67 protein-coding genes (1 of these 67 only partly in view) are annotated in these 56397 nt (G+C 40.0%); 54 read left to right on the top strand and 13 right to left on the bottom strand.

Annotated features, from left to right (window positions below; all coding sequences use genetic code 11):
- From hisS to ACK2WI_RS04955, 40 genes are all read left to right on the top strand, one after another.
- Positions 1-158: the 3' end of a histidine--tRNA ligase gene (gene hisS, locus ACK2WI_RS05150; RefSeq protein ID WP_409149977.1), read on the top strand. It extends 1222 nt beyond the left edge of the window; only the last 158 of its 1380 coding nucleotides appear in the window; the start codon falls outside the window, past its left edge; the stop codon is at positions 156-158.
- A gap of 278 nt (positions 159-436) precedes the next feature.
- The gene (pdhA, locus tag ACK2WI_RS05145) at positions 437-1432 is read left to right on the top strand and encodes a pyruvate dehydrogenase (acetyl-transferring) E1 component subunit alpha (RefSeq protein ID WP_093100421.1); all 996 of its coding nucleotides are present in this window, start codon (positions 437-439) and stop codon (positions 1430-1432) included.
- 42 nt (positions 1433-1474) lie between these two features.
- Positions 1475-3133, top strand: a complete 1659-nt coding sequence (locus tag ACK2WI_RS05140; protein WP_409149976.1) for a 2-oxo acid dehydrogenase subunit E2 — start codon at positions 1475-1477, stop codon at positions 3131-3133.
- A gap of 310 nt (positions 3134-3443) precedes the next feature.
- Positions 3444-4622: a serine hydrolase domain-containing protein gene (locus ACK2WI_RS05135; RefSeq protein ID WP_373865685.1), complete on the top strand. Its 1179-nt coding sequence runs from the start codon at positions 3444-3446 to the stop codon at positions 4620-4622.
- 19 nt (positions 4623-4641) lie between these two features.
- Entirely contained in the window at positions 4642-5001 is a 360-nt protein-coding gene (locus ACK2WI_RS05130) for a CoA-binding protein (RefSeq protein ID WP_093100417.1), read from the top strand.
- 319 nt (positions 5002-5320) lie between these two features.
- Positions 5321-6553 (top strand): glycoside hydrolase family 88 protein, encoded by a 1233-nt coding sequence (locus ACK2WI_RS05125; protein ID WP_409149975.1) that lies wholly within the window; start codon positions 5321-5323, stop codon positions 6551-6553.
- Between the two features lie 175 nt (positions 6554-6728).
- A complete protein-coding gene (gene rplC, locus ACK2WI_RS05120; RefSeq protein ID WP_093100415.1) occupies positions 6729-7346 on the top strand; it encodes a 50S ribosomal protein L3 in 618 nt (205 codons plus the stop codon).
- A 5-nt stretch (positions 7347-7351) separates the two neighbouring features.
- Positions 7352-7981, top strand: coding sequence for a 50S ribosomal protein L4 (rplD, locus tag ACK2WI_RS05115; RefSeq protein WP_093100413.1), 630 nt, complete (start codon positions 7352-7354; stop codon positions 7979-7981).
- Position 7982: 1 nt separating this feature from the next.
- Positions 7983-8273 (top strand): 50S ribosomal protein L23, encoded by a 291-nt coding sequence (gene rplW / locus ACK2WI_RS05110; protein ID WP_093100412.1) that lies wholly within the window; start codon positions 7983-7985, stop codon positions 8271-8273.
- Positions 8274-8279: 6 nt separating this feature from the next.
- Entirely contained in the window at positions 8280-9104 is an 825-nt protein-coding gene (gene rplB, locus ACK2WI_RS05105; RefSeq protein ID WP_093100410.1) for a 50S ribosomal protein L2, read from the top strand.
- Entirely contained in the window at positions 9104-9370 is a 267-nt protein-coding gene (gene rpsS / locus ACK2WI_RS05100) for a 30S ribosomal protein S19 (protein WP_002997495.1), read from the top strand. Before rplB ends, rpsS begins: the two co-directional genes overlap by 1 nt.
- Positions 9371-9376: 6 nt before the next feature.
- Entirely contained in the window at positions 9377-9808 is a 432-nt protein-coding gene (rplV, locus tag ACK2WI_RS05095; protein WP_093100409.1) for a 50S ribosomal protein L22, read from the top strand.
- An 11-nt stretch (positions 9809-9819) separates the two neighbouring features.
- Complete coding sequence (gene rpsC / locus ACK2WI_RS05090; protein ID WP_093100407.1) at positions 9820-10611, top strand: 30S ribosomal protein S3; 792 nt, start codon at positions 9820-9822, stop codon at positions 10609-10611.
- Positions 10612-10662: 51 nt separating this feature from the next.
- A complete protein-coding gene (rplP, locus tag ACK2WI_RS05085; RefSeq protein WP_093100405.1) occupies positions 10663-11085 on the top strand; it encodes a 50S ribosomal protein L16 in 423 nt (140 codons plus the stop codon).
- A 92-nt stretch (positions 11086-11177) separates the two neighbouring features.
- Entirely contained in the window at positions 11178-11396 is a 219-nt protein-coding gene (gene rpmC, locus ACK2WI_RS05080; protein WP_093100404.1) for a 50S ribosomal protein L29, read from the top strand.
- 13 nt (positions 11397-11409) lie between these two features.
- Positions 11410-11664 carry a 30S ribosomal protein S17 gene (rpsQ, locus tag ACK2WI_RS05075; protein WP_013665010.1) on the top strand — a complete coding sequence of 85 codons (255 nt, stop codon included), beginning with the start codon at positions 11410-11412 and terminating at the stop codon, positions 11662-11664.
- Positions 11664-12032, top strand: a complete 369-nt coding sequence (gene rplN / locus ACK2WI_RS05070; RefSeq protein WP_002997484.1) for a 50S ribosomal protein L14 — start codon at positions 11664-11666, stop codon at positions 12030-12032. Before rpsQ ends, rplN begins: the two co-directional genes overlap by 1 nt.
- A gap of 2 nt (positions 12033-12034) precedes the next feature.
- Complete coding sequence (gene rplX, locus ACK2WI_RS05065) at positions 12035-12379, top strand: 50S ribosomal protein L24 (protein ID WP_093100402.1); 345 nt, start codon at positions 12035-12037, stop codon at positions 12377-12379.
- On the top strand, positions 12379-12948 hold the full coding sequence (rplE, locus tag ACK2WI_RS05060) for a 50S ribosomal protein L5 (RefSeq protein WP_093100401.1): 570 nt from the start codon (positions 12379-12381) through the stop codon (positions 12946-12948). Before rplX ends, rplE begins: the two co-directional genes overlap by 1 nt.
- Positions 12941-13210: a 30S ribosomal protein S14 gene (gene rpsN, locus ACK2WI_RS05055; protein ID WP_093100399.1), complete on the top strand. Its 270-nt coding sequence runs from the start codon at positions 12941-12943 to the stop codon at positions 13208-13210. The genes rplE and rpsN overlap by 8 nt, the downstream gene beginning before the upstream one ends.
- Positions 13211-13351: 141 nt before the next feature.
- Positions 13352-13750, top strand: a complete 399-nt coding sequence (rpsH, locus tag ACK2WI_RS05050; RefSeq protein WP_093100397.1) for a 30S ribosomal protein S8 — start codon at positions 13352-13354, stop codon at positions 13748-13750.
- Between the two features lie 18 nt (positions 13751-13768).
- On the top strand, positions 13769-14323 hold the full coding sequence (gene rplF / locus ACK2WI_RS05045; RefSeq protein ID WP_093100396.1) for a 50S ribosomal protein L6: 555 nt from the start codon (positions 13769-13771) through the stop codon (positions 14321-14323).
- Between the two features lie 5 nt (positions 14324-14328).
- Positions 14329-14682 carry a 50S ribosomal protein L18 gene (gene rplR / locus ACK2WI_RS05040; protein WP_093100394.1) on the top strand — a complete coding sequence of 118 codons (354 nt, stop codon included), beginning with the start codon at positions 14329-14331 and terminating at the stop codon, positions 14680-14682.
- A 13-nt stretch (positions 14683-14695) separates the two neighbouring features.
- Positions 14696-15214, top strand: coding sequence for a 30S ribosomal protein S5 (gene rpsE / locus ACK2WI_RS05035; RefSeq protein WP_093100392.1), 519 nt, complete (start codon positions 14696-14698; stop codon positions 15212-15214).
- 4 nt (positions 15215-15218) lie between these two features.
- A complete protein-coding gene (rpmD, locus tag ACK2WI_RS05030; protein WP_093100390.1) occupies positions 15219-15398 on the top strand; it encodes a 50S ribosomal protein L30 in 180 nt (59 codons plus the stop codon).
- Between the two features lie 110 nt (positions 15399-15508).
- Positions 15509-15955: a 50S ribosomal protein L15 gene (rplO, locus tag ACK2WI_RS05025; RefSeq protein WP_093100388.1), complete on the top strand. Its 447-nt coding sequence runs from the start codon at positions 15509-15511 to the stop codon at positions 15953-15955.
- Between the two features lie 6 nt (positions 15956-15961).
- Positions 15962-17308, top strand: a complete 1347-nt coding sequence (secY, locus tag ACK2WI_RS05020) for a preprotein translocase subunit SecY (protein ID WP_093100387.1) — start codon at positions 15962-15964, stop codon at positions 17306-17308.
- Positions 17309-17314: 6 nt separating this feature from the next.
- Positions 17315-18097: a type I methionyl aminopeptidase gene (gene map, locus ACK2WI_RS05015; protein WP_093100385.1), complete on the top strand. Its 783-nt coding sequence runs from the start codon at positions 17315-17317 to the stop codon at positions 18095-18097.
- A 73-nt stretch (positions 18098-18170) separates the two neighbouring features.
- Positions 18171-18389, top strand: a complete 219-nt coding sequence (gene infA, locus ACK2WI_RS05010; RefSeq protein WP_021071231.1) for a translation initiation factor IF-1 — start codon at positions 18171-18173, stop codon at positions 18387-18389.
- A 44-nt stretch (positions 18390-18433) separates the two neighbouring features.
- Positions 18434-18550, top strand: a complete 117-nt coding sequence (gene ykgO, locus ACK2WI_RS05005; RefSeq protein WP_013665024.1) for a type B 50S ribosomal protein L36 — start codon at positions 18434-18436, stop codon at positions 18548-18550.
- 27 nt (positions 18551-18577) lie between these two features.
- Positions 18578-18955: a 30S ribosomal protein S13 gene (gene rpsM / locus ACK2WI_RS05000; RefSeq protein ID WP_093100383.1), complete on the top strand. Its 378-nt coding sequence runs from the start codon at positions 18578-18580 to the stop codon at positions 18953-18955.
- A gap of 10 nt (positions 18956-18965) precedes the next feature.
- Positions 18966-19355 carry a 30S ribosomal protein S11 gene (rpsK, locus tag ACK2WI_RS04995; RefSeq protein WP_093100381.1) on the top strand — a complete coding sequence of 130 codons (390 nt, stop codon included), beginning with the start codon at positions 18966-18968 and terminating at the stop codon, positions 19353-19355.
- Between the two features lie 66 nt (positions 19356-19421).
- Entirely contained in the window at positions 19422-20030 is a 609-nt protein-coding gene (rpsD, locus tag ACK2WI_RS04990; RefSeq protein ID WP_093100379.1) for a 30S ribosomal protein S4, read from the top strand.
- A 77-nt stretch (positions 20031-20107) separates the two neighbouring features.
- Positions 20108-21100, top strand: coding sequence for a DNA-directed RNA polymerase subunit alpha (locus tag ACK2WI_RS04985; RefSeq protein ID WP_093100377.1), 993 nt, complete (start codon positions 20108-20110; stop codon positions 21098-21100).
- 97 nt (positions 21101-21197) lie between these two features.
- Positions 21198-21929, top strand: a complete 732-nt coding sequence (gene rplQ, locus ACK2WI_RS04980) for a 50S ribosomal protein L17 (protein ID WP_409149974.1) — start codon at positions 21198-21200, stop codon at positions 21927-21929.
- 132 nt (positions 21930-22061) lie between these two features.
- Positions 22062-23195 carry an aspartate aminotransferase family protein gene (locus tag ACK2WI_RS04975; protein WP_409149973.1) on the top strand — a complete coding sequence of 378 codons (1134 nt, stop codon included), beginning with the start codon at positions 22062-22064 and terminating at the stop codon, positions 23193-23195.
- Positions 23196-23212: 17 nt separating this feature from the next.
- Positions 23213-24178, top strand: a complete 966-nt coding sequence (locus tag ACK2WI_RS04970) for an acetylornithine carbamoyltransferase (protein WP_409149972.1) — start codon at positions 23213-23215, stop codon at positions 24176-24178.
- Between the two features lie 7 nt (positions 24179-24185).
- Complete coding sequence (gene argB, locus ACK2WI_RS04965; protein WP_093100370.1) at positions 24186-24974, top strand: acetylglutamate kinase; 789 nt, start codon at positions 24186-24188, stop codon at positions 24972-24974.
- Between the two features lie 11 nt (positions 24975-24985).
- Positions 24986-25786, top strand: coding sequence for a pyrroline-5-carboxylate reductase (gene proC, locus ACK2WI_RS04960; protein ID WP_409149971.1), 801 nt, complete (start codon positions 24986-24988; stop codon positions 25784-25786).
- Entirely contained in the window at positions 25779-26843 is a 1065-nt protein-coding gene (locus ACK2WI_RS04955) for a M20 family metallo-hydrolase (RefSeq protein ID WP_409149970.1), read from the top strand. The genes proC and ACK2WI_RS04955 overlap by 8 nt, the downstream gene beginning before the upstream one ends.
- An 86-nt stretch (positions 26844-26929) precedes the next feature.
- On the opposite strand, the gene ACK2WI_RS04950 is transcribed toward ACK2WI_RS04955, so the two are convergent.
- Positions 26930-27400: an Lrp/AsnC ligand binding domain-containing protein gene (locus tag ACK2WI_RS04950; protein WP_093100366.1), complete on the bottom strand. Its 471-nt coding sequence runs from the start codon at positions 27398-27400 to the stop codon at positions 26930-26932.
- A gap of 378 nt (positions 27401-27778) precedes the next feature.
- On the opposite strand from ACK2WI_RS04950, the gene ACK2WI_RS04945 reads away from it, so the two are divergent.
- Positions 27779-28822 carry a hypothetical protein gene (locus ACK2WI_RS04945; RefSeq protein ID WP_093100365.1) on the top strand — a complete coding sequence of 348 codons (1044 nt, stop codon included), beginning with the start codon at positions 27779-27781 and terminating at the stop codon, positions 28820-28822.
- On the opposite strand, the gene ruvC is transcribed toward ACK2WI_RS04945, so the two are convergent.
- A complete protein-coding gene (gene ruvC, locus ACK2WI_RS04940; RefSeq protein WP_093100364.1) occupies positions 28819-29382 on the bottom strand; it encodes a crossover junction endodeoxyribonuclease RuvC in 564 nt (187 codons plus the stop codon). The genes ACK2WI_RS04945 and ruvC overlap by 4 nt on opposite strands.
- Before the next feature lie 68 nt (positions 29383-29450).
- On the opposite strand from ruvC, the gene ACK2WI_RS04935 reads away from it, so the two are divergent.
- Entirely contained in the window at positions 29451-30443 is a 993-nt protein-coding gene (locus tag ACK2WI_RS04935) for a lysylphosphatidylglycerol synthase domain-containing protein (protein ID WP_409149969.1), read from the top strand.
- Positions 30444-30459: 16 nt separating this feature from the next.
- Positions 30460-31560 (top strand): glycosyltransferase family 2 protein, encoded by a 1101-nt coding sequence (locus ACK2WI_RS04930; protein ID WP_409149968.1) that lies wholly within the window; start codon positions 30460-30462, stop codon positions 31558-31560.
- A gap of 2 nt (positions 31561-31562) precedes the next feature.
- Here the strand turns inward: ACK2WI_RS04930 and ACK2WI_RS04925 are convergent, their stop codons facing one another.
- Positions 31563-32309 carry a lysophospholipid acyltransferase family protein gene (locus ACK2WI_RS04925; protein WP_409149967.1) on the bottom strand — a complete coding sequence of 249 codons (747 nt, stop codon included), beginning with the start codon at positions 32307-32309 and terminating at the stop codon, positions 31563-31565.
- 135 nt (positions 32310-32444) lie between these two features.
- Here ACK2WI_RS04925 and ACK2WI_RS04920 point away from each other — a divergent pair, with 135 nt between their 5' ends.
- Genes ACK2WI_RS04920 through ACK2WI_RS04905 form a run of 4 tightly spaced genes read left to right on the top strand, consistent with a single transcriptional unit; the run spans position 32445 to position 35135 of the window.
- Positions 32445-32708 carry a DUF2089 family protein gene (locus ACK2WI_RS04920; RefSeq protein ID WP_312697312.1) on the top strand — a complete coding sequence of 88 codons (264 nt, stop codon included), beginning with the start codon at positions 32445-32447 and terminating at the stop codon, positions 32706-32708.
- A gap of 4 nt (positions 32709-32712) precedes the next feature.
- Positions 32713-33177: a hypothetical protein gene (locus ACK2WI_RS04915; RefSeq protein ID WP_409149966.1), complete on the top strand. Its 465-nt coding sequence runs from the start codon at positions 32713-32715 to the stop codon at positions 33175-33177.
- Positions 33167-33766 carry a hypothetical protein gene (locus ACK2WI_RS04910; RefSeq protein ID WP_139185519.1) on the top strand — a complete coding sequence of 200 codons (600 nt, stop codon included), beginning with the start codon at positions 33167-33169 and terminating at the stop codon, positions 33764-33766. Before ACK2WI_RS04915 ends, ACK2WI_RS04910 begins: the two co-directional genes overlap by 11 nt.
- Before the next feature lie 4 nt (positions 33767-33770).
- On the top strand, positions 33771-35135 hold the full coding sequence (locus ACK2WI_RS04905; protein ID WP_409149965.1) for an alpha/beta hydrolase family protein: 1365 nt from the start codon (positions 33771-33773) through the stop codon (positions 35133-35135).
- 49 nt (positions 35136-35184) lie between these two features.
- On the opposite strand, the gene ACK2WI_RS04900 is transcribed toward ACK2WI_RS04905, so the two are convergent.
- From ACK2WI_RS04900 to ACK2WI_RS04885, 4 genes are all read right to left on the bottom strand, one after another.
- A complete protein-coding gene (locus ACK2WI_RS04900) occupies positions 35185-36564 on the bottom strand; it encodes a RagB/SusD family nutrient uptake outer membrane protein (protein ID WP_409149964.1) in 1380 nt (459 codons plus the stop codon).
- Positions 36565-36582: 18 nt separating this feature from the next.
- Positions 36583-39591 carry a SusC/RagA family TonB-linked outer membrane protein gene (locus tag ACK2WI_RS04895; RefSeq protein ID WP_409149963.1) on the bottom strand — a complete coding sequence of 1003 codons (3009 nt, stop codon included), beginning with the start codon at positions 39589-39591 and terminating at the stop codon, positions 36583-36585.
- A gap of 234 nt (positions 39592-39825) precedes the next feature.
- The gene (locus ACK2WI_RS04890; protein ID WP_409149962.1) at positions 39826-40536 is read right to left on the bottom strand and encodes an SDR family NAD(P)-dependent oxidoreductase; all 711 of its coding nucleotides are present in this window, start codon (positions 40534-40536) and stop codon (positions 39826-39828) included.
- Positions 40536-41453: a lysylphosphatidylglycerol synthase transmembrane domain-containing protein gene (locus tag ACK2WI_RS04885; protein WP_093100353.1), complete on the bottom strand. Its 918-nt coding sequence runs from the start codon at positions 41451-41453 to the stop codon at positions 40536-40538. The genes ACK2WI_RS04890 and ACK2WI_RS04885 overlap by 1 nt, the downstream gene beginning before the upstream one ends.
- 404 nt (positions 41454-41857) lie before the next feature.
- Here ACK2WI_RS04885 and ACK2WI_RS04880 point away from each other — a divergent pair, with 404 nt between their 5' ends.
- From ACK2WI_RS04880 to ACK2WI_RS04870, 3 genes are all read left to right on the top strand, one after another.
- Positions 41858-42421 (top strand): lipocalin family protein, encoded by a 564-nt coding sequence (locus tag ACK2WI_RS04880; protein ID WP_093100352.1) that lies wholly within the window; start codon positions 41858-41860, stop codon positions 42419-42421.
- 142 nt (positions 42422-42563) lie between these two features.
- The gene (gene gmd, locus ACK2WI_RS04875) at positions 42564-43715 is read left to right on the top strand and encodes a GDP-mannose 4,6-dehydratase (protein WP_093100351.1); all 1152 of its coding nucleotides are present in this window, start codon (positions 42564-42566) and stop codon (positions 43713-43715) included.
- 108 nt (positions 43716-43823) lie between these two features.
- The gene (locus tag ACK2WI_RS04870) at positions 43824-44765 is read left to right on the top strand and encodes a hypothetical protein (RefSeq protein ID WP_409149961.1); all 942 of its coding nucleotides are present in this window, start codon (positions 43824-43826) and stop codon (positions 44763-44765) included.
- A gap of 282 nt (positions 44766-45047) precedes the next feature.
- Here the strand turns inward: ACK2WI_RS04870 and ACK2WI_RS04865 are convergent, their stop codons facing one another.
- The 6 genes from ACK2WI_RS04865 to ACK2WI_RS04840 form a co-directional block, all read right to left on the bottom strand.
- On the bottom strand, positions 45048-45263 hold the full coding sequence (locus ACK2WI_RS04865; protein ID WP_409149960.1) for a hypothetical protein: 216 nt from the start codon (positions 45261-45263) through the stop codon (positions 45048-45050).
- Positions 45264-46032: 769 nt separating this feature from the next.
- Positions 46033-49785, bottom strand: coding sequence for an ATP-binding protein (locus tag ACK2WI_RS04860; RefSeq protein WP_409149959.1), 3753 nt, complete (start codon positions 49783-49785; stop codon positions 46033-46035).
- Between the two features lie 83 nt (positions 49786-49868).
- On the bottom strand, positions 49869-50645 hold the full coding sequence (locus ACK2WI_RS04855) for a succinate dehydrogenase/fumarate reductase iron-sulfur subunit (protein WP_175486344.1): 777 nt from the start codon (positions 50643-50645) through the stop codon (positions 49869-49871).
- A gap of 46 nt (positions 50646-50691) precedes the next feature.
- On the bottom strand, positions 50692-52626 hold the full coding sequence (locus ACK2WI_RS04850; protein WP_093100347.1) for a fumarate reductase/succinate dehydrogenase flavoprotein subunit: 1935 nt from the start codon (positions 52624-52626) through the stop codon (positions 50692-50694).
- 49 nt (positions 52627-52675) lie between these two features.
- Positions 52676-53455, bottom strand: coding sequence for a succinate dehydrogenase cytochrome b subunit (locus tag ACK2WI_RS04845; protein ID WP_093100346.1), 780 nt, complete (start codon positions 53453-53455; stop codon positions 52676-52678).
- 163 nt (positions 53456-53618) lie between these two features.
- A complete protein-coding gene (locus ACK2WI_RS04840) occupies positions 53619-54197 on the bottom strand; it encodes a porin family protein (RefSeq protein WP_093100345.1) in 579 nt (192 codons plus the stop codon).
- A gap of 71 nt (positions 54198-54268) precedes the next feature.
- Between ACK2WI_RS04840 and ACK2WI_RS04835 the strand changes: the two genes are divergently transcribed.
- The 4 genes from ACK2WI_RS04835 to ACK2WI_RS04820 all read left to right on the top strand — a co-directional run bounded on the left by ACK2WI_RS04835 (position 54269) and on the right by ACK2WI_RS04820 (position 56018).
- Complete coding sequence (locus tag ACK2WI_RS04835) at positions 54269-54484, top strand: hypothetical protein (RefSeq protein WP_093100344.1); 216 nt, start codon at positions 54269-54271, stop codon at positions 54482-54484.
- A 10-nt stretch (positions 54485-54494) separates the two neighbouring features.
- Positions 54495-54836 (top strand): tRNA-binding protein, encoded by a 342-nt coding sequence (locus tag ACK2WI_RS04830; RefSeq protein ID WP_093100343.1) that lies wholly within the window; start codon positions 54495-54497, stop codon positions 54834-54836.
- Positions 54836-55312, top strand: a complete 477-nt coding sequence (locus ACK2WI_RS04825; RefSeq protein ID WP_312698399.1) for a nucleoside deaminase — start codon at positions 54836-54838, stop codon at positions 55310-55312. Before ACK2WI_RS04830 ends, ACK2WI_RS04825 begins: the two co-directional genes overlap by 1 nt.
- A 91-nt stretch (positions 55313-55403) precedes the next feature.
- The gene (locus ACK2WI_RS04820; RefSeq protein WP_093100341.1) at positions 55404-56018 is read left to right on the top strand and encodes a superoxide dismutase; all 615 of its coding nucleotides are present in this window, start codon (positions 55404-55406) and stop codon (positions 56016-56018) included.
- The last annotated feature ends 379 nt before the right edge of the window (positions 56019-56397 follow it).

The raw sequence follows: 56397 nt of genomic DNA, 5'->3' as shown, positions 1-56397 counted from the left end.
TAAAAAAACAGATGAGTTATGCCGATTCCAAGGGCATACCTTACGTTCTTTTGGTGGGTGATGAAGAAGCTGGATCTGGTCAATTATCTTTGAAGAACATGGAAAGTGGAGAGCAAGAGAAATTGACAATTGATGAGTTAATAGAAAAATTGAAATAATTGAAGCGGTCCTTAGAGGCCGCTTTTTTTGTGACCTGTCCTTTGCTCGGAGAAACCACGGGAGCTAGGAAGCCTACATGGACCCCCATATATCCATTCTTGCCAATGATTTAGTCAGTTGCATATTCGAGGAGTAGTTGCTGAGGGACCTGCGGATTGTGGTATTATTTTGACATTATCCGTATAAAACAGTGAAATGTAAACTAAAAATTATCAAAAATCTCGTTAATATTGATTAAATTTGTGGTCAGTTTAGTAAAGAAATTCAATACTTAGAAATGAGTTCAACACCTATAACAAAAGAAACCTACCTAGAGTGGTATGAATCCATGCTGCTCATGCGCAAATTTGAAGAGAAATCCGGACAGCTTTATGGACAGCAAAAGATTCGTGGATTTTGTCACTTATACATTGGACAAGAAGCCGTAGTTGCGGGTACCATGTCAGTGATCAAACCAGAAGATTCTTTGATTACAGCATATCGTGACCATGCCCATGCTTTGGCAAAGGGTGTGTCTGCAGATGCTTGTATGGCTGAATTGTTTGGTAAAGTTACAGGCTGTTCAAAAGGTAAAGGCGGCTCGATGCACTTCTTCTCCAAAGAACACAAGTTCATGGGAGGTCACGGTATCGTAGGTGGTCAGATTCCTTTAGGTGCAGGTATTGCTTTTGCAGAGAAATATTTAGGAACAGACAATGTAAACATCTGTTATATGGGTGACGGTGCTGTACGTCAAGGTGCTTTCAACGAGACCTTGAATATGGCGATGTTATGGAAATTACCAGTGATTTTCGTTTGTGAAAACAACGGTTACGCGATGGGAACTTCTGTAAAACGTACTACCAACATGCAAGATATCTACAAAATGGGTCTTGGTTTTGATATGCCTAGTGCTCCGGTAGATGGAATGGATGTGGTTGCAGTTCACAACGCCATGGACGAAGCCGTTCAACGCGCTCGTGCAGGTGAAGGCCCAACTTTCTTAGAAATCCGTACATACCGTTACAAAGGACACTCGATGTCTGACCCAGCGAAATACCGTACGAAAGAAGAATTGGAAGAATACAAAGAAAGAGATCCAATTATTGCTGTAAAGCATGCTATTGTTGAGAATAAATATGCTGATCAAGCTTGGTTTGATGAAGTAGAAGCAAAAGTGAAGAAAATCGTGGACGAATCAGTGAAATTCGCTGAAGAGTCTCCATATCCAGATGCTTCTGACATCTACAAAGATGTTTATGTACAAGAGGACTATCCTTTTGTCATGGATTAATTAATGATAATTACTTTAACTTATATAGAACATTCCTAAACGATGGCTGAAGTAGTAAGAATGCCAAAAATGAGCGACACCATGACTGAAGGTGTAATCGCTAAATGGCACAAAAAAGTTGGTGATAAAGTAAACTCAGGAGACCTTATTGCAGAGGTTGAAACTGATAAAGCGACAATGGACTTCGAATCATACCAAGAAGGTACTTTGTTGTACATCGGCCCTAAAGAGGGAGATGCAGTTCCAATCGATTCTGTGATCGCTGTATTGGGTGAAGAGGGTGAAGACTACGAATCTCTAATTAAAGGAGATGCTGCACCTGCTGAGAAGAAAGAAGAGCCAAAAGAAGAATCTAAAAAAGAAACTAAAGAAGATAAAACTGAAGAAGCTGCTCCAGCGGATTCAGGAAGCAATGTAACGGCAGAAGACTTAGGTGTCACTGTTATTACCATGCCTTTATTGAGTGATACCATGACTGAAGGGGTTATCGCTCAATGGAACTTCAAAGTAGGGGATACCATTAAATCAGACGATGCTATCGCTGACGTAGAAACTGATAAAGCGACTATGGAAGTTACTGCTTATGCTGATGGTACCCTGTTATATGTAGGTCTTGAAGCTGGACAAGCTGCGAAAGTTAATGATATCATTGCGATCGTAGGTCCTGCTGGAACTGATGTAACGCCTTTGTTGAACCAAAAATCTTCAGCAGGTGCTAAATCTGAATCTAAGAAAGAAGAAGAAAAACCTGTTGCTCAAGAAAGCAAATCCGATGCTCCTGTTGCTGCATCCTCTTCATCAAGCGATTCAAGAATCAAAGCTTCTCCTTTAGCTAAGAAAATTGCTAAAGAAAAAGGTATTGACTTGAGCCAAGTGAAAGGTTCTGCAGAAAACGGTCGTATCGTAAGAAAAGACGTTGAGAACTTCAAACCATCTGCAGCTCCTGCTGCTGCGGCTTCCGCTGCACCAGCTGCTGAGTCTGAGGCGAAAACTATCAGCTTACCACAATTTGTTGGTGAAGAGCGTTTCACTGAGAAACCTGTTAACCAAATGCGTAAGACGATTGCTCGCAGATTGTCTGAGTCCCTATTCACTGCTCCACACTTCTACTTGACTATCAGTGTAGATATGGACAATGCAATGGCTGCTCGTGCACAGATCAATGAAGTAGCTCCAGTGAAAGTTTCATTCAACGATATCGTGGTTAAAGCGGTTGCAGTTGCCTTGAAACAACACCCTAACGTGAACTCATCTTGGTTAGGTGATAAGATCCGTTACAACGAACATACAAATATTGGTGTAGCAATGGCTGTTGAAGATGGTCTATTGGTTCCAGTTGTTCGTTTTGCTGATGGTAAATCACTTTCTCATATCTCTGCTGAAGTGAAAGACTTTGCACAAAAAGCAAAAGCTAAGAAACTACAGCCTTCGGATTGGGAAGGATCAACTTTCACCGTTTCCAACCTAGGTATGTTCGGTATCGATGAATTCACATCGATCATCAACTCACCTGATGGCGCTATCCTTTCGGTAGGTGCTATCCAACAAGTTCCAGTTGTGAAAAACGGAGCTGTTGTTCCTGGAAACATCATGAAGTTGACATTAGGTTGTGACCACCGCGTGGTAGATGGTGCTACAGGTGCTCAATTCCTTCAAACTTTAAAAGGACTTATCGAAGCTCCGATTCGTTTACTAGCGTAATCAGAGAGTCCATAAATAACACAAAAGCCAGCAGATCTTGCTGGCTTTTGTGTTTTATCAGCCTTAACCATTCAGAGACCAATCCCTAAAATTCCTTTCCTTAATTTTTACCGAATTGCAATATGTGAAAAATTGAACCGTTTACTAATTATCAGGAATTAATACTGATAATGGGGCAATACTTTAATGTAACTATACTTTTATCAAAAGAAAGCTAATTTTAATTGTAATTTGTCACAATATATAGTAATTTGTCTTGATAATCATTAGAGATTACTAGCATTAAAAGAATCAGATTAGGAGCGTGTCAATAAAAAATTTATTATTCGTATTGGGGTTGGGGACATTTGCGATGTTCTCCTGTTCTTCGCCAGAAGCAAAACAAAAAGAGATAAAAATAGATCAGGCCAAAAAAGATAGTGTTGCACTGATTTATGATTCCACGAAAGCAGATAAGCAGATCGATGCTTTTATGCAAAACCTACACAAGAAATCCGCATTTAATGGGAATGTATTGGTAGCCAAAAAAGGAAAGATTCTTTATCAGAATTCCTTTGGCTGGGCCGATTATCTTTTGAAAGATAGTTTGAACATCAATTCTCAGTTCGAGTTGGCTTCTGCATCTAAGCCTATCACAGCTTTGGGCGTGATGAAACTGGTGCAGGAAGGAAAGCTGAAATTGGAAAATACGGTCAACGATTTTTATCCTGATTTCCCGTATCCAGGGATTACCATTTCGCAATTGCTTTCTCACCGTTCTGGGTTACCAAACTATGTTTACTTTTCTGAAGAAGCATGGCCAGATCGCAAAAAGCCGATGTCCAATCAGGATGCAATGAGCCTCCTGATCGAAAAGCATCCCAACCGTTATGGTGCCCCAGATGGTAGGTTCCATTACAACAACTCAAACTTTATGGTCTTAGCTTCCATTATTGAAAAAGTAACTGGAAAAGACTTTGCCGTATACATGAAGGAAAACATCTTCGATCCTGCCGGCATGAAACATACTGCGGTATATTCGACAGCGGTGTACGAGAAGACCCCTTCCAATGTTATGGGACATGATAAGGTATGGCGCCGCTCAGTAGTCCGCAATTATTTAGATGGGCCAGTTGGCGACAAGGGTATTTACAGTACCGTTCAAGACATGTACTTATTGGACAGGGCGATCAATGAAGGCCGCTTGGTCAATAAAGGCGTGCTGGATTCTATGTATATGCCTAGAAGTGATGCAAAACGCAGCTTATTCAGCTATGGGTACGGCTGGCGTACCTTTAGCCCACCCGATAATCCTATCGTATACCATACGGGTTGGTGGCATGGATTCAAGAGCCTTTACGTGCGTGACCTGAAAAACGATGTGACCATAGTTTTGTTAACTAATATGGCAAATGGCAGTTTGAATCACCTCGATGATTTGTATAAAATCTTAGAAATGCCTATTTTGAGACAAAATGCTTATAACTCAAGTGGAGAATTAGTAAATTAAGATAACCTAACAACAATATATGAAAAAGACCTTGATTTTAGGTGCGAGTACCAATCCGGCAAGATATTCGTATTTGGTGGCCAATAAATTGGCTAGAAAAGGACATCCAATCGTGAATGTTGGACGTAAGACAGGAAAAGTTGCTGGCGTAGAGATCGAACCTGCAGAGGATATTCATACCGACATAGATACGATGACCTTATATGTAGGTCCGCAGAACCAGCCTCAATACTATGATTATATCTTGAAGACCAAGCCGAAGCGTATTATTTTCAACCCTGGTGCTGAAAATGCTGAGCTAGCAGACAAAGCTAGGGAGAATGGGATTGAAGTCGTAGAAGCTTGTACTTTAGTGATGCTGAATACCGGACAATACTAATCCAAAGCTTAAAGATTTAGTAAAAGGACAATGATTTTTCATTGTCCTTTTTTGTTGGATCTGTTCGGGTCTCATTCGAGACACATTCGAGACACATTCGGGAAATCTTCCGGTTTGCTCCGAATTTGCTAGCCCCACGGTCTGGTCCATTTTGCGAAAATTCCGAATGTGTCCCGAACAAGATCGAATGATCAATCCTTACCAATGCTGTTGCTTTTATCCTGAATGAAAACGTTGTAGTAAATAATTGTTTATTTTTTGTTTTTATATGACTATTTTGTTATTCCTAAAGAATATCAATTTATTTAAAACCATTAATATGAAAGGCATTTTTTCAACCTTAGCCATTTGTTTGATTAGCTTACAGGTCTCAGTCGGGCAGGAGCGTGACCTGAAACTGAGTTCCAAATTTGTTGATGATCAGCTTAAGACTTCCGCTGAGCAATACCAAAATTTAGTTTCCGTCGTACCTGAAAATAAATTCCCCAAAACTTTTGAAGGGGGAAAACAGGAATTTTCCAATTCTGCTTGGTGGTGTTCCGGATTTTATCCCGGCACCTTATTGTACCTTGGCGAAGCGACTTCGGATCCTAAACTAAAACAGGCCGGACTTGATAAGCTGAAGGACCTAGAAAAAGAACAGTACAATAAAGGAACCCATGACCTGGGCTTTATGCTGTTCTGTAGTTTTGGAAATGCCTTGAGATTGACCGGCGACAGCACGAAATACCAGCCGATACTGGAGACAGGAGCTGAATCCTTGAGCAGCCGTTTTAACCCTACGACAAAGACCATCCGTTCTTGGGACCATAATGTATGGAAGTTTCCAGTGATCATCGACAATATGATGAACCTGGAGTTCCTGATGCAGATGGCAAAGACTACCGGCAACAAGAAATATTCAGATATCGCGATCACCCATGCGAACACAACCTTAAAGAACCATTTCCGTAAAGATAATAGTTCTTACCATGTGATCGATTATGATCCGCAATCTGGCGCTGTGCTTGCCAAGCAGACTGCACAAGGTGCGGCCGATGAATCGGCTTGGGCTAGGGGACAGGCTTGGGGCTTGTACGGATATACCATGATGTACAGGGAAACCAAGGATAAGGCTTATTTGAATCAGGCAAAGAAGATTGCCAACTATATATTGAAGAGTCCAAACCTACCGGAAGACCTGGTTCCATATTGGGACTTTGATAAGGATAAGATCCCGACTGGCGATAAGACCTATTCCAGAAGAAGCCTGCGGGATGCTTCGGCGGCCGCTATCATTGCCTCTGCACTGATCGAGCTATCTCAATATACCAAAGGCAAAGAGTCTACAGAATATCTGAGAAAGGCCGAAGGCATGCTTAATAGTTTATCTTCAAGCGCTTATTTTGCGAAGAAAGGGACCAATGGGGGCTACTTATTGGAGCATAGCGTAGGGGCATTGCCCTTGGATTCGGAGGTGGATGTGCCATTGACTTATGCCGACTATTATTATGTCGAGGCTTTAGTCAGGTATCAACGACTATTAGATGGCGAGCCAGCCATCAAAATATAGAAAAGAGAATATTTTGGAGCCCCGGAAAAAAACCGGGGCTATTTTTTTTAAAAATAATTGACTAACTGTTTGATAGTTATAAAATTGTTTGTACTTTTGCAGTCCCTAAATGGGGAATTGTGTCTTGAGCGAAGCCCTACTGCTTCGATGGACGTTTAATTAATTAATTTATAACATGTCAGGAATTATTGGTAAAAAAGTAGGAATGACCAGCCTGTTCAATGCTGAAGGGAAGAATATCCCTTGTACAGTAATCGAGGCTGGGCCGTGCGTGGTTACGCAGATACGTACGGAAGAGAAGGATGGTTATTCGGCAGTTCAACTTGGCTTTGATGAAGCTAAAGAAAAGAACACGACAGCCCCTCTAAAAGGACATTTTGCAAAGGCAGGAGTTAGTCCTAAGCGTAAACTAGTTGAATTCAAAACTTTCACAGATGAGAAGCAACTAGGAGACATCGTTGATGTTACTTTATTTGAAGAAGGCGAGTACGTAGATGTAGTTGGTACTTCTAAAGGTAAAGGATTTCAAGGTGTAATGAAGCGTCATGGCTTTGGTGGTGTAGGTGGTGCGACTCACGGTCAGCACAACAGACTACGTGCACCAGGTTCATTGGGAGCTTCATCTTGGCCTTCAAGAGTATTCAAAGGAATGCGTATGGCGGGTCGTACAGGTGGCGAGAGAGTAAAAGTTCAAAACTTACAGATTTTGAAAGTTTACGCTGAACAAAACCTAATTGTTGTTAGTGGTTCCGTACCAGGAGCTAAGGGTTCATATGTAATCGTAGACAAATAGTAGAGATGGAAGTTAAAGTATTAAATTTATCAGGAAAAGAAACAGGTGCCAAGGTGCAACTTCCTGAATCGGTATTCGGTGTAAAGCCTAGCGACCATGCGATCTATTTGGATGTGAAACAATACTTAGCGAACCAACGCCAAGGTACACACAAATCAAAACAACGTAATGAAATCGCGGGTTCTACTCGTAAATTACACAAACAAAAAGGAACAGGTGGTGCTCGTGCGGGTTCTATCAAATCTCCATTGTTTAATGGTGGTGGTCGTGTATTCGGTCCTCAACCTCGTGACTATAGCTTCAAATTGAACAAAAAATTAAAGCAATTAGCACGTAAATCTGCATTATCTTACAAAGCACAAGAGAACAATGTTGTGGTATTGGATGAAGTGAACTTCGATTCAATCAAAACTAAGAACTACGTTGCTTTAGTAAATGCATTAAACCTTGCTGACGAGAAAACTTTATTGGTATTGCCAGCATACAATAACAATGTTTATTTATCAAGCAGAAACTTGAAGAAAGCAAAAGTTATCGTAGCATCAGATTTGAATACATACGATGTATTGAACGCTACGAAATTATTGTTAACTGCAGATTCTGTTAAAACTTTGGAGGAAGCATTCGCTAAATAATATGGAAATTATCAAAAAACCTATTTTAACTGAGAAAGCTTCATTGTTAACGGAAAAATTAAACCGTTACGCTTTCAAAGTAGATCATAGAGCAAACAAGATTCAAATCAAAGCTGCAGTAGAGCAAATGTTTGGTGTAACTGTATTAGCAGTAAACACAGCAGTTGTTGCGGGTAAGGCAAAAAGCCGTTACACGAAAGCAGGATTTGTTTCAGGAAGAAGCCCTAAATATAAAAAGGCCATCATTACAGTTAAAGATGGTGAAACTATTGACTTTTACAGTACACTATAATAAGAAATGGCAGTTAAAAGATTCAAACCGGTTACCCCTGGTACTCGCTTCAGAGTAGGTGCTGATTATTCAGACGTTACAACTAACGTTCCTGAGAAATCATTAGTAGTTAGCATCAAGAAATCAGGTGGTCGTAATAACTCCGGTAAAATGACTATGCGTTACATCGGTGGGGGACACAAAAAATCATACCGATTAATAGATTTCAAACGCGATAAAAAAGATATCCCTGCAAAAGTTGCTACCATTGAGTACGATCCAAATCGTACTGCACGTATTGCATTATTGCACTACGCAGATGGTGAGAAACGTTACATCATTGCACCAGCTGGATTAACAGTAGGTCAAACAGTGATCGCAGGCGAATCAGTAGCCCCAGAAGTAGGTAATACTATGCCATTGGCAAACATCCCATTGGGTTCGATCATCCACAACATCGAATTGAATCCAGGACAAGGTGGTTCCATTGCACGTTCAGCAGGTACATATGCACAATTGTCTGCACGTGATGGTAAGTATGCTATTATCAAATTGCCTTCAGGCGAGACTCGTATGATTTTATTGACATGTGTTGCTACGATCGGTTCGGTATCGAACGCAGAGAAAGCAAACCAAGTATTGGGTAAAGCAGGTCGTAAACGTTGGTTAGGTCGTCGTCCTAGAGTTCGTGGTGTTGCGATGAACCCGGTTGATCACCCTATGGGAGGTGGTGAAGGACGTTCATCAGGAGGTCACCCACGCTCACGCACAGGTGTATTAGCTAAAGGCTACAAAACACGCTACAAGAAGAAAACATCGAATCGTTACATCATTGAGAGAAGGAAAAAATAATGGCTCGTTCAATTAAAAAAGGTCCTTATATCGATCACAACTTAGAAAGAAAAGTTCTTTCTATGAATGAAACAAACAAGAAATCAGTAATCAAAACTTGGTCTCGTAGATCAATGATTTCACCTGATTTTGTTGGTCATACCTTCGCAGTGCACAACGGGAATAAATTCATTCCGGTTTATGTAACAGAAAATATGGTTGGTCACAAGCTTGGTGAATTTGCGCCTACGCGTACTTTCAGAGGCCACGCAGAAAAGAAAAAATAATAGGTAATGGAAGCAACAAAAAAACTCAAAAAGTCTGTTTTAATTAAGCAGCGCAAGGAGCAGGCAAAAGCTCAAGTAGGAGGAGCTTCTACTGCCAAGTTATTGAATTGCCCTACTTCACCTCGTAAGATGCGTCTAGTAGTGGATCTTATCCGTGGACAGAAAGTAGAGAACGCACTTTACATCCTTAAACATTCAGGTAAAGAAGCTTCAATCCGCGTTGAGAAATTATTATTATCAGCGATCAAAAACTGGGAAGCACACAACGAAGGTTCTTCTGTAGAAGACGGTGGATTGTTTGTTAAGGAAGTATCTGTAGGTGGCGGTCGTCAATTGAAGAGATTACGTCCAGCACCACAAGGTCGTGGCTATAGAATTCGCAAGCGTTCAAACCATGTAACTTTGGTAGTAGACAGTATTAATAACGTTAACAACTAATAATATTAAGAATGGGACAAAAAGCAAATCCAATAGGTAGCAGATTAGGAATCATCAAAGGATGGGATTCTAATTGGTTCGGAGGCAACAACTATTCTGATAAGTTGGTTGAGGACGAAAAAATAAGAAAATATCTTTCTGTACGTATCGCAAAAGGCGGTGTAGCAAAAGTTGTTATTGAGAGAACGTTGAAACGTATCACTGTAACGATCCATACTGCACGTCCAGGAATCGTAATTGGTAAAGGTGGTCAAGAAGTTGATAAGATCAAAGAAGAGTTAAAGAAATTAACTAAGAAAGATGTTCAGATCAACATTTTTGAGATCAAACGCCCAGAATTAGACGCAAAACTAGTTGCAGAAGGCATTGCTAAGCAATTAGAGGCACGTATTTCATTCCGTCGTGCAATGAAAACTGCGATTGCATCTACAATGCGCATGGGAGCAGAAGGTATCAAAGTAATGTGTTCAGGTCGTTTAGGTGGTGCTGAGATGGCACGTACCGAGCAGTACAAAGAAGGAAGAACTCCTCTACACACATTGCGTGCTGATATCGACTATGCTTTAGCAGAAGCATTGACTACTTACGGTAAGATTGGCGTAAAAGTTTGGATCTGTAAAGGTGAAGTTTACGGCAAGAGAGATTTATCTCCAAACATTGGTCAGGCATCAGGCGTGAAATCACGTGGTGGCAACGAAGGTGGTGAAAACAACAACCGTCGTGACAACCGTGGTGGTCGCGGTGGAAACCGTGGCGGACGTCGTGATAACAACCGTGACAACCGTGGAGGTAAAAGAGATTAATTAATAACAAGATTTAGATTATCTGTTCAACAGATTTAAAAAAATACGAACATGTTACAGCCAAAAAGAACGAAGTTCAGAAAGATGCAGAAAGGGCGCATGAAAGGTAATGCCACTCGTGGAGCGGAATTAGCTTTCGGATCTTTCGGTATCAAATCAATGGAATCAGCATGGATCACAAGCCGTCAGATTGAGGCTGCTCGTATTGCGGTAACTCGTTATATGAAGCGTGAAGGACAAGTTTGGATCCGCATTTTCCCTGACAAACCGGTTACCAAGAAACCTGCAGAGGTACGTATGGGTAAAGGTAAGGGTGCTCCAGAATATTGGGTAGCCGTAGTGCGCCCAGGCCGTATGTTATTTGAAGCAGAAGGCGTTCCATTGGAAATCGCTAAAGAAGCATTACGCTTAGCTGCACAAAAATTACCGGTTCAAACGAAATTTGTGATACGTAGAGATTACGTTGAAGCATAATAATCGTCGGTAATGTCAAGAGTCTAGCCTTACTGCCGTTACCAGTAAGGCCGCTTTAACACTCGAGATAACCCGGCACAACAAATTGAAAAATGAAAAATTCAGAAATCGTAGAATTATCAACTGAGGATTTAACAGCTCGTCTTGCTGAAGAGAAAGCTGCCTTAAACAAATTGAAATTTGCACATGCTGTTTCTGCTATTGAGAATCCAAACGTGATCAAAGCAGCTCGCAAAACTATCGCTCGTCTCGCTACTGAGATTTCAAAGCGTAATAATGCAGCAAAATCTGAAACAGCCGCTGAGGCATAAAATTTAAGTCGAAATGGAAAGAAATTTAAGAAAAACAAGAATCGGCTTAGTAGTTAGCAACAAGATGGACAAATCTATCGTAGTAGCGGTTGAACGTAAAGTGAAACACCCTATTTACGGTAAATTCGTTAAGAAAACTACTAAATTTAAAGCTCATGACGAACAAAATACCTGCGGTATCGGCGATACGGTATTAATTATGGAAACACGTCCGCTGAGTAAAACTAAGAACTGGAGATTAGTAGAAATTTTAGAAAGGGCTAAATAATGGTACAACAGGAATCAAGACTAAATGTAGCTGACAACAGCGGAGCTAAAGAAGTTTTAGTAATCCGTGTGTTAGGCGGTACGCGCAAGCGTTATGCATCTATCGGTGATAAAATTGTTGTTACCGTAAAGAGCGCACTACCTTCAGGAAACGTGAAAAAAGGATCAGTTTCAAAAGCAGTTGTAGTTCGTACGAAAAAAGAGATCCGTCGTAAAGATGGTTCTTACATTCGCTTCGATGACAACGCTGCAGTATTGTTAAATAATAACGATGAACCTCGTGGAACACGTATCTTCGGCCCAGTTGCCAGAGAATTGCGTGAGAAACAGTTCATGAAAATTGTATCATTAGCACCGGAGGTTTTATAATTATGGCACAGAAAACAAACAAACCTACTCACAAGATCAAGATCAAAAGAGGAGATTTAGTGAAAGTTATCGCTGGTAACTCTAAAGGTGTTCAAGGTAAAGTATTACAAGTTATTATTGAAACCAACAGAGCAGTTGTTGAAGGCGCTAACATTGTGAAGAAACACACTAAACCTAGCGCAGCTAACCCGAACGGTGGTATCATCGAGAAAGAAGCTGCAATCAACATCTCTAACTTAGCTTTAATCGATCCTAAGACTGGTAACCCTACCCGTGTTGGACGTAAAGTTAATGCAGATGGCAAAATAGTTCGTTACGCAAAAAAATCAGGGGAGGAAATTAAATAATGACTTACGTACCAAGATTAAAAGCGAAATATGCGGAAGAAATCCGTACAGCGCTTAAGGAAAAATTCCAGTATAAGAGCGTTATGCAAGTTCCTAAACTGGAGAAAATCGTAGTATCACAAGGTATCGGTGCCGCTACTGCAGACAAGAAATTGATCGACAACTCTATCACGGAGTTGACTACGATCACTGGTCAGCAAGCAGTTCCTACGAAATCTAAAAAAGATATCTCGAACTTCAAATTGCGTAAAGGTATGCCTATTGGTGCTCGCGTAACCTTACGTGACAACAATATGTACGAATTCTTAGATCGTTTAATCGCGGTTTCTTTACCACGTATTCGTGACTTCCGTGGAATCAACGATAAAGGATTTGACGGACATGGTAACTACAATTTGGGTATTACTGAGCAGATCATCTTCCCTGAGATCAACATTGACAAGATCAACAAGATCCAAGGTATGGACATCACTTTCGTAACTTCAGCTAAGAACGATATCGAAGCTTTAGAATTATTGAAACAATTCGGTTTACCATTCAAAAACCAAAACACGAATAACAATGGCTAAAGAAGGATTAAAAGCACGCGAAGTAAAGCGTCAGAAATTAGTAGCAAAATTTGCAGAGAAACGTGCAGCTTTGAAAGCAGCAGGTGATTATGCAGCTTTAGATAAATTACCAAAGAATGCATCCCCAGTAAGATTGCACAACCGTTGTAAATTAACTGGACGTCCTAAAGGATATATGCGTCAATTCGGTATCTCACGTGTAACATTCCGTGAGATGGCCCTAGACGGAAAAATCCCAGGAGTGAAAAAAGCTTCTTGGTAATCAAAAAAATATAATTACTTTTGCCCGGATAAACCACGAACTGTGGTTTATCGGGTTTTTTTTGCATTGCAATATTTTAACCGATAAAAGGTCTGTGGCTTCGGTTAGTCATGGAAACCATTATCACAATTTTTATACAAAATGAATACAGATCCAATAGCGGATTACCTTACCCGAGTAAGGAATGCCATCAAGGCCAACCACAGGGTTGTTGAAATTCCTGCATCGAACCTTAAAAAAGAAATCACAAAAGTTCTTTTCGACAAAGGTTACATTGCTAATTACAAATTTATTGAAGAAGGTCCTCAAGGTTCAATCAAGATTGCCTTGAAATACCATCCAATTAGCAAAGTACCGGCTATTCGCACTTTGACACGTGTGAGTAAACCTGGTTTAAGAAAGTATGCAAGTGTTGACAGCATCCCTCGTGTATTAAACGGTTTAGGAATTGCGATTTTGTCTACTTCGAAAGGAGTAATGTCAGACAAAGAAGCTGCCGTACAAAACGTTGGTGGAGAGGTTTTATGTTACATTTATTAATCTAGGAAAAAGCACAGAATGTCAAGAATTGGAAAAGCGCCTATCGCTATACCTTCGGGTGTAACGGTTACAGTATCAGATAAGAATCTGGTAACTGTTAAAGGCCCTAAAGGTGAATTAACACAACAAGTAGACCGCGACATTACCGTTAAACAAGAAGATGGTAATATCGTTGTGTCACGTTCAACAGAACAAAAAAAGCACAAAGCATTACATGGCTTATACCGCGCCCTATTGAGCAATATGGTTGTAGGTGTAACCGAGGGATACAAAACTACCCAAGAACTAGTTGGTGTTGGTTACCGTGCAGCAAACACAGGTAATACGCTAGAGTTAACTTTAGGTTTCTCTCACCAGATTGTATTCGTATTGCCACAGGAAATTAAAGTAACAACAACTGCTGATAAGGGTAAGAACCCAACTATCACTTTGGAATCTATCGACAAGCAATTGATCGGTCAAGTAGCGGCGAAAATCCGTAGCTTCCGTAAGCCAGAGCCATACAAAGGTAAAGGTATCAAGTTTGCAGGTGAAGTATTAAGAAGAAAAGCAGGTAAATCAGCTAAAAAATAATAACCATGGCAGGAATTAAATCAACTCGCAGAGAGCGAATCAAAAAAGGAATTAGAAAACACCTGGCTGGATCAACTGAACGTCCTCGTTTGACGGTTTTTAGAAGTAACAAAGGCATCTACGCACAGATCATCGACGATACTACGGGTAAAACTATCGCTTCAGCATCAACTTTGTCAAAAGAGTTTGCTGGATCAGGTAACAAAGTAGATCAATCGAAAGAAGTAGGTAAATTGGTTGCTGAGAAAGCGGTTGCAGCAGGAATTAGCAAAGTAGTTTTTGACCGTAATGGGTACTTATACCATGGCCGTATCAAATCATTGGCTGAAGGTGCTCGCGAAGGCGGTTTAGACTTTTAATTAAAGAAGAAAAATGGCATTAAGCAATATTAAAAGAGTAAAATCAAGCGAAATCGAATTAAAAGATCGCTTAGTAAGCATCCAGCGCGTAGCCAAGGTGACCAAAGGTGGTCGTACCTTCAGTTTCTCAGCTATTGTTGTAGTTGGAGATGAGAACGGTATCGTAGGATACGGATTAGGAAAAGCTAAAGAGGTTACTGAAGCTATCACTAAAGGTATCGATGATGCAAAGAAAAACTTAGTAAAGGTTCCTATTATCAAAGGTACAGTACCTCATGAGCAATACGGTAAATATTCAGGTGGTTCAGTTTTGATCAAACCAGCTGTAAGTGGTACCGGAGTATTGGCAGGTGGTGCGATGCGTGCGGTATTGGAGTCTGCAGGCATTACAGACGTATTAGCAAAATCATTAGGTTCTTCAAACCCACACAACGTGGTAAAAGCAACTATCGATGCATTAGCTAACATGCGTGACGCTTATACAGTAGCGCAAACACGTGGTGTCGATTTAAACAAAGTATTTAACGGTTAATATCATGGCAAAAATTAAAATCACCCAGATAAAGAGCGTTATCGACAGAAGCGAGCGCCAAAAGAAAACTATCGAAGCATTAGGTTTGAAGAAAATCAACCATTCGGTAGAAGTTGAAGCTACAGCAGCAATCATTGGAATGGTTCGTAAAGTGAACCACCTAGTAGCTGTAGAATCCATTTAATAAGAATAGATGGAAAGGATACTCACTTCCTTTCCATTCTTTGTTAATAAATTTATGGAATGCTAAGGCCTGTTTAGTGAGAGCGAAGGCGTAGCACAATTTGATTAAAAATGAACTTAAGTAATCTAAAACCAGCAGCTGGTTCAATTAAAACTAAAAAACGTATTGGTCGTGGACAAGGATCTGGCCGTGGTGGTACTTCAACTCGTGGTCACAAAGGAGCAGGATCTCGTTCAGGTAACTCTACGAAAATCGGTTTCGAAGGTGGTCAAATGCCTCTTCAACGTCGTGTACCTAAATTTGGTTTTAAGAACATCAACCGTGTAGAATATGTAGGTGTTAACTTAGATGTTTTGCAAGCTATCGTTGAGAAATACAGCTTAACTACTGTAGATTTCGATACTTTGAAAGAGCACGGATTAGTTTCAAAAAATGACTTAATTAAAATCTTAGGTCGTGGCGAGTTCACCGCAAAAGTAGAAGTAAAGGCCCATGCATTTTCAGCTTCAGCTCAAAAAGCTATCGAAGCAGCAGGTGGTTCTATCGTTAAATTGTAATAATACATGAAGAAACTAATCACAACCTTAACCAATATATGGAAGATAGAAGAATTACGTAATCGTATTCTTAATACGTTACTATTTCTTTTAATATACCGCGTTGGTTGTCACGTGGTTTTACCAGGTGTCAATCCGGAAGCGTTGGTAGTAAACAGAGAAGGTGGTAATGACATCATGAACTTGATCAATATGTTTGCTGGGGGATCATTCTCCCGTGCGGCGATCTTTGCTCTTGGTGTTATGCCTTATATCTCGGCATCTATCGTAGTTCAGCTATTGGGGATTGCTGTTCCTGCTTTTCAAAAGATGCAGAAAGAAGGTGAATCTGGCCGTAAGAAAATGAACAACATCACTCGTTACCTTACCGTAGCGATTACGTTGGTTCAAGCCGTAGCCTATGTGAAGACTCAAATCGGACCAGAAGCTAAGACTATTGCGGATCCAATGTTCTCCATTCTATCAGCAGTTGTTTTGACAGCGGGTACATTGTTTGTGATGTGGCTAGGTGAAAAGATTACCGATAAAGGAATTGGTAATGGTATTTCATTAATCATTATGGCTGGTATTATTGCTCAGCTTCCTGCAGGTATTACTGCAGAATGGGCATCCAGAATGAGCCCGAGTGGTGGTGGTCCTATTCCATTGTTATTGGAGTTTGTCGCGCTGTTTTTCGTCGTGATCTTCACGATCTTGGTTGTACAAGGTGTTCGTAAGATCCCTGTACAATACGCGAAGAAAATCGTGGGTAACAAACAGATTGGTGGTGTGCGTCAATACATTCCTTTAAAGGTAAATGCGGCGGGTGTAATGCCAATCATTTTCGCTCAGGCGATTATGTTTTTACCGATGTCGTTGACCCAGTTCTTCCCGAACGTCCAGTCAGATTTCTTAAACTCGTTGAGTAACTATACATCCGTTACGTATAACGTGGTATTTGCCTTGTTGATCATTGCATTTACCTTCTTCTATACGGCGATTATGGTCAACCCGCAGCAGATGTCTGAGGACATGAAGAAGAACGGTGGTTTTATTCCGGGCATCAAGCCAGGTTATGAGACCAACTTGTTTATCGACAACGTAATATCACATATTACCTTCCCTGGTGCTGTATTTGTGGCGATCATTGCGATCTTGCCAGCAATTGCAACATTATTTGGAGTAAACAATCAATTTGCACATTTCTATGGTGGTACATCCCTATTGATCTTAGTAGGTGTTGTATTGGATACGATTCAGCAAATTGAAAGTCATTTGTTAATGCGTCATTATGATGGATTGATGAAAACAGGCCGTGTAAAAGGTAGAAGCACTGCGACTACAGTTGAAGGCTATGATCAATCCGCATTATAATTTTGAATGTCTAAAGTATATTATAAAACAGCAGATGAAATTGAGCAAGTGCGAGAGTCAGCAAATGTACTCTCGCAATTACTTGCTGAAATTGCAGGATTAGTAAAGCCAGGCATTACGACCTTATCCCTAGATAAGTTTGCCTTTGATTTTATTAAAGATCACAAAGGAACTCCAGCCTTCTTGAACTATCAAGGTTTTCCTTATTCATTGTGTATTTCTGTGAACGACCAGGTCGTGCATGGATTTCCAAGTGACTATGTTCTGAAAGATGGAGATATCGTAACGGTCGACGGAGGGGTGAATTTGAATGGTTTTATCAGTGATTCTGCATATACTTTTGCTGTAGGAGAGATTTCTGAAGAAGCGAAACAATTGTTAGAAGTAACAAAAGGTTCGTTGCAAGCGGGGATCGATCAAGCAATCGCGGGAAAACGTGTGGGAGATATTTCAGCTGCCGTTCAAGAATATGTATCGCCATATCGTTATGGGATCGTTCGTGAATTGGTAGGACATGGAGTTGGTTTTCATTTGCACGAAAAACCTGAGGTTCCGAATTACGGTAAACGTGGATCGGGTCCGAAATTGGAAGAAGGATTGGTAATCTGTATCGAACCGATGATCAATGCCGGTAAGGCAGGGGTCAAGTTCTGGGATGATGGTTGGACAGTGAGTACAGTTGATGGAAAGCTTTCGGCGCATTTTGAACAGATGGTTGCGATCCGAAAAGGCAGTCCGGACGTGCTTTTGAATTTTGAGGCCATAGAGAAAGTTTTAAATAAAAAGTAGTTGGTATTCAATTATTTTATTTATCTTTGCACTCCTGTTTGCGGGTATATCATCATTTAAAATAATAGATTTTATGGCTAAACAAGCCTCGATTGAGCAAGACGGCATAATCAAAGAAGCGCTTTCCAACGCGATGTTTCGCGTTGAATTAGAGAATGGGCATGAAATCATTGCACATATCTCGGGGAAAATGCGCATGCATTATATTAAAATATTACCAGGTGACAAAGTGAAGTTAGAGATGTCACCATACGACTTAACAAAAGGAAGAATTACATACCGCTATAAGTAAACGTAAGTTTCTTCAATAAAAATAGCTTTTAAAAATTTACTGTAATGAAAGTTAGAGCATCAATAAAAAAACGTAGTGCGGATTGTAAGATTATCCGTCGTAAAGGAAAAGTATTTGTAATCAATAAAAAGAACCCGAAGTTCAAACAACGTCAGGGTTAATTTTAACATAATCGCTTAAAATATTATATGGCAAGGATCTCAGGTATAGATTTACCTAAAAACAAAAGAGGCATCATTGGCCTTACCTATATTTTTGGTATTGGTCGTTCTACTGCTGCTTATATCCTAGAGAAAGCAGGCATCAGTCAAGATGTAAAAGTTCAAGAATGGGATGATGATCAATTAGCAGCTATCCGTACAATCATCAATGATGAGATTAAGGTAGAAGGCGCATTACGTTCAGAGGTTCAGTTGAACATTAAACGTTTAATGGATATTGGTTGTTACCGTGGCTTGCGTCACCGTAAACACTTACCAGTTCGTGGACAACGTACTAAGAATAACTCTCGTACCAGAAAAGGTAAACGTAAGACAGTTGCAAACAAGAAAAAAGCTACTAAATAATAAGTAAGAAATGGCTAAAAGTAAAAAAGTTACTAAAAAACGTATCGTAGTTATCGAGCCTGTAGGACAAGCTCATATCAACGCTACTTTTAACAACATCATCGTAACTTTGACTAACAATCAAGGTCAAACAATTTCATGGTCATCAGCTGGTAAAATGGGCTTTAAAGGTTCTAAAAAGAACACTCCATACGCTGCATCACAAGCTGCTTCAGACTGTGGTAAAGTTGCACATGATTTAGGATTGCGTAAAGTTGAAGTTTTCGTTAAAGGTCCGGGTGCTGGACGTGAGTCGGCTATCCGTTCATTGCAAGGTATTGGTATCGATGTGACTACGATCAAAGATATTACTCCACTACCTCACAACGGTTGTCGTCCTCCAAAACGCAGAAGAGTTTAATAACAGATTTGTTTAAGATAAGATTCGTCAGTTATAGGCTGATTGATACTTCAAACAGAATAAGAAATGGCAAGATATACAGGACCTAAGTCCAAAATAGCTCGTAAATTTAGAGAGCCAATTTTCGGCCCAGATAAGGCATTAGAAAAAAAGAATTATCCTCCAGGTCAACACGGACCATCAAAAAGAAGAGGAAAACAATCTGAATACGCTATTCAGTTGTTAGAAAAGCAAAAAGCAAAATACACTTACGGTGTATTAGAGCGTCAATTCGCTAACTTATTTGCTAAGGCAGCAGCAAAACAAGGTGTTACTGGTGAAAACTTCTTGAAATTATTAGAAGCACGTTTAGATAACATCGTTTACCGTTTAGGAATCGCTCCTACACGTTCATCTGCTCGTCAATTAGTTTCGCACAAGCACATTACAGTTAACGGTCAAGTCGTTAACATTCCATCATACAGTATCCGTCCAGGTGATGTTATTGCTGTTCGCGAGCGTTCTCAATCATTAGAGGCAATCGTAAACTCAGTAGCTGGAAGAAAAATAAACAAATTCAGCTGGTTGGATTGGGATGCAGACAAACTTACAGGAACATTTGTTAATTTCCCTGAAAGAGCTGATATTCCAGAAAACATTAAAGAGAACTTAATTGTAGAGTTGTACTCTAAATAATAATTAATAACAACATGCATTGTCATAGATGCATGTTGTTGTTTTCATAAATAGTAAATAAACTTAAAAGAACATAAATGGCAATTTTAGCATTTCAAAGACCGGATAAAGTTATCATGCAAAAATCAACTGATTTTGATGGTACCTTTGAATTTCGTCCACTAGAGCCAGGTTTTGGAGTTACTATTGGTAATGCTTTACGCCGTATTTTATTGTCCTCTTTAGAAGGATATGCAATTACGTCGGTAAGATTTTCAGGCGTGTCGCACGAATTCTCTACCATTAAAGGTGTAGTAGAAGACGTAACTGAAATCATCTTGAACTTGAAACAAGTACGTTTTAAGAAATCAGGTGAACAAGGCGATAACGAGAAGATCTTTGTGGTTATCAATGGTCAAGATCAATTTACAGCTGGTGATATTACGAAGTTTTCCAATAATTTTACTGTATTGAATCCTGATTTGGTCATCTGTAACATGGATAGTTCAGTAACTGTAGAAGTTGAATTGTCAGTTGCAAAAGGCCGCGGATACGTAAATGCAGAGGAAAATAAAGTGGTTGATGGTCCTGTTGGAGTAATTGCGATTGACTCAATCTACACTCCAATTAAGAATGTAAAATATACCATTGAGAACTACCGTGTAGAGCAAAAGACTGACTACGAGAAATTGTTGTTAGATATCTCTACTGATGGTTCCATTCATCCAGAAGATGCTTTGAAAGAAGCAGCTAAAATCTTGATCCAACACTTTATGTTGTTCTCTGACGAAAACATGTTGTTAGAGTCTCAAACTAAAGAAGAAACTAAGGTTGTTGACGAGGAAATCTTACACATGCGTAAGATCTTGAAAACAGAATTGGTAGACTTAGATCTTTCGGTTCGTGCATTGAACTGTTTGAAAGCTGCTGATATCCGCACTTTAGCTGAATTGGTTACATACGATGTAGCTGATATGTTGAAATTCCGCAACTTTGGTAAAAAATCATTGAGCGAAATTCAAGAGCTAGTTAAATCTAAAGGTTTATCATTTGGTATGAACCTGTCTAAATACAAATTGGACGAAGAATAATAATTAAATAATATAAGCGACCTGCTGCGTAATTCCTCCGGAGTATATGGACTACGGTCTGTAGAAAAAGAACGGTACGCACAAAATCAAAACTAAAATGAGACACGGAAAAAAAGTAAATCACTTAGGCCGCACTGACAGTCACCGTAAGGCGATGTTAGCTAACATGGCGACTTCATTGATCAAACACAAACGTATTACTACGACTTTAGCGAAAGCAAAAGCGTTGCGTACTTATGTGGAGCCTTTGATTACAAAATCTAAAAACGACACTACACACTCACGTCGTACGGTATTCGCTTACTTGAAAGACAAGGATGCAGTTTCTATCTTGTTCCGCGAGATTTCAGAAAAAGTAGCATCTCGTCCAGGAGGTTACACTCGTATCATTAAATTAGAGAACCGTTTGGGTGACAACGCAGAAATGGCATTTATCGAATTAGTTGATTACAACGAAATCTACGGTAAAACTGCTCAAACTGAGAAAAAATCTACTCGACGTCGTGGTTCTGCTAAAAAGAAAGCTACTCCAACAACTGAATCAAAAGAGGCAAAAGCTGAGAAAGCTGGCGATGATTTAACCATTGTTGAAGGTATCGGTCCTAAGATTGCAGAAGTATTAGCAGCTGCTGGTATTGCAACTTACACTGAATTAGCTAAAACTGATGCTGAGAAAGTTAAAGAAATCTTAACTGAAGCTGGTTCTAACTTTAACACTGCAGATCCTATTACTTGGGCTGAACAAGCACAATTAGCTGCAGATGGTAAATTTGAAGAACTAGAAAAACTTAAAGCCGAATTAGACGGTGGAAAAAAAGTTGATGAATAATCTTTAAACGAATCATAGAAAAGTCCTCTTATCCAAGAGGACTTTTTTATTTTATACCCTTTTTAAGTAAGTTCAGCTATTTAATTATTTGTACATTTGAAAAACTAAACTTTAGCATATTTATTTCATTTCATGGAACTATTTAACGTTTATCCTGTTACCCCTATCAACATCGTAAAAGCACAAGGCTCTACTGTATGGGATGAACAAGGAACTGAATATTTGGATTTATATGGAGGTCATGCTGTTATCTCCATTGGTCATACCCATCCGCATTATGTGAAAAGTATCACGGATCAATTGAATAAAATTGGCTTTTACTCTAATTCCATCTTGATCCCTATCCAACAACAATTAGCGAAACAATTAGGTGAAGTTTCAGGTAAACCTGACTATACCTTGTTTCTATGTAACTCTGGTGCTGAGGCGAATGAAAACGCCCTGAAATTAGCATCATTTCATACAGGACGAAAAAAGGTGATCGCCTTTTCTAAGTCTTTCCATGGACGTACTTCCTTGGCGGTTGCTGCTACTGATAACCCTGCCATCGTGGCTCCGGTCAATGAGACCGATAATGTAGTATTCCTCCCTTTTAATGATGAAGAGGCTTTGGAAAAAGCATTTAAGGAATATGGGGATGAGATTTCATCCGTTATCATTGAAGGTATTCAAGGTGTAGGGGGTATCCGTGAAGCGTCGGTGCCTTTTTTGAAACTTATCCGCAGTCTTTGTGATCAATATGGCTCGGTATTCATTGCTGATTCCGTACAATGTGGATATGGAAGAACAGGTTCTTTCTTCTCCCATGACTATGCCGGGGTTGATGCAGATATCTATTCTATGGCAAAGGGAATGGGTAATGGTTTCCCGATCGGTGGGATTGCTATTTCTCCTAAATTCAAAGCCTCATTTGGCCTTTTAGGGACTACCTTCGGTGGTAACCATTTGGCATGTGCAGCTGCTGTTTCTGTATTAGATATCATCAAGCAGGATAACTTGATGGCTAATGCAGCTCAAGTAGGCAGTTATTTGATCGAAGAACTCAAGAAATTTGATCAGGTGTTGGAAGTAAGGGGGAGAGGCTTGATGATCGGGATCGAACTGCCAGCTGAGTTAGCCCATGTGAAGAAAGATTTGTTGTTGAAAAACAGGATTTTTACAGGGGAAGCGAAACCCAATGTGATTCGTCTTTTGCCTGCATTGAACATTACCAATAAGATTGCTGATCAATTTTTAACTGCTTTTGAAGAGAGATTAAAAGCATAAAAATCAAAATAGATTAAATGAAGAAGTTTTTTTCCGTAGCAGACGTAGATAATCTGAAAGACATCGTTACAGAGGCTTTAGAAATAAAGGCTAGCCCTTATTCCAACGAAACCTTGGGGAAGCATAAAATGCTAGGTTTGGTATTTCTTAACCCTAGTTTGAGAACACGCTTGAGTACGCAAAAGGCAGGGATGAACCTTGGCATGAACGTGATGGTCATGAACATGGATAAGGATGGCTGGGCCTTGGAAACACGAGATGGGGTGATCATGAACGGCACCACTGTTGAACATATCCGAGAGGCTGCTGCTGTGATGGGTGAGTATTGTGATATTCTTGGTCTGCGTTCATTTCCTACCTTGAAGGATAAGGAAGCGGATTATTCGGAAGACCTATTCAATAAATTTATTAAATATTGTGGAGTACCGGTGGTTTCTTTGGAAAGTGCAACTAGGCATCCATTGCAAAGTTTGACTGATCTGATCACGATTACAGAATACAAGAAAACGGATAAACCGAAGGTTGTATTGGCTTGGGCGCCGCATGTGAAGGCTTTGCCTCAAGCGGTCCCTAATTCTTTCTCAGAATGGATGTGTCGTGCCCAGGAAGAAGGTTTGGTTGATTTTACCATCGCCCAGCCTGCTGGCTATGAACTGTCTGAGGACTTTACACCAGGTGCTCATATTACGACCAATCTAGATGAGGCTCTTGCTAATGCTGATTTTGTCTATGTGAAGAACTGGTCTTCATTTAAGGAATATGGGGAGGTGTACCCAGTCAATGAAAATTGGTTGTTGGATAATGAGAAATTGAAGTTGACCAATGATGCCAAGGTGATGCACTGTTTGCCGGTGCGTAGGGATTTGGAATTGTCCTCAGAGATTTTGGACGGGCCAAATTCATTGGTGATCAAGGAAGCCAGCAATAGGGTATGGGCTGCGCAGGTTGTTTTGAAAAGAATGTTGGAAGATTTGAAGGGTTAAATTTAGGATGTCGGTATTAAATATTATCAAGATAGGCGGGAATGTCATTGACAACCCGGAACAATTAGAAGAGTTTTTAGAGAAATTTTCTGCTTTGCCGGGTCGTAAGATCCTGGTGCATGGCGGAGGAAAGATCGCAACGCGTATGGCATCGGATATGGGTATCGAGGCCAAGATGGTGGAGGGTAGACGTATTACCGATGCTGCCATGTTGGACGTCGTGACCATGGTCTATGCAGGCCTAACCAATAAAAACTTGGTGGCTTCCTTGCAGAAATACAATTGCAATGCAATTGGCCTATGTGGGGCAGATGCCAATGTGATCAAGGCGGTGAAAAGACCGGTTAAGGAAATCGATTATGGTTTTGTAGGTGATATCCTCGCTGATTCCATCGATTCCCTAGCCATCAAAAAACTATTAGAAGCGGAATTTATTCCCGTGTTTTCTGCTATTACCCATAATGGGAATGGACAACTATTGAATACCAATGCGGATACTATCGCGTCTTCCTTGGCTGTTGCCCTATCAAAACTATATGAAGTTTCATTGATCTATTGTTTTGATAAAAACGGTGTACTGCTGGATGTGAATGATGAGCAATCCGTTATTGAAACCATTCGTTCTGTTGATTTCGAAAGATTGAAAGATAGCAAGACCATTCATGACGGGATGATCCCGAAACTATATAATGCATTTGAAGCGATTTCTAGAGGTGTCAGTAATGTCTATATAGGACATGCCAATAATTTGCACCTCTTTCAGCAACGGAAGTTTGGAACTTGCTTAATTGCCTAAACTTAAATAAAATGAATAAGATAACAATTATTGGAGGCGGGAATATTGGTTTGTCATTGGCTAAGGGGCTAGTGAAAACTAAATATTGCAAAGCCAATGAGATTACCATCACCAGGCGCAATCTGGCGTCGTTGACTGTGGAAAAGGAGGAGGGTTTTAGTGTGAGCGATTCAAATCCGGAAGCGATTCAAGGAGCTGAATTTATTGTATTGGCTATTCTCCCCCAACAGATCAGGAAGGTGATGGATGAATTGGCTCCTGTATTGACTCCTACCCAAACCATTATTTCTGTAGTATCTGGTGTAACTTGCCAGGATATCAAGGATGTATTGGGCCAAGATAAGGTTGTTATCCGAGCGATGCCAAATACGGCAATCGCCATAGGTCAATCCATGACTTGTATTGCGACTGACAGCGCCCCTGAAGATAAGATCCAGGATGTTTCAGTGATCTTTGAAGCTGTTGGGTCGGTTGTGGTGATCAATGAAGACTTAATGACTTCTGCAACGGCATTATGTGCTTGTGGGATTGCATTTTTCTTGAGAAGTATCAGAGCAGCCTCGCAAGGTGGGGTGGAAATTGGTTTCCATGCCCATGATGCTTTGAAAATGGCCATCCAGACTGCAAAAGGAGCGGCAGATTTGTTGCTGCAGATGCAAAGCCACCCAGAAAGTGAAATCGATAAGGTGACTTCTCCAAAAGGCTGTACCATTGCGGGACTGAACGAAATGGAACATAACGGTTTCAGTTCGGCTTTTATTAAAGGAATTAAATTGTCGGCTAAGAAAGCTGGAGGTTTATATAATGATTAGTATTGAGCAATTGATTGAGGAGAGTACCTCGCTATTGAAACAATTGATTGAAACCCAATCATTCAGTAGGGAAGAGGATCAGACTGCTCAATTGCTTGCCGATTTTTTCCAGCAACATGCTATAGCTACAGAAAGGATAGGGAACAATGTGGTTGCCTATAACCGATTTGAAGATCCAGCTAAACCTTATGTGCTGTTGAATTCCCATCACGATACCGTAAAACCGAATCCAGGCTATACTAAAGATCCCTTTAAGGCAATTGTTGAGGATGGGAAGCTGTTTGGTTTAGGGAGTAATGATGCAGGTGGTTGTTTGGTTTCTTTAATTGCTGCATTCCGTTATTATTATGAGCGTGAAGATTTGCCTTTTAACCTTTGTTTGGTTGCTTCTTCAGAAGAAGAGGTTTCCGGAAAAGGAGGCTTAGAGGAAGCATATAAACATATCAAACCTTGTGAATTTGCCATTATTGGTGAGCCGACCCTATTGAATTTGGCGGTAGCTGAAAAAGGTTTGATGGTATTGGACTGTGAAGCCGCAGGGAAATCTGGACATGCCGCTCGGGAAGAGGGTGAAAATGCGATTTATAAGGCCATTGAGGACATCATTTGGTTCAGGAATTATCAATTCCCTAAGCAATCGGAATTTTTGGGTCCGGTGAAGATGAGTGTAACAATGATTGAGGCCGGATCACAACATAATGTTGTACCCGCGAGTTGTAAGTTTGTCGTAGATGTCAGGACAACGGATGTATATACTAACCTGGAGGTCTTGGAGATAATAAGGAAATATGTGAAATCCTCCGTAGAACCTCGTTCTACCCGATTGAATCCATCTTCTATTTCCATTGATCATCCGATCGTTCGCTCTGGGAAATCATTGGGAAAAGAATTATATGGCAGTCCGACGATGAGTGACCAGGCTATTTTGAATATTCCGTCCATCAAAACAGGGCCGGGAGATTCAGCAAGATCGCATACAGCGGATGAATTTATCTATTTGCATGAAATAAATGATGGAGTTCGATATTATATTGACCTCTTGAAGGGAATCATATAAGAAATTCAATAAAAAAAGCGGGCCAAGCCCGCTTTTTTTTATCTCTAGACGTTAGTTTTAAGATAAAAAGCCATTTTAGACAATTCTTATAAGGTGATTTGTCTTTTGATGCTCTCTTCTAATGAAATAATGGTCTCTGTACGTTGGATTCCTTTCAGTCCTTGGATGTCTTCATTTAAAACTTTGCGTAAATGGGAGGTGTCCTTACAGATGATTTTAGCAAACATACTATATTGACCAGTACAATAGTGTAATTCCACTACTTCTTTCACTTGTTTCAACTGTTCTACTGCATCAGCATACTGAGAACCCTTCTCTAAATAGATACCTAAGAAGGCCGTAATGTCAAATCCAACCTTTTGGGGGTTGATAATTAAGTTAGAACCTCTAATAATCCCCAATTCTTCCATTTTTTTCATGCGAACATGGATGGTTCCACCAGAAACTATCAGTTTTTTAGCTATTTCTGTGTATGGAATTGAGGCGTCTTCCATTAAAATGGATAAAATTTGAACATCTAGGTTGTCTAAATCGTAATTTGAATAGTTTTTTTCCATAAAAATGGTATTTATGTGTTATTTTGTAATAAGGTTTTTAAAAATATCTAAAAAAATCAAATAAATTTCTATTTATTTACAATAAAATTTAAATTTGTTATAACAAACGAGGTAAAAAACACTAAAGTTTGTAATTACTTCCCTCAAAATAACATAGGTTTATAATTGGTTAGCGTTGAAGCTCCTCGCCCGGGGAGCTTCTTCCATTTATAAGCCTTTCAAATAAATTTTTCAATTTTCTAATTTTTTCAAAAATAACAACAATTATTGTTAAATTAATGTTTGAATGATAAAATTACGTCATTTTTTTTAACATTTTTTCATTGATGTATACAACAACTATTTTTCGTACTTTAGTTTCAGTCACAAATGCTTGTTATGAAAGAAGATGATGTAAAGATTTCAAGGAAAAAACCAATTTTTCCGGTGGGTACGGGTTTGTTGAAATATCTAAAAGCTTATCAGCGGGATGGTAAATTGCCCATGACCTATTCTGATCTTTTGAATTTCCAAGAAACCATACCTTCCCTGGACAAGTTTGGCAATGATACGTTGTGGGAAATCCCTTTATATCCTCCCCATATCCAAGATACCTTATATGATCAGCTCAAAATTGTATATGCACAATTGAAAGCATCTGGTAATACCCGGATCGTGCAACATAAGGTGATTGAAAAGATTGAATTCTGTGCATTTGGAAATACACATCCCTTCCGAATCAAAATTGTCAATAGGCTAAACGATGTCTATGATTATTTCTATATCAAACAAGCTGATGCCTCCAGGATCTATGGCTTGGAGCTGGAAGAAATCATCTCTCCAAATCAGGTCAATTACCTTTATGATCGCGATACTTTGGTAGAAGAGCATATTGTGGGGATCCCCGGAGATACCTTTGCAAAAACTAAGATGGATGCTCCAGATTATAATCAGACAAGGATTGCAAAGGAGTTTGTGAAGTTTAACGAGCGCTGTGTAATCTCGATGTTAGGAGATATGAGGGCTTATAACTTCGTGATGCAGATTACTCCCGACTTTGATGATTTCCAGTTTAGGATCCGTGCCATTGATTTTGACCAGCAGTTCTATGAAGGGAATATCAAAGTCTATCTGCCACAATTCTTTAAAGAAAATCTGCCATTTGTCAAATTGTCCATGGATCATTTGAACGAAAAGACCGTGTTGCAATATCAACAAGAGGAGCGATCTTCCATTGTGCACCGCGTACGAAGCGAAAGGCACAGGATTAAGGACCTCAGGGATGCGAGTAGCACCCAACAGCTTTCCACCAAGGAAAATATAGAAAAATTAAAAGAAGGGTATGCGAAGTACTATGAAAATGAAAATTATTTCAAGTGCAAGAGCATGACTGACATCATTGAACTAAATGTCAAGAATGTCATCCGACAGGTCCAACTCTAACGAATTCGTTTTTGATTGTCCTTTACAAAAGCTTCCCAACCCGAATAGTTTTTTCCACCTGTTGACTGGTTCTGCTGAAAGGCATGACATACCGCTACTGCAAGACCATCGGTAGCATCGAGGAACTCTGGGGTTTCCTTAAAGCTCAATAAGGTCTGTAACATCGCGGCAACTTGCTCCTTACTCGCATTTCCATTGCCTGTAACCGATTGTTTTATCTTTCGTGGGGAATATTCAAAGATGGGGATATCGGCATTCAGAGCGGCTGCCATTGCGACACCTTGAGCACGGCCCAGCTTTAACATGACTTGGATGTTCTTTCCATAGAACGGAGCCTCTAATGCTACACAATCTGGATTGTACTCCGCAATCAGGGCACTGGTTTTTTTGAAGATGCGTTGGAGTTTGAGGCCATGGTCATCTAAGTGGCCCATTTTAATGACACCAAGCGTGATCAAGGATATTTTTTTATTCACCTCCTTCAAAATTCCATAACCTAGAACTACCGTTCCAGGGTCAATTCCCAAAATAATCCTCTCTTTAGCCGGTTCTTTTTGCATATGCAATAATACGATTTTCTAAACATTGCTTTCTAAAAACGGTTATTAATTAAAAAATTATTAAAATTGTGCTTTCTTTAACAAAATTGACGAAGACACAGCGAAAATATCTCAATCTTTTGATTAAAATAGCCATTGTTGCGCTTGCGATGTGGTTTGTTGTCAGCAAGGTGAATAACCAAAAGAACTTGAAGGAGTTTGAAAGCCTTATTCATCAGATCGATCCGCTAACGATTAGATTGGTATTGCTGGTTGTTGTGCTCTTAATGTTCGTCAATTGGTTCCTAGAGGTCAAAAAGTGGCAGTTTCTCAGTCAGAGGATAGAAAAGTTAGGAGTATGGAAAGCCATTAAATCGGTGTTTTGTGGCCTTACTTGGGCGATATTTACCCCGAACAGAATCGGGGAATATGGTGGGAGAGTGATGTTGCTCAAGCCAGAGAATAGGACGACAGGAGCAGTGGCAATGGGCGTTGGCCTATTTGCGCAATTGGTATTGACTTCGGTTTTCGGTTCTTTGAGTATTGCATGGTTCGTTACAACCTTTTTGGAAACACCAGCCTCAGTTGACTTTGGAGTTTGGCTGATCGCCATTATCTATGCCTTGGCTTTTTTGATCCTATACTTCAATGTTTCTTGGGTGGATTACTTAGTAGGTAAAGTCAAGTTCTTGAAAAAGATAAAACCATTCTTTTCGGTGCTGGAAGACTTTACGGTGAAAGAATTGGCTTATGTACTCTTGCTGTCAGCCTTTCGCTTTGCCATCTTTACTTCGCAATATATCATACTCATGTTGGTCATTTTACCAGAGCTTCCTCTGGTTTCTATGGTATTAATGATCTTTATCATGTTTTTTATTCAATCTGCCGTTCCTTCCTTAGATATTTTTGACTTTAGTGTTCGTAGTTTTGTAGCCAGCAATTTGTATGCGTATATTACGACCCAAGAAATTGCAGTGATGGCCATTGTCTCATGTGTTTGGTTTGTTAACCTCATCTTTCCGGCAATCATCGGGTCGTTTTTTGTATTTAACGTGAATTATATCAGTGATAATAAATCTTAGTTTTTTCCTATTTATTATGACCATTATCTATGTGGTATTGGTCCTTTATATGCGCAACGGTTGGATGAAGCTGCCTATGTTTCATCTGACTTCCATTATGCCTCTATCCAAAGTAACGGTAATTATTGCGGCGAGGAACGAGGAATCTAATATTTCCAAAACTTTAGATTGTATCGTCGGACAGGAATATCCCAAGGAATTATTGGAAGTGATCGTTGTAGATGACCATTCTACGGATAGGACCGGAGAGATCGTCACAACTTATGCAGATCGTGGCGTAAAGCTGATTACGTTAAACGAAGGAAACAAACTCAATTCATATAAGAAATTCGCAATTAATAAGGCAATTCATGCTTCATCTGGAGATATCATCATCACCACGGATGCTGATTGCAGAATGGGGTCTAAATGGATATTGAGTATTGTCCAATATATGGAAAGCCAAGATAAGTTGATGGTTTCTTCTCCGGTATGCTACGATCAGGAAAAATCTTATTTTGAACGCTTGCAGACGTTGGAGTTCCTATACCTTATTGGATTGGGAGCTGCGGGAATTGGTAATGGGAATCCTACGACCTGTAATGGAGCTAATCTTGCCTATAGAAAAACCTTGTTTTTCGAAATGGGTGGATTTAACGGGATTGATGAATTGGCTTCTGGGGATGATGAGCTGCTATTGCATAAGGTCGCTGAAAAATATGCTGATAGGATAGGCTTTTGTAAATCTAGGGAGGCAATTGTTTATACCGATGCTAAAGAGAACCTTAAATCTTTTCTGAGCCAAAGAAAACGTTGGGCCTCAAAAAGTACAAAATATAAAGACAAGAAGGTTGTGATCCTCGGTGTATGTATTTGGCTCTTTAATCTTTCTTTTTTGTTGAGCCTTATCTTTCTTTTAGTGGGGATTTATGATGCCAGCGAATTGGTGATCACATCTTTGATGATGAAGTTACTGGTGGAATTGGTTTTCCTTTATCCTATTCTCGCATTTGTAAACCGTAAGGAGCTGCTTTGGAATCTTCCCTTGCTAACCGTGGTCCATTCGCTCTATTTTGTCTATATCGGCGTAGTCGGAAATGTAGGAAAGTACGATTGGAAGGGTAGAACCGTCAAATAGGTTTACAGGTTTTCTTCCTTTACTTTAGCGCGAATCATATCCTCCGCTTTCTTAACGATCTCTTCTGGATTTAACCCAGTAGTGTCTATTGGGTTCAAAACCTCCCATGACATATGGGTAAATGGTCTAAGCGGAAAAGCTCCCCATTGTACCATTTTATAAGAACCATTGATCGCAATAGGAACAACTAATGCCTCCGGGTTTTTCTTCATCAATGTCGCAATACCACCTACCGAAAAAGCCTTCATCTTTCCAGTTTTTGTCCTCGTTCCTTCTGGGAAAATAAACGCCGACCAATTGTTCTTTTTCATGTTATTGGCAAGATTTAGGATCTCGGCAATAGATTGTTTTGGATCTTTACGGTCAATATTGGCAGCTCCACCATGTTTTAGGTTGAAAGATATACTAGGGATATTGGCGGTCATCAATTCAATCTTTGAAATGAATTTACCATGAAACCTTCTCAAGAAGTAAATCAAAGGTGGGATATCGTAGGTACTTTGGTGGTTGGCAATAAAGATAATGGGTTTGCCTACCGGTATGTTTTTATTATCAATAAACTGTGTCCTGTTAAATAGGGTATAGTTGCATGCTACCAAGAAGCCGTTCAAGATATCCACGCTTTTCTTATGCGCAGCATATCCACCCAGCTTCAAGCATAACCATTGGATAGGATGGAATATCAATAATGATAATGCAAAACAAATATAAAATATCGGAGTAAGGATAAATCCTAATAACTTTCTCATCTGTAAACTAAAATTGAGCAAATATACGAATTAGTATATTTTATACCTTTTACCAATTCTTAAATAATATTTATTAATCAATGTTTAAATAATATTAAAACTTTATTTAACTTTATTAAGGTGAATATATAATATATGAAGTTTCCTATTCAATGTCCGGCCTGTGATACCGAAATGACCGTAGTAAAATTGCACTGTGACAGTTGTGATACTGAGGTGTCGGGCCGTTTTAATTTCCCAGTATTGATGCGCTTGGAGCCGGAAGAACAAGAGTTCATTATCGAATTTCTGTTAAATTCTGGGAGTCTAAAGGAAATGGCCAATAAGCTAGGCAAAAGTTATCCTACCGTTAGGAATAAGCTGGATGAATTGATCGATAAAGTGAAAACCCTCCAATAAAATAATGATGAGCTTCAAAGAAAACCAAAATATGATGACCACTTGGATTTTCCTGATCATCTTGGGAGTAATAGTTGCACAAGCTTTGGCAATCAGTCCAAATTATATGGATATATTTAAACGAAGTGGTTTTTTACTGCCGGTAATCGTTTTTGTATTATTATCACTAATCAGATTGAAGACGAGGTATGAAGCTGATGGTATACATATCGTATTCATCCCTTTTATATGGAATAAATTTATTCCATGGTCAGACATTTCATCGGCATATATGCGGACCTATACATTTGCAGATTTTGGCGGATGGGGTTATAGATTAGGAAAATGGGGAAAAGCCTATTCTACCAAAGGAGAGCACGGCGTGCAACTGATAATGAAAGACGGGAGCCAATTAATGATTGGAACCCAAAAACCTGAAGAGGTTCAAAAAATAATAAACCAATATAAACCCTATAAAGATGAGTTCTAGAGAATTTGTAAGTATCATGTTAAATCCCTTTGAGGATACGACCAGCCGTAAATTATTGATTTATGGAGTTCTTGGTTTTATAGTGATGAGTCTTTTGGGGTATTTCTTCCATTTCATCAATAATGGAATCATACAGTTGCATTTCAGTCATCCAAGGCCTTATTGGAAGTATATTGTCTATGGCTTGATCAACAGCGGCAGTTTAACAGTTTTGATGTTTGCATATGCAAAGTTCAATTATTCCAAAACAAGGCTGTTGGATGTATTGATTTCAGTACTTATAGCCCAATGCGTATTGGTGTTTATTGCCCTTTTTCTCCTGAATCCATTTCTTACCGGCATTATGGAAGAATTAACAGCCGAAATTGAAAAAGGCAATATAAATAAGCTAAATATATCACCAGTTAATTTGGGAATAATCACTTTGGCAGGTATCTTCAGTATCTTCTCCATTTACTATTTTTTCCATTTACTGGTAAGAGGTATGAAAATTGCCATCAACAGTAATAAATTGTTCCATACCATTGCCATTGTGCTGTTGACCTTGGTGTTGGACGTGATATTGAATGTTTTAAATCCTTATTTCTAAGCATATGAAGAATTATTTTTTGGCATTGATCCTGTTTTGTTCATGCTCTATGGGCTTTTCACAATCCTTTGAGGGAAATTGGAAAGGCACTTTGCAGGTTTCAGGGATGGAATTGCCATTAATCTTTGAATTTAAATACAATGGAACTTGGGAGGGAACAATGCAAAGTCCTAAACAGACTAGCAATAGGTTTCCTTTGAGCAGCATTACAGCTACCGGAGATTCCATATATGTGGAATTGAAGAGCTTAGGTGTAAAATATGCCGGAAAGATCAGCTCTGATCGAATGCATATCGATGGTAAGTTTCAACAAGGTGGGCTGAAGACGGATTTAGTCCTTAGCAAGTTAACTGCTGAGCAAGCCAGCCAAGCCTCTACTTTTAAAAGGAGCCAACGCGTAAACCCGCCTTATTCTTATGATACGGTCGATGTAACCTTTGAAAATAAAATTGACAAGGTTACTCTTGCAGGTACCATCACTAAACCAAAAGAACCAGGCAAATATCCGGCTGTTGTTTTAGTTTCGGGAAGTGGTCCACAGGATCGCAACGAAACCTTAATGGGCCATGAGCCATTCAAGGTATTGGCAGATTACCTGACCAAGAATAATATTGTGGTTCTTCGCTATGATGACCGCGGAGTAGGGAAGTCAAAAGGTGATTTTGCAAAGTCTACCACAGGAGACTTTGGAAAGGATGCGCTTGCTGCTCTGAGCTTTTTGCGCAAGCAAGCTCAAGTCGATCCGATGAAAGTCGGTATCATTGGCCATAGTGAAGGTGGATTGATTGCAACTATCCTAGCTGGTCAACAAGCTAGCGGATTGAACTTTATTGTCACCTTAGCTGGCCCAACCATCCGAATGGATTCTTTGATGATTCTACAGAATGCTGCAGTTATGAAATCTCAAGGAAAGGATATGTCTGCAGGAGAACGCGCTATGATCAAGAAGAATTATGAGATTATGGCTTCCGATCTTCCGAGCGACAAAGCTTTCGATGCGATAAGAAATAATATGCGTGCTGTGAATGGTAGCCAAAATATAGAAAGTGCAGATCAGATTGGAGCTTTGGTGACTCCATGGTTCCGCCATTTTATCAAGATAGATCCTGTGCCTTTTATCAAGAAGATTAAGATCCCGACCTTTGCGGCATTTGGTGGCAAGGATGTGCAAGTGCCAGCAGGAGAAAATATCGAAAGCCTAACGGATAATCTTCCAAAGAACAAAAACGACCTTTCTAAGGTCTATCCAAATTTAAATCATCTCTTCCAAAATGCTAAGACAGGAGCCGTTGGTGAATATGAAGAGATTGAAGAAACCATAAATCCTGAAGTGCTGAAAGATATCACAACCTGGATAAAGGCCTTGTAATCAATAGAAATAAAAATAGCGGTCCGTTCAGACCGCTATTTTTATTTTGTTATTGTGAATAACCTGGATTCTGTACCAATGCAGGGTTCACCGAGATCTCTCTATATGGAATAGGGAATACCATTTTCGGAGAATTGTATGGAAAAGTACCGATATTCTTTTTCGTTCTTTTCAGATCATGCAATCTATATCCTTCAAATGCCAGTTCCTTATTACGTTCCAATAAGATAGCATCTAAGGTCAGATCTTCCAACTCTCCGATTCCGGCTCTATCACGTAATACATTGATGTCATCCAAAGGATCTGCACCGATAGAAGTTCCCAATCTAAAGTTACACTCTGCCCTCATCAGATACAGTTCAGTCAACCGCACAACTGGGATATTATCAAAGTAATTGTACCATTTTTTGGTAAACCAACCCGATTTCGCTCCGTTTCCATCATAGATCATTTGCGTTCTGCGTTTATCGGTAGGATCGAAGGTGTTGTAATAGGAATTCAGGATGCTCAAATCTCCACGACCTACTTTACCACCTGTGTTGTTCAAGTAGCTGGAGTAGAAAGTAGCTAAACCATCGTTCGAAGAACCAGCATTACTTTGTTCGCTTTGTTGGATCTCAAATACACCTTCCGAAGAGTTCGGAGTACGGAAAGGAGTTTCCAAAGATGGGGATAACTCATAATCTCCACTTTCGATGATATCATTAGCTAGGTCTCTGGCTTTGTCATATTTACCTTGTTGCAAATATAGACGGGCCAACATCCCTTGTGAAGCCGCAAGATCGGAAGGGAAATCTGCTAATTTGGCAATAGAGGCCAATAGGTCCTTCTCAGCCTGCGCATAAGACTCAGTTACTGTACTTCTTGTGATGCCTTTGATAAGATCCTCAAATTTGGTCACAGCTTTCAATGGGATAGGTACGCCCGGTGTTGAATTAGCCCCTCCAGCTTCATAAGGCAAGCCATAAAGACGTACCAGCTCAAAGAACATAATACCCCGAATAAAATAAGCTTTTCCTTCTACTTGAGCCTTCATTTCCTCATCTGTGATGATAGGAAGCGCCTCTAGTACCGTATTTGCAGCATTGATTGCCTTATAGGCATTGGTCCAAGTACGGGTTACATCTTCATTGGTGGCAATGATGTTCTGATTCGATATGTCGCGGTAGGTTGAAAAAGTACCGGTCCAGTTTAAATAGCCCGGACTAGCATATAGATCAGGAACCATAATCAGGTTCGTTCCGTATAATGCCCCTCCTGCGATAATGGTATATGCGCCCGTTAGTGCATTGTTGACATCAGCAGGGGTAGATAGCGCCTTTTCAGCTGAGATATCATCCACAGGTTCAATCTCCAGTTTTTTACCGCATGACCCCAGGGTCAGCGCAACTGCCACAGCAGGAATTGTAATATATTTTATAATGTTCATGATAGTTCGCTTAGAAGATTAAAAACCAATGTTAACTCCAAATGTGATAATTCTAGGTTGCGGTGCTGTATAAAAATCAGTACCTAACTGATACCTACCTGCAAATGTGGTGTTGATCTCTGGATCATAACCATTGTAATTGGTGAAAGTCAACAAGTTTGTTGCCGATACATAAATTCGTGCAGATTGCATATAAGCTTTGTTAGTTATGCTTGAAGGCAGGTTATAACCTAGGATTAAGTTTTTCACACGGAAGTAAGAACCATCTTGGATATAGCGAGACGAAGGTCTAGTTCCGTTTGCTTCATCAAATCGAGGTTGCGGAATCATGGTTACATCTCCAGGGTTCTTCCAATAGTCCATTTGATCTAAAGTTTGGTTATCGAAGTAGTCACCGTTAGTCGATTGGAAACCTCCAGCCGCATTGTAGATATCATTGCCAAAAACAAATTGTGTTTGGATGGCTAGGTCAAAGCTCTTATAAGAGAAGTTGTTTCCAAAACCACCAAAGAACTTAGGATTAGGATCACCTATCCATTGGTCAGCAGCCTCAGAATACTCATTGGTTGTCGTGGTTTGCGTTTCATCCAAATAATAAAGTGCATCTCCATTTTCTGTATCCACACCAGCATAGGCCTTACCATAGAAGAAACCATAAGGCATTCCTTCTTCAATCCTACCCAAATATCGACCGCCTGAGTATATAGGTTGACCATTAACTAATTTCAAGATTTTATTCTTGTTGAAGGAGATATTGAAGGAAGTACTCCATTTGAAATCACCAACGAAGTTTTTAGAATTCAATGAAAACTCCATACCGCGGTTTTGCATATCACCTACGTTTTGAAGGATAGTAGTGAATCCATTGGTTGACTCAATAGGCACATCCAATAATAGATCGGTTGTTTTCTTGAAATAGGCATCAATAGTTCCCGATAATCTATCGTTGAAGAAACCAAAGTCAACCCCAAAGTTGCTTGAAGAAGTGTTTTCCCAAGTCAGTTTCTCATCCCCTAATCTCAATGGAATAGTTCCCGGTACACCTGCATAGTTTGCACCTGTGTATAGCGTTCTTGGTCCAAAGTTGTCAATCTCCGCATTACCTGTACGGCCGTAGCTGGCCCTTAGCTTTAAGAAAGATAAGGTTGAATTTCCTTTCAAGAAGTCCTCTTCCGATACTACCCAGCCCACAGAAGCAGCAGGGAAGGAGCCGTATCGAGATTCACTACCAAATCTAGAAGAACCATCAATACGCAGGGTTGCTTCCAATAAATATCTATTCTTGAATTTATAGTTAGCTCTAGCTAAGTAAGAAAGGAAAGAGAATCTAGATTCCGATGAACTTGCATTCGATTTTACGGCAGCACTGATGATCTTAGTGAATTGATCAGAAGGAAAACCTTTACCTTCTGCCATGGTGTATCTAAATTGACCTTCTTGGTAAGCCATACCTATCATTGCACTGAAATCATGGACTTCATTGAATGTTTTGCTATAGTTCAAGGTGTTGTTGGTGTTGAAGTTGATTGAACGGGCTTGGTAGTTCCAGCCATAACCACCTACATCACCACCATCTTGAGTTCTGGAGCCTAAGAAGATTTCCTCTTCCAGGTTTTGGAAGTCCATACCATATTCCGAACGGAAGATAAGGTTAGGCGTGATCTTAGCGCTAGCATAGGCCGTTGCGAATGTGCGGTAGGTGTTAGATAGGTTCTTGCCGTTTTCAAGGTCAATCAAGTTGTTATAATAAACAGTGTAATTGTTCAAAACCCCATTTTCATCTCTGATCGCTTGGATAGGAGGAAGGGCATTCAACTGTAAGGGGTTAGAAAATGCATTATCACTACTAACGCGATAGTTGTCGATTTTATTGATGTTGATCGTACCACCAACATCCAACCAAGAATTAGCAGAGTGATCCAAACCTAAGCGGCCAGAAGTCCTTACAAAACGGTTGCCGACAATAATACCTTTGTTGTCATTGTAGCTTCCCGAGGCGATGAACCTTGTCTTTTCATCACCACCAGATACATTCAGGCTATATTGCTGCACTCCACCTCTTCTTAAACCTTCATCAACCCAATTGCTATTGTAGTTTTTGTCCCAATCGTCAGATCCGGTCCAATCTTCCCAAAATGCGGCTAGAGTAGGGTATTGGTCATCACCGGCCCCGATGTATCCAGCATTGTTCAAAGCTGTACCTAATAATTCTTTATACTGTGTAGCATTTAGGAATTCACCTTTTTTGGTTGCATCACTGAATCCACCAAAGTAGCCTAACTCGAATTTTGTCCTTCCAGCCTTACCTTTTTTGGTCGTGATGATGACTACACCGTTCGATCCTCTAGCACCGTATATGGCTGTAGCAGCTGCATCTTTCAGTACATCTAGGGATTCAATGTCATCAGGACTGATTGCCGCCAATGGATTGTCCGGTTCATCATAAGTACCCATCGCCGATGAAATGATAGGCACTCCATCAATGACATAAAGCGGTTGAGTACCTGCAGAGATGGAGGAAATACCACGCACACGGATTTGCAGAGCCTGACCTAATTTCCCAGAACTTGAATTGACAAATACCCCTGGAGCACGACCTTGTAGGGCGCTTTCAACAGTTTGAAGGGGCACATCTTCCAAATCCGACATTTTCACGCTAGCTACCGATCCGGTCATGTCCTTTTTGACCTGAGTACCATAACCTACCACCACAACCTCTTCGAGGTCTGCAGCTGCAGGCGTCAATTGAACATCAATACGGCTACGGTTGTCGATGTTTACCTGTTGGGAACTAAAGCCCACGAAGCTGTAGTGTAAGGCTTTGATCGAAGCACTTACCCCGATTTCATAGCGGCCCTGAGCGTCCGTCTGGGCAGCTGAATTGCTCCCAATGGCACGAACGGTAACCCCAGAGATCGGATCATTGGTTACAGCATCGGTCACCGTTCCTGTAATGGTTTGATCCTGTCCAAATGCAATTAAATGCATCAGAAACATCGATAAGAAAAATAGTAGTTTTCTTTTCATAAATTAAGTTTCAGTTAGTGGTTAGTGTGCACTAGAGGAGCTGTTCTAACTCCTTTAGGCTTTGTTAATTAAATTAAATATAGAAAAATTTAATAATCAAATAACTGAATGTCAATTTTTTTAATATTAGCGCTTTTATTAGTGTGGGGTTAATTTTAGCAATTCGATGTTTAAACAATAAAAAACGGCAATCATGATTTATGATAGCCGTTTTAACTTTTTTTATTTTTTTATTTAAGGTGTCGTATTTGCAACAGGAAGAATTTTTCCATTATAATATTTATGTCCGTTCAAAGCAAACTCAGCAACATATCTTCCCATTTCAAAAGCTAATGTTCCTGCCTCAACTCCGGGGAATGCTGCTTCAAACATTTCTGTCTGGGATGAACCCAAAGCCAGGCAATTCACCTTGATGTTTTTGTCTTTCAACTCCTCAGCTAAGCATTCCGTTAAAATGCCCAAAGCACCTTTACTTGCTGAATAGGCTGATAATCCAGGGAACTTTGCGGAACCTTGAAATCCACCCATACTACTGATATTGACGATATGCCCAGCATCCTTCATCATCGGAACAATGTTTTGGATCATCTGGATATGGCCGAGCAGATTGGATTGAAACATCTGGGCTACATCCTCCATGCTGGTTTCCATAAAGGGTTTATTAATCAAAGCACCTGCATTATTGATCAGGATATCCACTTTATCAAATTTGGATTGGATAAAGGGAACCAAAGATTCAGGATAATTATCAAACACAATATCAAATTGTGCTGGGTAGAGTGTGCCGCCATCATGGTTCAATGAGGATGCTATTTCGTGTAATTTCCTTAGCTTATCTGCTGATCTCGCGAGCGCGATCACCTTATTCTCTTTATTGGCGGTTAAATCTAGCACGGCTTCAAATCCTATGCCGCTACTAGCCCCTGTAATGATGATATTTGCCATTATTCCTCTTCTTTTTCTATTTCTTCCTCTACTTCTTTCGCAGAAGGTAGCTTATCTGCACCTAATCGCTGCGGTCTAAAAATATAATAAATACCACTGGAAGCAACCAAAAGCGATATGATATAGAATATCAAACTGATGGTTACAGCGATATGTGGGTCTAATCTAAGATAGGTGGCCAAACTGAATATGACAGATTCACGCAGTCCGATCGCTCCTCCAATGGAAGGTACAATAGCTACCAATTGCGAGACCATAAAGATCAGAAGGTAGGGCGAGAACTTGCCGTCAAAATTCATGGCCAGTAATATAAAGGTTGCGGTCAAGGTTTGAAACCCTTGAACACATAAGGCCTTAAAGTGGGTCGTGATAAAATTCTTAAGGAATTGCTTAAAGAACAGGCGAAGTACATAGAGGTAACTGATCGTTCCTACCACAAGGGCCGCTATGGTCACCGCATTAGGAATTGCAAATCTAGGCATAAAGATGATCAATGCTCCCGTAATGATACTTAATGCCCAAAGTCCCGAAAGCCTATCAAAAAACACAGCCCCCAAAACCTGACGACGTGAAATCTGGAAATTCTTCTTTAGGAAAAAGATCTTATAGCCATCCCCTCCAATTCCTCCTGGTAGAAAGAAATTATAGAGCAGGCCCAATTGATAGAGTCTAAAATTATAGCGCTCGGTCAATTTGAGTCCTATCGCCTTAAAGAATGAGTTTAACCGTGAGGATGCTACTAAAATGGAGCATATATAAGCCAACAAGGCAAAGAATAGATACAGCGGATTACTGTCTTTTAACACCTCAGTAAGGTCCTTGAATGATATTTTTGTGGAAACCCAATACAGCGCAGCAGCGGTAATCAGTACCTTAAGAATATTTTTTGCGATTTCCCAAATCTTTGATTTTTCCATTTAATTTTTGCTGTAAATTATAGCATCGGGTAAATGCGGGAATAGAATAAAATCAGATAAATCAGCAAAAATCCTCCGCATAAGCTGAATAACCAATTCAAATCAATCCGTTTGTATTTTTCCTTTAACATCATGAACATCAAAATGATAAAGATGATGAATAAGGAAATGGGGGCAAATATAGCCCATTTGTTTGGGAAATTTAAAGAAATATTATCCAGTATTTTAGCATCTTTGCTAAAAGCGAATACAATTCCTACAATTAAAACAATCATCAACAAACGAAGGATGGCCTTGGCTACGATTTTGCTTATGGTATGATTTTTGGAAGTGTTGTTCATCAATGAAAATTGAGTTTTTTGTTTACTAATATACATTTATAATACTATTTTAAAATTTGTAATATGCATAAACGTATTATTTCGTTTTTATCTTTACTGACAGCATTGTTGGTTTTAGGTAGTTGTGGAGCACCTAGAAAAGGCGCTACAGGTGGTACTGAATCAGGAACAGTTTCTGCGACAGGTCCATCGGCATCACAATGGCGTTCTGGTGTGAAAGGTACATGGACCTTGAATTCTGTGACCCGTGAAAACATCCCAAGCAGCTATACCGTGAAAAATATGTTTGATGAAGCACCAGTGGATTGTTTCATTGGTTCACAATGGAATCTTCCTGGTGGAAACCAAAGGGGTAGCATCACTTTCAATGCGGAAGGAAATCTATGTGCTAGTGGAACCGTACGTACCATTGTTTGGTCTATCTTCAATCCAGGTAAAACCGGTGGTCAACCTGCATTCCAATTCAAGAAAATCTATGCTGGCGACAAAGCTTCTAACGTAACGAGCGGTTACCGTTTAGATTTGTCCTATGCTGACGAAAACTCGTTGGAAATGCGTTTACCAGTAGCCTTGAATGACGGTAATACTGGAAACTTGGTTCTTAAATTTAGTAGAGCCGGAGAATAATTCCACAAAAAGAATTTTTTGAATGTTAGCCGTAGAGAAATCTACGGCTATTTTTTTGTCAACTCATTTTATCAGGTTTCGGTAAGGTTTTTCTCAATCGTTTGTTTGAAATCTCTATATTTGTCAAGTTATAACAATCAGAATGAGTCAAGAAAGGAATAAAGTTGCTCTCATTACCGGCATTACCGGCCAAGACGGAGCATATTTAGCAGAGTTTTTATTAAAAAAAGGCTATGTCGTGCATGGATTGAAAAGAAGAAGTTCTTTGTTTAATACCGACCGTATCGACCATTTGTACCAAGACCCACACCAATTAGGGCGTAATTTCGTCCTGCATTATGGTGACCTGACGGATTCGACCAACTTGATCCGCATTATCCAAGAAACCAAACCCACCGAAATATATAATCTTGCCGCGCAGTCACATGTCAAGGTAAGTTTTGACACCCCTGAATATACCGCCAATGCTGATGGTCTTGGAACCTTAAGGATCCTAGAGGCTGTCCGCTTACTTGGATTGACCGAGCAAACCCGTATCTATCAAGCCTCGACCTCTGAGCTTTATGGACTTGTCCAAGCGGTTCCTCAAAGTGAAACAACACCATTCTACCCTAGGAGCCCTTATGCCGTGGCTAAATTATATGGTTATTGGATCACAGTGAACTACCGTGAAGCCTATAATATGTATGCTTGTAATGGTATCCTATTTAACCATGAAAGCCCTGTTAGGGGAGAAACTTTTGTGACAAGGAAGATTACCCGTGCCGCTGCGAAAATCGCCTTAGGCCTGCAAGATAAGCTTTACTTAGGCAATCTTTCTGCACAACGTGACTGGGGACATGCTAAGGATTACGTGGAAGCGATGTGGTTGATTCTGCAACAAGATAAAGCCGAAGACTTTGTTATTGCTACTGGAGTGACCACGACGGTTCGTGAATTTGTAAGAATGGCTTTTGCTGAATTGGGCATTGAAATCGAATTCTCTGGTAAAGCTGAAGCTGAGAAAGGTGTAATCATTGATCGTGATAACGATAAATTGAAAGAGTTGGGCCTTGACCCTGAGAAAATTAAGCTTGGTCAAACGATTGTAAAAGTAGACCCTGCATATTACCGACCTACGGAAGTGGATCTGTTGATCGGTGATCCGAGTAAAGCCAACAATAAATTAGGTTGGAAACCCAAATATGACCTTGAAATGTTGGTGAATGAAATGGTCCTCTCTGACCTAAAACTTATGCAAAGAGAGGAATATCTTAAAAAAGGTGGCTTTGATATCCTAAATTATTTTGAATAACAGCAAGTTGGAACAATATTTGCTTCCGAAAGTTAAATAAATATTAAATATTCATTTTGTAATTGTTTAGTGTCTGCCCACTTTACAATTCAATGGAGATAATGGAAAATGAAAACAGACGTAAACAAGATAGATACTAAAGAAGTGCAAGTCGCCCCTGTCGTAAAAAGGGACAATTCTAAGATCTACTTTTTCGTGATTGCAATTGCAGCCCTTTTGGCTACCAATATTTATTTCTATGTAAAATATAAGTCTTCTGGTGAAAAACTATATACAGTGACCCTACAGAAGGAGAATTTACAGATTGAAATTGATCGTATTGAAGCCGAACTTGATAATATCAAATCTGAAGGTATCACCAGCACTGCTGCATTGGTGGCCGCAGAACAGTCCGCAAGGCAGAAGATTGAAGATTTACGAAAAGGACTCGAAAACAATGAAATCACCGGCCCTCAGATTGAGGCTGCCAAAGCTGATGTTTCTTTGTTGAAAGATCAGGTTTCAAAAATGAAGGATGATGTTACGGCATTGAAGATCAAAAATCAATTGCTGGCAGAAACCAATTCAGAACTCAATAAACAGGTAAAAGATTCCGAGCAGAAGACCGCAGCGCTTGTAACGGAGAAGAATGAGCTCACCGACAAGATTGCCAAGGCTTCCTCAATCAAAGTATCCAATGTGCATATCATTGGTATCGAAGAGAAGAGAAACGGTTCTTTGGAAAATGAAAACAAAGCTAAGCGAATCGATAAACTTCAGATAAACTTCACTGTAGCGGACAATCCTTTGGCTGCAATGGGTAAAAAAGAAGTTTATGTGCGGATTATAAATCCTAAAGGTAATCTGATTGCAGATTCTGAAGATTTGTTCTTGGTTCATGGCGAGAAATTGCAATATACCTTCAAAGAAAATATAGAATTCAATAATAACGGTCAAGAGTACCAATTTATGTGGTCCGATCCTAATCACAAATTCCAAAAAGGAGCATACACCGTATTGCTTTATGCGGATGATGCCATTATGGGTCGTTCCTCAGTTGTATTGAAATAAAAAAAGGTTATTATATAAAAACAAGCAAGGAGCTGAATTTTCAGCTCCTTGCTTGTTTTTTGTGGATAAGTGCCAATGGAGCGGCTTGGTGAATCGTAAGGTTTAATGATTGTATTGGTTTCTTTTCCGCTGTCACACTGAGGGTTCCCCGAAGGGGCAATGTCATTAAATTAGGAAAAGAAATTTAGATTCTTCGTTACTTTTGAAGCCCAAAAGTAACCAAAACGACGTAGGAGCTCACGGATACCAAAAACAACTCGAATCCGTAACCCTTCGGCCCATTTAAGGATTGCCGATCTCATTGTTACTTTTGGAGCCCAAAAGTAACCTAAACCGACGAAGGAGCTCACGGATACCAAAAACAACTCGAATCCGTAAACCTTCGGCCCATTTAAGGTGGCTTTTCGCACAATCCAGCGCACGTGGATAGAATGCCTTGTTGTCGGGAATATCTTTCAGAAGATCATCCCTTTTGATGGGATGATCTTTTGAAAGCATTCCAAGGCCAATCCCATCGCACAAGTCGACGGCATTCTATCCATTTTTCCGCCAAGGAAATGAGCCGGTGGCTAAAGTGCTTCCTTCGGAAGGATGTATGTTTGTATAAATTGGGAACCCCTGGAAGGGGTGGAATCTTTGTAGAGATTCTGATCGTTAATCGGATAACCCACAGTGTGGGTGAAATATTTTTTCCATTTTTAATCCCTTTTCGGGGTCATTCTGAGGAACGAAGAATCTCGGAACCATGCAAAATCCATTTGAAAACACATTACATTGGCGCACGGTTCTTCAATCTACAATAATTTACATTGACGAAGAGTTCCTCAATCTTCGATTGAGAATGGACAAGGTCATGAGGTGGAGAATCGTACAGATTCTTCACTATTCGTTCAGAATTGGATATTCCTGAGAGGGATTCAGAGCGCAGTGAAGAATCTATTTTTTTGTTTTTTTAGGGGATGTGGTCATTCCGAAATCGGAAGATGAGGAAACTATTTCTTATTAAATTTTACAGGAATTAACGGTGTTTATTCAGTCTTTGGGCTGATATTATTCATGGAAAATATGTGGCGGGCGTATGCGATACGCCCCTACCAAAATCGTTGCATTTCTCCGTCATTAATTCGTAAGATGAGGAAACCATTTCAAATGGTTGTGGATTATCTGAGACCCTACGGTGCAGCCCTCAGCGTGACACAAAATGTGTAAACTTCTTGGAGCCAATCTCAGAACACACAATACCACCAGTTTAATGAGTTTTAAGCGCTTATTTAGCTTCCTCCGCATACAGCGGCAAGATAATGGTGAAAGTCGTTCCTATGCCCTCAAAAGTAACGAAAGAGATATCCCCATGCATAGACTCTACTGTTTTCTTGACAAAGGCCAATCCAAGACCAGTTCCAGAACTCTTTGTGGTGAAGTTGGGTTGGAAGATCTTTGGTATTACATCAGCCGGTATACCCATACCATTGTCTTTAACGATGATCTTCACTTTTTTATGGTCAAAATGTTCAATCAAAATACTGATCAAATGTTTCTTTCTTCCAATAGAAGCTTCGATGGAGTTTTTGATCAGGTTATTGAATGTCCGCATCAATTGGTCCCTGTCACCCAAAACATATACATTTTCGTCATCGGTATTATTGATGATCTTAATGTAGGTGTTATGATTGTTGTGATAGACGTTGGCTGATTTATTGATCTTTTCGATCAAGTTTATCTTTGCTAGGTTGGTGTCCGGCAATCTGGCAAAGTTTGAAAACTCCGTCGCAATCTTGCTTAGGCTGTTGATCTGTTCAATAAAGGAATTGGAGATCTTAAAGAATCGCTCTTCAAACCTAGGGTCATCCTCGGTATAACTACGGGTCAATTGCTGTATGCCCAATTTCATTGGTGTCAACGGATTTTTGATCTCATGTGCAATCTGTTTAGCCATCTCGCGCCATGCGTATTCCCGTTCGGCATTCATGAGCTGTTTGGCGTTTTCTTCTAATTTGACGATCATGAAATTATATTCCTTGACCAGAGCACCGATTTCATCATCACGCTCCCAATACAAAGGTTCATTCGGTTTATTGCTGAATATCGTCTGCGAAAGTTTTTTCCCGATCAGGCTCAAAGGTTTGGTGATGGAGTTGGCAACCATGACCGTTAAGAACCCTAAACCAAGGATAATAATGGTATAGATATTCAATAAGGTATTCAATAATAGGTTTTGGCTCTCATTTTCCTCCTCCATAGAGGTGAAGTATGGAATATTTAAGAATAGGATATTATTGTATTCGTTGTTTTTGATCGTGGCATAACTTGAATTATATTCAAAGGTTACAACGTTTTCCTTGATAAAGGAATCTGTTTTCTTAAGTACGTTCAGGTTGTTGAATGCAATCGGATTGATAAATCTCGAAACCAGCCCCATATCATAGATCTTTGGTTGCGAGGTGAAGATCAGCTTTCCGTTTTTATTGTACAAGTTGATGTCAGTAACCGATGTTTCAGAGAAATTCTTTACAAATTCTTGGATTTCGGACTCTGAAAGGTTATCTGAAGATTGGATCTTGTTTTCGATCTTTTTCACCACATCCATAATGTATCCTAAGCGTTGTTGGACCTTGGATTTTTCCAACTGCCCCGAGATACTGATAAATGAAATAAAACCAGAGATCACAATCGCGAAAATCACGACCCCGATAATCATGGTCTGGATCCGTGTACTATATTGGATTCGGTTTATGAGAATTTTGAAGTGGTATTTGATACTCCTGAAATTGAATGATTTCTGCGTAATGGTACTAAAGAAATATTTGATACCATCGAATATCAAGAAGTAGATATATAGGCACAAGAATAGGAATGAGAATACGGCGACAGACTGCCACAAGCTCAGCTGCGGTGTGCTTACAACGAGGGTAGTGTTTGGATCCGGTTTATAGACCAGATTGAAATAGCCGTTATAATCGTCCCGGGTAATATATTGTTGCACCTTGCCACCAAAAGCATCGTCCTTGTTCGGATAAGTAAACGAGCCATTTTGGGTCACTAAGGAACCATCGCGGTATAGGGCGAAGGAGGTCGCATTACTTTGGTAGTTTCGGATAAATTCAACTTTGCTGTCAGAGAGGATTTCTGGATAAGGCATGCTAGTGCCATAAGCCCGGTTCTTTAGGTTGATGAAAACTTGGACAACGCGATCTTCGGTGGTATCGACCGGAATGTCAAATTGCAAGAAATACTCGTGGGTACCCAAATCACTGCGGACCCGATAGAAATGCTCAGTCTGTTGTACTTTGGTGGATTTGTTGATTACCTTCTCCCTGTATTCATCAATTTTGTTATTCTCGTAGTTGCCAAGAGCAAGGTCGTTGTAGTAATAATAGCCATTGAACTCAAACTTGGAAAGGTATCCACTGAAATAGGTATTCTTGATATAATCATTGATAATATCAATTTGCGTATTCGGAAGGCTGATTGCAAAGGATTGCCTCAAACCCTCATCTGCTGTTATTTTCTTTTCTAGATCAACAAATAGGGCAGTGGCATTGAGGTCATCTTCAGCCTCCAACTGATTTACCGTCACCTTCATCTCCCGTTCTACCTTCGACTCCAAGCTTCTGGTATAGACTGAAGTCGTCATAAATGCCAGGAAAACCAGGGTAAGGATAAAGGTGGACATAGCCAGGTTTACTTTCAATTTACTATAAGCCCTAAGCATGATGATTCCAGCCAAGAAAATATTAAAGAAAGTATTGTCGCCTACCAAAATGGCATTCAGGATAATCGCCGAAACCAAGGCGATCAACTGAATGTTCAAAAAGGATGTTGTATTCGGCAGGATGGACTTGAGGATATTGACAACCGTATCGATGAAATAGAGTAGGATGACCATGTTGATACACATGATCAAGATGTTCAACCAGCTATAGGAGTTAAAGGAAAGTAAGTTGGTCAGATCCAAAGTTACCGCTGTACTGTTTGTGATCAGGGTAGACAAGTGGAAAAACAGCAAATTACTGATAAGGTAGATTGCCAAAATGGAAAGCAAGGCTGCAATCGTTGCGATATTCCCTGTAAGCTTTTTCAATGGAATCCTTAGGTAGGGTTGAATGGCCCTGAAATAGAACACCAGCCATCCGACCAATAAGGTGGTCATAAAGAAACCCCAGAGGTTTGGAAGGAGCGGACTGTAGGCATAATATTTCGGGTCAAAGAGCCCAATACTGGAGGAGGATGCCAACCAGTTTGTATTCAGATCCACATAACGGGTCAGGATCAAGGTGAATGTAAAGAAAGCAAGCGAGAACCAAGGTCGCCCATTCTTCGCAATCATCAAACAGATATTGTTGACCAGGATCAAGAAACAGATCGAAGCGAATACCCAACACATAAATTGGATATCCATAAATATATTGTCATGTTTCCCTTGGTTCAGCTTGACGGAGAATAAGTAAGCTCCGGTCTTGCTATAGATATTTTTAATATTCTCGGTATCCGTATAATCGGCAATGGTCAGGTTGTTGGTCGCAATCAGCTCATTGAAGAAATGGTTGACAAGATATTCATTGTTGATCGAGAAATTGGTCTTTACAGGTATTAAGGCTAGTACGGAGGTATTGGCGGTAAGGGTTTTCCGTTTGAGGATAAAGGATCGGTTGTCCTCCTGTATAAACACCACATCCGATTGAATTCCACCGTCAGTTAGCGGGACATAAATATTATTGCTCCAAAAGATGGGTTTATGATCCTTATAGATATAAAAGAAAATCTTGTATTTGTCGCCATATTTCTTGGTGACATCTAGGACTTGGGTAGGGTAGACCTCAACGTTGACAAAGGCCTTCATGAGGTTAGAATCTGCCCACAATTCGTCTACAATATCCTCGTATTTATGGATGCTATTTGAAAGAGTTCTGGTGTCCAATTCCAACATATCTTCCTTGGTTACCATTTTGTTGATCATGATGGCGGTAGCGAGGAAGGATACAGTCAGGATTAGTAAGAGGATTCTTATTTTGTTACCCATTTATCTATTGTTACAATGGGTAAATATAAATAAAAAACTCCTCGCAAATAATTTTGCGAGGAGTTTTATAGAGAAATTCAACCTTAGTGTTGGTGAACGTCTTCTTGACGGAAGAATTTCGCCGTAAAATATTCACGGTTCATTCTTGCGATGTTTGTTAATTTAATGCCTTTTGGACATTCCGCTTCACAAGCACCTGTATTTGTACAGTTACCGAAGCCTTCAGCATCCATTTGGTCAACCATTGCCTGCGCACGTTCATAACGTTCAGTTTGTCCTTGCGGCAATAATGCGAATTGTGAAATCTTGGCCGATACGAATAGCATAGCGGAAGCATTTTTACATGCTGCAACACAAGCTCCACATCCGATACAAGTTGCCGATTCAAAAGCCTCATCAGCGATACGCTTAGGGATTAAGATATTGTTGGCATCTTGGGGACCACCAGTGTTGATGTTGATATATCCACCTGCTTGTTGGATCCTGTCAAATGATGTTCTATCAACAGCTAAATCTTTCAATACAGGGAATGCAGCTGCTCTCCATGGTTCGATTACGATCGTTTGTCCATCGTGGAAAGAACGCATGTGCAATTGACAAGTCGTAATACCGTATTTTGGTCCATGTGGACGTCCGTTGATAACTAGGGAGCACATTCCACAGATACCTTCACGACAGTCATGGTCGAAATAAATAGGATCTTCTCCTTGACGAGTTAGGTCTTCGTTTACTACATCCAGCATTTCTAGGAAAGACATGTCATCAGCGATGTCTTTGGCTTGGATAGTCACGAATTGTCCTTTGTCATTTGAGTTTTTTTGACGCCAAACTTTTAGCGTTAAATTCATATGTGCACTCATGATAATATTTTTGAGTAGCAAAAGGCTTCACAGGAAGCCCTTTGGCTTATTTATAACTTCTTTGTGTTAACTTAACGTTTTCGAATACCAATTCCTCCTTGTGCAAGATCTCTGGTTGGTTATCACCATTGTATTGCCAAGCTGCAACATACGCGTATTCGTCATCATTACGTTTTGCTTCTCCTTCTTCAGTTTGTGATTCCACTCTAAAGTGACCACCACAAGACTCATTTCTGTTCAAAGCATCGTCAACCATTAATTCTCCTAATTCCAAAAAGTCTGCAACACGACCAGCTTTTTCTAGGGACATGTTCAACTCTTCGTTTTCTCCTAATACCTTAGCATCAGACCAGAATTCTTTACGTAGATCTTGGATCAAGCCTTTTGCTTTTTGCAATCCTTCTGCAGTACGAGCCATTCCACAGTATTCCCACATGATGTGGCCTAATTTTTTGTGGATATCATCAACTGTTTTGCTACCCTTAAGGGCTAATAATTTGTTGATTCTTTCTTCAACCTCTTTACGAGTTTGCTCGAATGCTGGATTGTTTTTGTCAACTGGTTTGAAGTTTCCGATTTTCGCTAGGTAATCACCTACAGTGTAAGGGATCACGAAGTAACCATCAGAAAGACCTTGCATCAATGCCGAAGCACCAAGACGGTTAGCACCGTGGTCAGAGAAGTTAGCCTCTCCTAAACAGTATAAACCTGGTACTGTAGTCATCAAGTTGTAGTCAACCCATACACCACCCATGGTATAGTGAACCGCAGGGTAGATACGCATTGGTTGCTCGTATGGATTTTCGTCAGTAATTTGGTAATACATGTCGAATAAGTTACCATACTTAGCTTCTACTACATCTTTTCCTAGACGTTGGATGGCTTCTGCGAAGTCCAAGAATACCGCTACTCCGGTTTTACCAACACCACGTCCTTCGTCAACCATTTCCTTCGCGTTACGTGAAGCCACGTCACGAGGTACCAAGTTACCGAATGAAGGGTATTTTCTTTCCAAGAAGTAATCGCGATCGTCTTCTTTGATATCTTTAGGCTTCAATTCTCCTTTGCGAAGTTTCTCTGCCAATTCAACTGTCTTAGGAACCCATACACGACCATCATTACGCAATGACTCTGACATCAAAGTCAATTTGGATTGGTGGTCACCTGTTACTGGGATACAAGTAGGGTGGATCTGAGTATAACAAGGGTTGGCAAAGAAAGCACCACGTTTGTGCGCTCTCCATGCTGCCGTTACGTTACAGCCCATTGCATTTGTAGAAAGGAAAAACACGTTTCCGTATCCACCAGTACATAATAATACCGCATGACCTTCGTGAGCTTCGATCTCACCTGTAATCAGGTCACGAGTAATGATACCTCTAGCTTCGCCGTCGATTTTCACTAAATCTAGCATCTCATGACGAGTATAGGATTTTACTTTACCAGCTTCGATCTGGCGGTTAAGCGCTGAATAAGCACCTAACAATAATTGTTGTCCAGTTTGACCACGAGCGTAGAACGTACGTGATACCTGTGCACCACCAAATGAACGGTTGTCTAATAGACCACCATATTCACGTGCGAAAGGAACACCTTGAGCAACACATTGGTCAATGATATTTACCGATACTTCCGCCAAACGGTAAACGTTTGCCTCACGAGCACGGTAGTCACCACCTTTTACTGTATCGTAGAATAGACGGTAAACTGAGTCACCGTCATTTTGATAGTTTTTTGCAGCGTTAATACCACCTTGTGCAGCAATTGAGTGTGCACGTCTAGGTGAATCCTGATAACAGAATGTTTTAACGTTGTAGCCTAACTCTGCTAATGCAGCGGCAGCAGATGCTCCTGCCAAACCTGTACCAACAACGATAATGGTAAACTTACGCTTGTTGGCTGGGTTGACCAGCTTCATCTCAAATTTATGTTTTGACCATTTTTCGGCCAAAGGGCCTGAAGGTACTCTTGAATCTAACATATCCTTTATTTATTTATAAGATCTTGCTATTGCTTAATCTGTAAATAACCTATTTAACAAAATAAAAATACAATGGCATCGACGCAAATAGGATCGGAATGATAATTCCAAATACCCAAATTCCGATGGTTCTGATAATGCCTTTGTAACGTCTGTGGTTGAAACCAATCGTTTGGAATGCAGATTGGAAACCATGGATCAAGTGGAAAGCCAATGCTGCCATTGCGATTACGTACAATCCAACCAATAATGGGTTTTGGAAAGTTACCGCCACTTGTCTGTATAAGTCCTTAGATTTTACTACTTCAAATCCAGCATCCTGATATTGTACATATCCGTTGTAATCTGAAGGAATATCGTCTAGCTGTAAAACCTCTTGGTTGCCCGTGGACAATTCAGTACGGTACTCTACATAAGGCGTAGTGCCAAATTTGTACTGAAACCAGAAGTTTTGCATGTGTGTAACAATGAAAATTAATAAAACAGTACCTAAGATTCCCATGTTACGAGAATTCCAAGCGCTGTTTGCGTTTCCATCATACTGGTTGTAACCAATAGGACGTGCTGCTTTGTTCTTAATAGTTAGGATAAGAGCATAAACCGCGTGAACAATGATAGAAAGATAAAGTAGGTAAGAAACTACTTTAATCGGGGTAAAATGGGTCATGAAATAAGCGTAATTGTTAAACGCATACCCCGCATCATCTTTAAATAGTTGTAAGTTACCAATCAAGTGAACTATCAAGAAAGTACATAAGAACAATCCCGTCAAGCTCATGATTAGTTTCTTCCCTAGTGAAGATGTTAATACTGGCTTTGATTTACTCATTATTACTATGAATTTAATTTAAGTACGCAAATCTATCTATTTGATGACATATAAATGAGATTTATGTATAAAAAAGGCCTAATTTAGAATGGTTCTAATTTTACCAAAAAAATAAGGCCTGATTTTTATCAAATCAGGCCAAAAACTTTTTATCCTTAAGCTCTTACAAGAACGAGTAGCCAACTCCAATTGACCACATGCTGATCTTTTGCTTGTGTGCATTATCCTTACTGATATTACTTAATCCATGCTCATATCTCAAGTCAACAGTGAATTTGCTGATGTCAGCTCCAACGCCGCCGATGATGCCGGTAGATGATTTTTTGTATGCATCTGTATTGGCTACCGATTTGATATCTCCATCATGTGCGAATGAAAATACAGGACCTGCTTGGATACGTACGCCAATTGGACCTAAGCCAATTCTAGTTCCTAAAAGGACTGGTAAATCAACACTCTTAAAGGTTGCTTCACTGTTCGTTCCATCTTCAGTTTCATATCCTGCTTTTTTCTGTGCATAGTACAATTCTGGCTGAACGTGGAAACCCGCAACACCTACACGTCCCCAAATACCTGCTTGGAATCCAGCTTTTGTATCTGAATTCAACCATGAACCATCCGATTTTAAGCTCGAAAAGTTTACTGCGCCCTTAATACCCAACTTTAAGCTCGGTAATAATTGTGCTTGCGTTGCCTGAACGCAAAAGAATAAGGCAGCTAATCCAAGTAAGATTTTTTTCATATCAAAAATTTATATATTTACTAATTCCAAACACTAAATTAGTAGTTTTTATTCAATAAGCGCATATTAATATGTATAATTTCAAGATCAGTGCCGATGAATGGCCTATTTTAAAACTCAAACTGAAAAGAAAATATAACACTCTTTCTGAGGAAGACTTGCAGTTCAGCCCAGGTCAAGAGGAAGAACTTTTGAAACGCCTTGCCAAAAGGTTGAACCGTAACGTGGATTATGTCGTATTTACGCTATCCAAAGAATTAACTGATCTAGAGTCCAACCGATTATAAGGATTTGGCTATGGAGAAGTTGATCAGTTGGGAAGAGTTTGAACAAGTTGACCTGCGGGTAGGGACTATTTTGGAAGTCTCCGATTTCCCTAAGGCGAGAAGACCGGCCTATCAATTACTGGTCGATTTTGGTGAGGAGATCGGTACACGTAAATCCTCGGCCCAGATAACGGCCCATTATTCCAAAGAAGAACTGATTGGGAAGCAGGTGGTGGCAGTGCTGAACTTTCCCAAAAAGCAGATCGCCAATTTTATGTCCGAATGCTTGGTGACAGGTTTCGAGGATGAGAATGGCGATATTATTTTGACCAGCGTGGAACGCAAGGTTCCCAATGGTGCTAAATTGAAGTAATGAAGGTATATAATTTTGAAGAAAATCCCCAAGCAGGTATTCCCAACCTGGATGAGCAGTATATGCAGGAGGCCTTAAAACTTGCCAAGAAAGCCTATGAGGAAGATGAAATACCAATTGGTGCCATCATTGTCTCGAATGGAAAGATCATTGGCAAGGGCTATAACATGACGGAAAGGTTGAATGATGTGACGGCCCACGCCGAAATGCAAGCCTTTACGGCAGCGGCAAATTATCTGGGAGGCAAGTATCTCAAGGATTGCACCTTGTATGTGACGGTGGAGCCCTGCGTGATGTGTGCCGGAGCGAGTTACTGGACCCAGATCAGCAAGATCGTCTACGGGGCACGAGATGAGAAAAGAGGTTATTCCAGTATCCATGAAAAAATCATCCATCCTAAAACCATCATCCAATCTGGCGTTCTGGAAACTGAATGCGCTGAACTCATGATGTCTTTTTTTCGTAATAAACGTTGAGTTATCCACAAATTAGCGCCTTAACGAAACAAAAACGGGCTTAAATTGTTATATTCGTGTATTGATAATTAATAAATAAAATATAAACATTATGGCATTTGAATTAGAGGCGTTACCTTACCCAGCAGACGCATTAGAACCATCTATCGATAAAGAAACCATGATCATTCACCATGATCGTCACCACCAAGCATATGTAGACAACTTGAATAAAGCTATTGCCGGTACAGATGCAGAGAACCTTTCTTTGGAAGAAATCCTGAAGAACGTGAGCAAGTATCCAGCAGCAGTGAGAAACAATGCAGGCGGTGTATGGAACCATGATCTTTTCTGGAAGGTTTTAGGCCCCAATGCAGGTGGTGAGCCTACAGGAGATTTAGCAAATGATATTAATGCTGCTTTCGGTTCATTCGCAGAATTGAAAAAGAAATTGCAAGAAGCAGGTGCTGGTAGATTTGGTTCAGGATGGTCTTGGTTAATCGTTGGTCAAGACGGTAAACTGGCGGTAACTTCTACCCCTAATCAAGATAACCCATTGATGGATGTAGCTGAAGTAAAAGGTACTCCAATCTTTGGTATCGATGTATGGGAACATGCTTATTACTTAAAATATCAAAATAAACGCCCAGCCTACTTAGAAGAAATCTTCAACGTAGTAAATTGGGATGACGTAGCGAAACGTTACGCTGAAGCTAAAAAAGGTTAATCCATTATAGATTATTCTTAGAAAGCGGATATCTGAATACAGGTATCCGCTTTTTCGTTTTTCAGAATTCCGATGATAGGGGGGGATCCCAAAGGGGAAACCCCTATAGGGAGGGATATTTTTCTAAACCCTTTTTGTGTCACCCAGAGGCGCCGCCGAAGGGTCTCGTAAAATCCACAATTATTTGAAATAGTTTCCTCATCTTACGAATCAATGACGAGGAAATGTGACGATTTTGGTAGGCCGTATGTTTGTATTTAGGACGTGCTAACACAAAGAGATAGCATAAGATTATTTGTTTATATTTTTATATAACCAAAATAACAACATAAATCCTAATCTTATGCTACGACAAAATACGGATTTAAATTTTGATGGA

Source organism: Sphingobacterium sp. BS-2 (assembly GCF_046161205.1).
Taxonomy (GTDB): domain Bacteria; phylum Bacteroidota; class Bacteroidia; order Sphingobacteriales; family Sphingobacteriaceae; genus Sphingobacterium; species Sphingobacterium mizutaii.
Note: the sequence above shows the minus strand (reverse complement) of the source record. Positions and strands in the feature narration are given on the sequence as shown.

Bases quoted from the DNA above. Each gene is read 5' to 3' on its own strand.
- ACK2WI_RS04820 (WP_093100341.1), top strand. From the start codon at position 55,404: ATGGCATTTGAATTAGAGGCGTTACCTTACCCAGCAGACGCATTAGAA.
- ACK2WI_RS04920 (WP_312697312.1), top strand. From the start codon at position 32,445: ATGAAGTTTCCTATTCAATGTCCGGCCTGTGATACCGAAATGACCGTA.
- rpsH (WP_093100397.1), top strand. From the start codon at position 13,352: ATGAATACAGATCCAATAGCGGATTACCTTACCCGAGTAAGGAATGCC.
- ACK2WI_RS04900 (WP_409149964.1), bottom strand. From the start codon at position 36,564: ATGAACATTATAAAATATATTACAATTCCTGCTGTGGCAGTTGCGCTG.
- rplX (WP_093100402.1), top strand. From the start codon at position 12,035: ATGGCACAGAAAACAAACAAACCTACTCACAAGATCAAGATCAAAAGA.
- ACK2WI_RS04835 (WP_093100344.1), top strand. From the start codon at position 54,269: ATGTATAATTTCAAGATCAGTGCCGATGAATGGCCTATTTTAAAACTC.
- rpsS (WP_002997495.1), top strand. From the start codon at position 9,104: ATGGCTCGTTCAATTAAAAAAGGTCCTTATATCGATCACAACTTAGAA.
- rpmC (WP_093100404.1), top strand. From the start codon at position 11,178: ATGAAAAATTCAGAAATCGTAGAATTATCAACTGAGGATTTAACAGCT.
- ACK2WI_RS04910 (WP_139185519.1), top strand. From the start codon at position 33,167: ATGAGTTCTAGAGAATTTGTAAGTATCATGTTAAATCCCTTTGAGGAT.
- rplO (WP_093100388.1), top strand. From the start codon at position 15,509: ATGAACTTAAGTAATCTAAAACCAGCAGCTGGTTCAATTAAAACTAAA.
- ACK2WI_RS05125 (WP_409149975.1), top strand. From the start codon at position 5,321: ATGAAAGGCATTTTTTCAACCTTAGCCATTTGTTTGATTAGCTTACAG.
- rpmD (WP_093100390.1), top strand. From the start codon at position 15,219: ATGGCAAAAATTAAAATCACCCAGATAAAGAGCGTTATCGACAGAAGC.
- rplW (WP_093100412.1), top strand. From the start codon at position 7,983: ATGGAAATTATCAAAAAACCTATTTTAACTGAGAAAGCTTCATTGTTA.
- map (WP_093100385.1), top strand. From the start codon at position 17,315: ATGTCTAAAGTATATTATAAAACAGCAGATGAAATTGAGCAAGTGCGA.
- ACK2WI_RS04850 (WP_093100347.1), bottom strand. From the start codon at position 52,626: ATGTTAGATTCAAGAGTACCTTCAGGCCCTTTGGCCGAAAAATGGTCA.
- rplE (WP_093100401.1), top strand. From the start codon at position 12,379: ATGACTTACGTACCAAGATTAAAAGCGAAATATGCGGAAGAAATCCGT.
- proC (WP_409149971.1), top strand. From the start codon at position 24,986: ATGAATAAGATAACAATTATTGGAGGCGGGAATATTGGTTTGTCATTG.
- rpsC (WP_093100407.1), top strand. From the start codon at position 9,820: ATGGGACAAAAAGCAAATCCAATAGGTAGCAGATTAGGAATCATCAAA.
- ruvC (WP_093100364.1), bottom strand. From the start codon at position 29,382: ATGCAAAAAGAACCGGCTAAAGAGAGGATTATTTTGGGAATTGACCCT.
- infA (WP_021071231.1), top strand. From the start codon at position 18,171: ATGGCTAAACAAGCCTCGATTGAGCAAGACGGCATAATCAAAGAAGCG.
- ACK2WI_RS04955 (WP_409149970.1), top strand. From the start codon at position 25,779: ATGATTAGTATTGAGCAATTGATTGAGGAGAGTACCTCGCTATTGAAA.
- rplD (WP_093100413.1), top strand. From the start codon at position 7,352: ATGGAAGTTAAAGTATTAAATTTATCAGGAAAAGAAACAGGTGCCAAG.
- ACK2WI_RS04845 (WP_093100346.1), bottom strand. From the start codon at position 53,455: ATGAGTAAATCAAAGCCAGTATTAACATCTTCACTAGGGAAGAAACTA.
- rplP (WP_093100405.1), top strand. From the start codon at position 10,663: ATGTTACAGCCAAAAAGAACGAAGTTCAGAAAGATGCAGAAAGGGCGC.
- rpsM (WP_093100383.1), top strand. From the start codon at position 18,578: ATGGCAAGGATCTCAGGTATAGATTTACCTAAAAACAAAAGAGGCATC.
- ACK2WI_RS04865 (WP_409149960.1), bottom strand. From the start codon at position 45,263: ATGCTTTCAAAAGATCATCCCATCAAAAGGGATGATCTTCTGAAAGAT.
- rplB (WP_093100410.1), top strand. From the start codon at position 8,280: ATGGCAGTTAAAAGATTCAAACCGGTTACCCCTGGTACTCGCTTCAGA.
- ACK2WI_RS04870 (WP_409149961.1), top strand. From the start codon at position 43,824: ATGAAAACAGACGTAAACAAGATAGATACTAAAGAAGTGCAAGTCGCC.
- secY (WP_093100387.1), top strand. From the start codon at position 15,962: ATGAAGAAACTAATCACAACCTTAACCAATATATGGAAGATAGAAGAA.
- ACK2WI_RS04905 (WP_409149965.1), top strand. From the start codon at position 33,771: ATGAAGAATTATTTTTTGGCATTGATCCTGTTTTGTTCATGCTCTATG.
- rpsD (WP_093100379.1), top strand. From the start codon at position 19,422: ATGGCAAGATATACAGGACCTAAGTCCAAAATAGCTCGTAAATTTAGA.
- ACK2WI_RS04830 (WP_093100343.1), top strand. From the start codon at position 54,495: ATGGAGAAGTTGATCAGTTGGGAAGAGTTTGAACAAGTTGACCTGCGG.
- ACK2WI_RS04840 (WP_093100345.1), bottom strand. From the start codon at position 54,197: ATGAAAAAAATCTTACTTGGATTAGCTGCCTTATTCTTTTGCGTTCAG.
- ACK2WI_RS04985 (WP_093100377.1), top strand. From the start codon at position 20,108: ATGGCAATTTTAGCATTTCAAAGACCGGATAAAGTTATCATGCAAAAA.
- ACK2WI_RS04880 (WP_093100352.1), top strand. From the start codon at position 41,858: ATGCATAAACGTATTATTTCGTTTTTATCTTTACTGACAGCATTGTTG.
- ACK2WI_RS04975 (WP_409149973.1), top strand. From the start codon at position 22,062: ATGGAACTATTTAACGTTTATCCTGTTACCCCTATCAACATCGTAAAA.
- ACK2WI_RS05130 (WP_093100417.1), top strand. From the start codon at position 4,642: ATGAAAAAGACCTTGATTTTAGGTGCGAGTACCAATCCGGCAAGATAT.
- ACK2WI_RS04945 (WP_093100365.1), top strand. From the start codon at position 27,779: ATGAAAGAAGATGATGTAAAGATTTCAAGGAAAAAACCAATTTTTCCG.
- argB (WP_093100370.1), top strand. From the start codon at position 24,186: ATGTCGGTATTAAATATTATCAAGATAGGCGGGAATGTCATTGACAAC.
- rplQ (WP_409149974.1), top strand. From the start codon at position 21,198: ATGAGACACGGAAAAAAAGTAAATCACTTAGGCCGCACTGACAGTCAC.
- gmd (WP_093100351.1), top strand. From the start codon at position 42,564: ATGAGTCAAGAAAGGAATAAAGTTGCTCTCATTACCGGCATTACCGGC.
- ACK2WI_RS04925 (WP_409149967.1), bottom strand. From the start codon at position 32,309: ATGAGAAAGTTATTAGGATTTATCCTTACTCCGATATTTTATATTTGT.
- ACK2WI_RS04915 (WP_409149966.1), top strand. From the start codon at position 32,713: ATGATGAGCTTCAAAGAAAACCAAAATATGATGACCACTTGGATTTTC.
- ACK2WI_RS04970 (WP_409149972.1), top strand. From the start codon at position 23,213: ATGAAGAAGTTTTTTTCCGTAGCAGACGTAGATAATCTGAAAGACATC.
- ACK2WI_RS04895 (WP_409149963.1), bottom strand. From the start codon at position 39,591: ATGAAAAGAAAACTACTATTTTTCTTATCGATGTTTCTGATGCATTTA.
- ACK2WI_RS05140 (WP_409149976.1), top strand. From the start codon at position 1,475: ATGGCTGAAGTAGTAAGAATGCCAAAAATGAGCGACACCATGACTGAA.
- rplN (WP_002997484.1), top strand. From the start codon at position 11,664: ATGGTACAACAGGAATCAAGACTAAATGTAGCTGACAACAGCGGAGCT.
- rplV (WP_093100409.1), top strand. From the start codon at position 9,377: ATGGAAGCAACAAAAAAACTCAAAAAGTCTGTTTTAATTAAGCAGCGC.
- ACK2WI_RS04950 (WP_093100366.1), bottom strand. From the start codon at position 27,400: ATGGAAAAAAACTATTCAAATTACGATTTAGACAACCTAGATGTTCAA.
- rpsN (WP_093100399.1), top strand. From the start codon at position 12,941: ATGGCTAAAGAAGGATTAAAAGCACGCGAAGTAAAGCGTCAGAAATTA.
- rplR (WP_093100394.1), top strand. From the start codon at position 14,329: ATGGCAGGAATTAAATCAACTCGCAGAGAGCGAATCAAAAAAGGAATT.
- ykgO (WP_013665024.1), top strand. From the start codon at position 18,434: ATGAAAGTTAGAGCATCAATAAAAAAACGTAGTGCGGATTGTAAGATT.
- rpsQ (WP_013665010.1), top strand. From the start codon at position 11,410: ATGGAAAGAAATTTAAGAAAAACAAGAATCGGCTTAGTAGTTAGCAAC.
- ACK2WI_RS04825 (WP_312698399.1), top strand. From the start codon at position 54,836: ATGAAGGTATATAATTTTGAAGAAAATCCCCAAGCAGGTATTCCCAAC.
- rpsE (WP_093100392.1), top strand. From the start codon at position 14,696: ATGGCATTAAGCAATATTAAAAGAGTAAAATCAAGCGAAATCGAATTA.
- ACK2WI_RS04890 (WP_409149962.1), bottom strand. From the start codon at position 40,536: ATGGCAAATATCATCATTACAGGGGCTAGTAGCGGCATAGGATTTGAA.
- rpsK (WP_093100381.1), top strand. From the start codon at position 18,966: ATGGCTAAAAGTAAAAAAGTTACTAAAAAACGTATCGTAGTTATCGAG.
- rplF (WP_093100396.1), top strand. From the start codon at position 13,769: ATGTCAAGAATTGGAAAAGCGCCTATCGCTATACCTTCGGGTGTAACG.
- ACK2WI_RS04930 (WP_409149968.1), top strand. From the start codon at position 30,460: ATGACCATTATCTATGTGGTATTGGTCCTTTATATGCGCAACGGTTGG.
- ACK2WI_RS04860 (WP_409149959.1), bottom strand. From the start codon at position 49,785: ATGGGTAACAAAATAAGAATCCTCTTACTAATCCTGACTGTATCCTTC.
- ACK2WI_RS04885 (WP_093100353.1), bottom strand. From the start codon at position 41,453: ATGGAAAAATCAAAGATTTGGGAAATCGCAAAAAATATTCTTAAGGTA.
- rplC (WP_093100415.1), top strand. From the start codon at position 6,729: ATGTCAGGAATTATTGGTAAAAAAGTAGGAATGACCAGCCTGTTCAAT.
- pdhA (WP_093100421.1), top strand. From the start codon at position 437: ATGAGTTCAACACCTATAACAAAAGAAACCTACCTAGAGTGGTATGAA.
- ACK2WI_RS04855 (WP_175486344.1), bottom strand. From the start codon at position 50,645: ATGAGTGCACATATGAATTTAACGCTAAAAGTTTGGCGTCAAAAAAAC.